We start from the raw sequence: 55472 nt of genomic DNA, 5'->3' as shown, positions 1-55472 counted from the left end.
TCCATATCTCTTAGATTGTGATCGATCTTCAATTGATCCCAATGGCGTCTGCGGATGATGGCGACTATGCTGCTAGAGGTTTGGTGTAGGCTCCTGGCGGTGCATTATTCACCTTGGTCTGGAAGGAGCCGATATAGGCGATATTGCCTACCCAAGCGTCACAATGACCGCGGCGGCACCCGCAATTTCGGCTGCGGGGCGCAAACCCGGGACCAAGCACGAGTTCAAGGCACCACTTTTTCTCAACCAAGGGGGTATGTCGAGTGCTTGCAGACTATCTAGTCGCCATGTTTCCGGCGGTGAGGTCGAACCGATGACCGAGCGCGCGGATGTAGTCATTGTGGGCGCCGGGCATGGTGGTGGACAGACGGCGATCGCCCTGCGGCAAGCGAAGTTTGCGGGGACGATTGCGCTGGTCGGCGACGAGCCAGAACTGCCCTATGAACGGCCGCCGTTGTCCAAGGACTATCTTGCCGGCGACAAAAGCTTCGAACGCATCATGATCCGGCCGGCCGCCTTCTGGTCGGAACGCGAGATAACAATGCTGACCGGCCGCCGCGTGGTCATGGTCGATCCGACGGATAAAACCGTGGCCTTCGCCGATGGTGGCTCGCTCGGTTATGGCACGCTGGTGTGGGCGACCGGAGGCAGCCCGCGTAAGCTAACCTGCGCAGGGAATGACCTTGCCGGTGTCCATTCCGTGCGGTCGCGTGCCGATGTCGACCGGATGATCGCCGAACTGCCGGACGTTCGCCGCGTCGTGGTCATCGGCGGCGGCTATATCGGGCTCGAAGCGGCGGCGGTGCTGAGCAAGTTCGGCAAGCACGTCACCGTGCTCGAAGCGTTGGACCGCGTGCTTGCCCGCGTCGCCGGTGAACCACTGTCACGTTTCTATGAAGCCGAACATCGCGCGCACGGTGTCGACTTGCGTACCGGCGTCGCGATCGACTGTATCCTGGGTGAGGGCGGCAGGGCGACGGGTGTCCGCCTTGCCGATGGATCGGTCCTCGCCGTCGAGATGGTGATCGTCGGCATCGGGATTATTCCAGCGGTCGAGCCGCTAATTGCGGCGGGTGCCGAGGGCGGCAATGGTGTGCTGGTAGACGCACAGGGGCGCACGAGTCTGCCCGATATTTTCGCGCTCGGCGATTGTGCGGCCCACGCTAACCGTTTTGCCGATGGCGCGACGATCCGGCTTGAATCGGTTCAGAACGCCAATGATCAGGCTAGTGTCGTTGCCCGGACGATCACTGGCGATGCCGCGCATTATGATTCGGTGCCCTGGTTCTGGTCGAACCAATATGATCTTCGCCTGCAGACCATCGGCCTGTCGATCGGTCACGACACCGCGCTGTTGCGAGGCAATCCCGCAACGCGCAGTTTTTCGCTGATCTACCTCAAGCAAGGCCGAGTGATTGCGCTCGACTGTGTCAATGCCGCCAAAGATTTTGTCCAGGGCCGGAAGCTTGTGATCGACGGGCTTTCACCCAAACCCGACAGGCTGACCGACCCCTCCATCCCGCTGAAGGAGCTGATCGCCTGATATCGAGTTCCAGTGGTACTGGGATAACGGATCCACGTGATTGCGGGGTTGCGGGGTTGCGGGGTTGCGGACGGGACCGGGAAAACCCCCGGAGATGCCGGAATCTTTGAGTCCTCGATGAGGGAGACTTCGGAGCGGAGCTTGCCGAGAAGGCTGCTGGCATGTTCGCCCGCATCGACGTGGCCAAGTTACTCGGCGCGACACTGGCGGCCGTCCACAAGCGGCGCCAGTGCGGCCGGACCCTACTTGTAAGGGCTCGCGATCGTTGCGGTCTCAGCTCGCAATTGGAGCAGTTTGTTGCTCGAAATAGCCGACAGTAGAGGCCGGCCCCTGCCCACCCTCGGATGAAGGAAGTAGATCGGCATTGATCACGTCAGCATGGTTGAGCGCCATGCCATGCGAATAGCCCCTGTAGAGCCTCAGCGTGGGTTTCTTCACCAGCTTGGCTGACAGCAAGTTGGCGTGTCGGAGCGTGACCCGGGAAATGCTGGTCAATTCGGCTTGCGCACATCAAAGGCTTGCAAGCCCCGCCGCACGCCGTCTCGGCTACCTACCAGATCGAACCAGGCCTTGAGGCGTCCAAGCCGATCCCATGCCACGCTAGCCTCGCTAGCCCGTGCAATCGTATAGCCGGCGATATCCGCTAGGGTGAAGCGGTCACCGGCCATGTACGGGCCGTCGACCAGGAAACGTTCGGACGCCTCCAGTTTAGCAACGCTGCGCCAGACGAGATAGTCCGCCTCTTTCTCCTTGCCTGCCAATTTCATCTGAAACGCCGCATTGTTCGGGGCAATCACGTCAGTGATGAAGTAAAAGAAGCTTTCGTGAAATCGCGCCCTCCTAATCGCGCTTTTGCCCGGCAGAAGACGTTCGGGCGCTGCGTTGGCGATATGCATCATGATGGCATTGGACTGAGTGAGCACCATCAGCGAGACGCGCCGGTCGACCAGAATCGGAACTTGCCCAGCCGAATTGAGCGCCAGGAAATCCGGCTGCCGATGCGCACCAGCGCGAAGATCGATGAATTGCTGGACGTAGGCCAAGCCTGCTTCCTCCAGCGCGATCGCCGCGCGAAGCGAGTTTCCGGTCCGCGCACCATAAAGTGAGAACGGCGGAGCAATATTCGACCACGGTAGCGGCGGGATAGTCCTGCTGCGGGCGGCGTAAAAGTCGTCCACCTTGAAGCCTTTCTGCCGAGTCAGGGAGGTGTGGGGATCTACAGCGTGGAACTTTATCTTCAGGTCCGTCTGGCTTGCGCGGATGGCATGAGCCAACGGGCGGCGGCGAAGCGTTTCAATGTGTCGCGCGAAACGGTACGCAAGATGCTGTCGTTTTCATCGCCGCCGGGTTACCGGCGCCAGTCCGTACCGCAGCGCCCGAAGCTGGACGGGTTTGTGGCGATCATTGATGGATGGCTTGAGGGTGACCGCAGTGTCCCGCGCAAGCAACGCCATACGGCGAAGCGGGTATTCGACCGTTTGCGCACCGAGCATGGTTTCACCGGCGGCTATACGATCATCAAGGATTACATCCGGGAGCGCGAACAGCGCAGCCGGGAGATGTTCGTGCCGCTGGCGCACCCTGCGGGAGATGCGCAGGCCGATTTCGGGGAAGCGCTGGTGGAGATCGGCGGGGTGGAGCAGAAGGCCTACTTCTTCGCGCTCGATCTGCCGCACAGTGATGCCTGCTATGTGCGGGCCTATCCGGCGGCGGTGGCGGAGGCCTGGGTGGACGGACACGTGCATGCCTTCGCGTTTTTCGGCGCGGTACCGCGCTCGATCGTCTATGACAACGATCGCTGCCTTGTGACGAAGATCCTGCCCGACGGCACGCGGCAGCGTGCCACGCTGTTCAGCGCTTTCCTGTCACATTACGTGATCCGCGACCGCTATGCTCGCCCGGGCAAGGGGAACGAGAAAGGCAATGTGGAGGGGCTGGTAGGCTATTGCCGGCGCAACTTCATGGTGCCGATCCCGAAGTTCCCGACCTGGGAGGCGTTCAACCTGTGGCTGGAGGAGCAATGCCGCAAGCGCCAGCAGGACAAGGTGCGCGGGCAGAGCGAGACGATCGGTGAGCGGCTGCAGCGCGATCTCGCGGCCATGCAGCCTCTGCCCGCTACACCCTTCGAGGCCTGCGATCAGAAAGGCGGGCGGGTCTCCTCGCAATCCCTGGTGCGCTACAGGACCAACGATTATTCGGTTCCGGTGGCCTGGGGCCATCAGGAGGTCTGGATCAGGGCCTATGTCGATGAGGTGGTGATCGGCTGCCGCAGCGAAGTCATCGCCCGTCATCCTCGTTGCTATGCCCGCGAGGAGGTTGTCTTCGACCCGCTCCATTATCTCCCGCTGATCGAGCAGAAGATCAACGCATTCGACCAGGCTGCGCCTTTGCAGGGCTGGGACCTGCCCGAAGCGTTCACGACACTGCAGCGGTTGATGGAAGGGCGCATGCACAAACATGGCAGGCGCGAATATGTGCAGGTACTGCGCCTGCTGGAAACGTTCACCCTCGCCGATCTCCAGGCGGCGGTCGAACAGGCCATCGATCTTGGCGCCATCGGCTTCGATGCCGTCAAGCACCTCGTCCTGTGCCGGATCGAACGCGTACCGCCCAGGCTGGACCTGGACGTCTATCCCTTCCTGCCACGCACCACGGTCGAGAAGACCTTTGCCAGAGCCTATCTGAGCCTGCTCTCCGACCGGCAGGAGGCCGCATGAGCGATCAGGCCCCGGAGATCCTTCTCGCTCACCATCTCAAGGCGCTCAAGCTGCCTACGTGCCTGCGTGAGCATCACAATCTCTCGCGGCAATGTGCCGCTGAAGGCGTCGATCATATCCGCTTCCTCGCCCGCCTCGTCGAGATGGAAATGATCGACAGGGAGCGTCGCATGGTCGAGCGGCGCATCAAGGCCGCGCGCTTCCCCGCCGTCAAAAGCCTCGACAGCTTCGACTTCGCCGCCATCCCCAGGCTCAACAAGATGCAGGTGCTCGAGATGGCGCGCTGCGAGTGGATCGAGCGGCGTGAGAACGCCATCGCTCTGGGGCCATCAGGCACCGGAAAGACGCACGTAGCGTTGGGGCTCGGACTGGCAGCATGCCAGAAAGGACTGTCGGTGGGCTTCACCACCGCGGCAGCGCTGGTCAGCGAAATGATGGAGGCCCGCGACGAGCGCCGTCTTCTGCGCTTCCAGAAGCAGATGGCCGGATACAAGCTGCTCATCATCGACGAACTGGGCTTTGTGCCGCTCTCCAAGACCGGCGCCGAACTGTTGTTCGAGCTGATCTCCCAGCGTTACGAACGCGGCTCCACCTTCATCACCAGCAACCTGCCCTTCGACGAATGGACCGAAACCTTCGGATCTGAGCGTCTCACAGGCGCGCTCCTCGATCGCCTGACCCATCACGTCAGCATCCTCGAGATGAACGGCGAAAGCTATCGCCTCGCGCACAGCCGGGCCCGCAAGGCCAAAACCAGACCCTGAAAATTACACCAATGCCGGGGGGAGTGGCCCTCGGGCTACGCCCTCACGCCACTCCCCCCGGCATGTAACACGATGGCCTGGTTTTACGCCGCCGAATGGCCGACTTTTGCTCCGCCGTTGACAGTCAGCTCCTGATCCTGCAAGGGCCGGTACTGGTGGGCGAAGCCGACACGGCTGAAAAGCTGTGCGTATCGCTCCATGCGCTTTTCGATGCCCGGCATCCCGATCAGGATAAGGCCGATGCCCTGCCGGTCGAACAGGTCACGCAGATATTCCAGCCCCGTGTTGGACAGGCGGTCGGCTTCATCGACGATCAGCAGTTCGACGAAATGCTTCCGGGGCGAAACGACGATCTGATCCTTGGGCCGGACATGCTGATCGATACAGATATCGACCCGATCGATGAGGCGGGGCAGGTCCTGACGAAGCTCGCGCAGCGTGCTGCCGACTGTCGACGTATAGAACACGGCACGCGCACGGGCGAGGTCGGCATATATCTTGAGATCGGACGCCTGCCGCGCACCCCAGGTCATGAGCAGATCGACTGCGCCGTCCCAGCGCGCGTAGCGTCGCGCGGAAAGGGTTTTGCCGACGCCGGCCGTGCCGTGACACAAGCCAATGTAGCGGTGCTTGCGGACGGCGTTGGCAAACTCGGTGAAGCGGCGATGTTCCTGCGTCGAGATGAAGCTGGTGGCGCGAGCGCTGCCGTCTGCCATCACTCGCCCTCGTAATAGGTGCGGAGACGCGGCTTGCTCCGTGTCACCTCGGGGGACGTGGCAGGCGTGGGTTTTGGCGTTGAGGCGCGCACCGAGCCGGAACCCAGCGGGCGCAAGATCGCGGGCAGATAGTCCGCAACGCGGGCCTTCCGCTCTCCGATCTCGCTCCGCAGGCGACGACGATAGGCGATGCGGGCGGCTTGCACGTCCTTGAGAGTGATACTCAGGCCGGCATGGTCGGGGCTGACGGCCCGGCACAGAAAGACGTTGCGATGGAATATCCGAACCTCGCCTACGTCGCGAGGATCGTAGCGGATCGTCACCGGCTCGCCGACATAGGCGGCGAGCGTAGGGTTGAAGTATCGCAGCCCCTCGAAACGGATGCCGTCGCGGTGGACGATGCGCGGCTTGGCGACCATGACCAGCAGCGCGTCCAGTTCCTCCAGCGTTTCCGGCATCCGGGACAGCCAGCCATCGCCGCGCCACGCATCGACGGGCGGTACGCCGATCGCCCTGTGCGGGCGGACGTTATAGGTCGCCACGATGTATGTGCCGATCGCAGCGTCCAGTTCGGGAAGCGTCAGGCGCGGGGGCGATACCGGTTTGCCGTTACGAAGATTGCCCGGCAGTTCCGCCAACAGTTCGGTGTTGATGGTGCGGAACAGCCGCTCGATCTTGCCGCGCCCCTGTGGACGCGCGACGGCAGAGTAGATCAGGCGGATACGCAGATCGGCCGCAGCCTGTTCGAGATGAAGGCTGGTGAAGTCCGATCCGTGATCGACGTACAGGACGTCGGGAATGCCGCATACCGGCCAGGTCGGATCGGCCTTGCGCCAAATCGCCTGTCGCAGCGCGAGCGACGTGTTGAGCGCGGAGGGCGCGCCGAGGAAAACCATGTAGCCTGCTATCACGCGCGAGTGATCGTCCAGCACCGTCGTCAGCCACGGCCGCACCGGGCGACCGCCGGCATCGAGGATCAGGATATCGAGCTGGGTGTGATCGGCTTGCCAGATCGCATTGGGGTGTTCGGCGCGGTGCCGATGCACCAACTCGAACTTGTCGCGGAAGGCGGCAGCACCTTCATGTGCCAAGGTCAGCATCGCCGGATCGATCCGCCGCACGATATCGCGCACGCTGCCATAGGACGGCATTCGCCATTGCCGTTCGCCGACGATGGCGGCGAGACGGCGATGGATGGTCACGATCGATGGCGGCGGTTTGAGCAGCGCCATGCCCTCGATCAGTTCGACTAGTTCTTTCGGGAAGGTACGCTTGCCGGCTTCGGGTCGGGTAGGACGCGCCAGCCCCGCCGGACCATCGGCGCGGTAGCGGGCGAGCCAGCGGCGAGCGGTGCGGAGCGAGATGCCGGCGTCGGTCGCGGCTTGGTCCAGCGGCACCGCATCATGGAGGTGCCGACGGAGCACAGCCATCCGTGGCGCGACTTCGGCACTTCCCGATTCCGACTTACGATCATCGGTCATGGTGATCTGCCCCGTCCGAAAGAGGATCGTTCAGCGGACGGTCGCCAGCTGACCTGTCGAGGCACGGGAAACCGCCAAAAGCCGAGTCTCATATAGATGGTACTATATCTTTTGCGTTGAGGGACCCCTTTACGTTACAGATTTCACCATGACACACACGCTGATCGGCTACGCCCGATGCTCCACCGACAAACAGGACCTTGCCGCCCAACAGGACGCGCTGGTCAAACTCGGCGTCGCGGCCAATCGCATCTACACCGACAAGGGCTTTACCGGGACGAACCGGACCCGCCCCGGTCTGGATCAGGCGCTCGCGGCGGTCCGAAGCGGCGACACGCTGGTGGTGCCCAAGCTCGACCGTCTTGCGCGGTCGGTGCCCGACGCGCGCGCGATCGGCGACGACCTCGCCATGCGGGGCGTAAAGCTACAGCTCGGGGCCAGTGTCCACGATCCGTCCGACCCGATGGGCAAGCTGTTCTTCAACATCCTCGCCACCTTCGCCGAGTTCGAGGCCGACCTGATCCGGATGCGGACCCGCGAAGGCATGGTGGTCGCACGTTCGAAAGGGAAGCTGCGCGGCAAGAAGCCCAAGCTGTCGGATCGCCAGCAGAAGGAGTTGCGCCGCATGTACGACACCGACGACTATTCGATCAGCGATCTCGCCGAGGTGTTCTCGATATCGCGGCCAACCGTGTATCGGACGCTTGGACGCCAATCTTCCGCGCCTGCGGCAAAGCCGGCGTGATCCTACCACGACCGCGCCTAGGTGTTGGCCCCATCGATAGAAGCTATGAGTATAAAGGGGCATCAGTGATCCGCAGAATGTTGGCGTCACCGTTAGCCGGGACGGCTCTGGGGTTGCTGTGCAGCCCTGCGTTCGCCGCCAACAGGCCTGGGGATGGATTCGAGGTAGCGAGCTACAGGCTCGCGCTTACCCCGGACATCGAGAACAGGACCGTCGCGGGACGTGAGAAGATCACGCTACGCGCGACGGTGGATGGCGTCCGGCGGCTGAATTTCTCCGCCAACACTCTCGGCATCGACAGTGCAACCCTCGATGGCGTGGCGCTCGCTCATACTGTGGAAGGCGATGTGCTCGGCTTCGATCTGCCCCGGCCGCTCCGGCGTGGACGCACGGTCAAGCTGGAGTTGTCCTATCATGGCCGCCCTGCACGTGGGTTCGCCGGCTCGGCGACGACGCTCTACACCAGCTATTTTGCCTGCGACTGGATGGTGTGTTCCCAGAACAAGTTCGGCGAGAAAGCGGCCTTCTCGCTCGATCTGCGTGTTCCGGCCGGGATGACCAGCCTGTCAGTCGGCAACATGATCGTGCGGCGACCGGGAGCGGACGGCAGCGAGATCCATACCTGGAAAGCGCCTCGGCCCTACTCGGCCTATCTTTACGGCTTTGCGGTGGGTCGACTCACGCGGGTCAGCGAACGGGTCGGATCAAAAAGGCTCACCTATCTGAGCAACACTGCCGACGCGGGCGAGCTGAAACGACGCTTGGCAGGGACAAAGGATATGGTCGCCTTTCTCTCCGCCAAGGCGGGCATGCCGCTTCCGGTTGCCGACTACAGCCAGCTTCTGGTCGAAGGCGATGAGGCGCAGGAGGCGGCGACATACTCCGTCCTCGGCAGCGATGCGCTGCCGAGGCAGCCAGATGATCCGTCGCAGGATTGGGCCATCGTACACGAACTTACCCATCAATGGTGGGGCAACCTGATCACATGCGAAACCCTCAAGGACTTCTGGCTGAACGAGGGCATCACGACATTCATGACGGCCGCATGGAAGCAGCATCGCTACGGTCGCGCCGCGTATGAAGCCGAACTCAATGAAGCCAGAAGCCGGTTTGAAAAGGCGCGAGCGATGGGTTTTGACAAGCCGCTGGCTTGGAACGGCACCTACCCGACATTGGGCGTCCGACGCGCGATCCAATACAGCAAGGGCGCGCTGTTCATGGCGCAGCTCCGGGTCACGCTCGGCGATGCCGCGTTCTGGTCTGGCCTGCGCCGCTACACCCGTGACCATGCGGGCGGCACGGTCACCAGCATAGACCTAAAGCGGGCGATGGAGGAAGCGAGCGGCCGGGACTTGCGTCCGCTGTTCGCCGAATGGGTGTTCGGCGAGGGCCTTTCGGAAGGGCAGTCGCAATAGCTTGGCCGTGATGACATTTACCGCTGACAGAACCATGCCAATTAGCTCTGACATCCACAGCACGTGTTCGCGCGCTTGCCGTCGGGCCGGGTCTTTCGACCGGCGCGGATCAGGGGCCATTGATCGATGAACGTGCCGTTGCAAAGGTCGAAAGCCATATCGAAGACGGCGTCAAACATGGTGCCAGGATATTGACCGGAGGGCGACGAGTGCCCGGGGCAGGCCATTTCTTCGAGCCGACCGTTCTCGTAGATGTTTCGCCGGATGCTCTCCTATGTCGGGAGGAAACCTTTGGCCCCCTTGCCGGCCTCGTCCGTTTCCAGACAGAGGATGAGGCGATCAATTTGGCGAATGCCACGGACAGCGGCTTGGCGGCTTATGTATACACGCAATCCCTTGAGCGCAGTTGGAAGGTGAGTGAGGCTCTTGAATATGGGATGGTTGGGCTCAACACCGGCCTGATTTCGACGGAGGTCGCGCCTTTCGGTGGGGTGAAGGAATCCGGTCTCGGGCGGGAAGGATCACGATATGGGATCGATGAGTATCTCAATTTGAAATTCGTCTGTCATCAGATCGGTTAGGACGCATCCGATTCCAAGCGTTTCTTTAGAACTGGATTGTCAAAGAGAAACGGCAAAAAACGAACGCGCTGGCTGTTGATGACAGGCCGTTACTACGGTAGCTGAATCGACCGCGCGATTAAGCTCGTGCGACAGTCGAACAACGTAGTGCGTACGAGCTTATCATGGCGAAGAAGACCGACATTATCAACGAATATGAAGCAGCGGCTGTCGCCTTACGCCACCTATATAGCGTCTGTTCGGCAATCCCGATCTGACGACAGGCCTCGTCGGTGGTCCCGCCTCGCCCGACAATCACATCAACCTCACGCAGCTTCGCGATGATCTGTTCCGGCGTAAATCGCTGACGTCCCATATATTTCTCCATTCCTTTCGCCCGCTCGGGCTCTCTTCAGAAATGGACCAATTTTCTCAAGGCAGACCAATTTTATGAAAATCAATCGACCAGCCGCGCAAAAAGTAACGGCCATACTGCGTCGGCGAACAAAAGATCATGGAGGCGCTCAACCGCCAGTGACGTTCATATGGCGTTCGACAGCCGGCTGTGATCGCGCAATGTCGAACTCGTGGCGGAGTGGCTTGGCGGTCATTACGGCATCCAGCGCCGCGTCGATCGCATCCCGGCCACCAACACGCATCGCATCGCGCAGTTCGATGCGCTGGTCGCGGCCGAGACAACCAAAAATGGTGCCAGTAGCCGATATGCGGATGCGGTTGCAGCCGGCGCAGAAATTGTCGGTGAGGGGCGTAATGAAGCCTATCCGCCGACTGGTTTCGGCAACGTCATAATAGCGCGCCGGTCCGCCGGTTCGGTGGAGCGACGGAATCAGGACATATTCGCGCGCCAGCCGACGTTTCACGAGGTCGAGGGGCAGATAATGATTGGTCCGGTCTTCTTCCACCGCACCCAACGGCATCGTCTCGATCAGCGAGAGATCGAATCCCCGTTCGCCGCACCAGCCAACCATTGTTCCGATTTCATCTTCGTTGAGCGCCTTGAGCGCAACCATGTTGATCTTCACGGCGAGGCCCGCGTCTTGCGCGGCGGCGATCCCGGCCAACACCTGGTCCAGGTCGCCGCGCCGGGTGATCGCCCGGAAGCGCTCGTGGTCGAGGCTGTCGAGGCTGATGTTGAGTCTGCGAATGCCATATCGATGGAGGTCGCGCGCGACTGTGGCGAGCTGGGTAGCGTTGGTTGTCATCGTCAGCTCATCAAGGCCGTTGCCGATGTGTTGGCCGATCGCCTCCACCAACCCGACGATGCCGCGACGGACCAGAGGCTCGCCACCGGTCAGGCGGATGCGTCGCACACCTCGCGCGATCAGGGCATCGGCCAGTTCCGCCAGTTCCTCCAGGGTGAGGAGGTCCTGGCGCGGCAGGAACTCCATGCGCTCGGCCATGCAATAACGGCAGCGCAGGTCGCACCGATCGGTGACGGACAGGCGGACATAAGTGATCGTTCGGCCGAAACGGTCGGTCAGGCTGCGCCAAGGCTTCCCTCTATCGGGAGTTGGAGTGGCCGTGAGGCCTTCCCGTTCAGCCATGGCGCACACGTCCCTCCCTGTTCATGGCCTGTTGCCCCTGATCCAGGGATGATGTGGAGGAGTCATCCTTCGTCAGCAGGCTTCGCAGGCAGCCTATCAAATTCGGCAGCGAGATTGGCTGATATGCGCTCGAGGACCGATCGACAGATTTCAACTTCGCGCGGCTCGATGCCAGCAACAGCGACCTTGTTGATGTCGATCGCGTATTGCATCAGCTCCTTTTCGAGCGCACGGCCATGATCTGTAAGAGTAATCCGCAATTTTCGACGATCATCCTTGTCCTTGGCGCGTTGCACCAGCCCTTGCCGAAGCATGGCGTTTATCATGGCGACCGTCGTATTTTCGGTGACGTTAGTCATGTCGCTCAGATATTTTTGGGTCACCCCGTCCCTGAGCCATAGGACACGAAGATAGTACCAGAAACCGGTTTTGAGTTCGCGCTTGGCCAAATAGGCACTCAAGAGCCGATCGAACCGTCGGTGGCAGCGCCGAACCTGATAGCCCAAACTCAGTTCCGGATCGAGTTTGGGGGCGTGCTTCGACATCTGTTCACTCCTGACGGGTTCAACCGATCCTCCACTCGCACAGACGCCGCACGAACGCATCGCAAAACCGTACCCGGCACCCGAAACCCATATTCCTATGATGGTCCTCGGGATATTAAACGTGTCCCGAGGACCATCATGTGAGCAGTAGACTGGCCTCGTGCAGGATGGTTTCTTAGATGCGGAACTCGGCGAAAGTCTCGGGCGCGAACATCTCTTCTATGGTGAGCTGGCGGGGCGACAGGCCCTGCTCGTGATGGTAACGCGTGAATGTCTCGATGACGTGGCGGTTCTTTTCGATGCCATAGGGCCACCATTCCCTGCCCATCGTAGCAATAGTGTCCTCCACTGCGGCGATCTGCCATGGCAACATCGTTTTCAGCGATGCCGACACCAACAATTGTTCATAGCTCAACCGCTGGGCTTCTACGAATGCCTTGTAAAGCGCCTGAGCAATCCATCGATTCTTCTCATACACGTCTCGCCGGATGGCCACGACATGCATGATCGGGAAGATTCCTGTCTTCGCGAAATAGGCTTTTTCAACGTCCACAAAATTGGGGAAGAGGCGCCGAACCTTGCCCGGCTCCGAATAGAAGGTCGACGGCGCCCGCGCAGTATGCAGCGCATCGATCTCTCCATCCGCCAGCATGCGCTTCAAGGTCTGGGTGGGTCCGATCGGCTCGACCTTGAACTTGTCGGGTAGATTGAGCTTCAGCTTCTCCTCGCGCCCCGGCTCCTCTTCACCACCCGTGACGTAGGTGACCGACGCAGGATCAATGCCATACTCGTCCTGCAGGATGCCGCGGATCCAGACCGGAGCCGTCATCTGATATTCAGGCACGCCGATCCGCTTGCCGACGAGATCCTCGGGCTTTTCGATGCCGCTTTTGGCGGAGACGAAAATGCAGGAGTGGCGGAAGAAGCGCGAAGGAAAGACGGGAATGGCGATGAAGCCAGGATTCTCGCGGCCCAGGGTCACGCAATAGGACGACATCGACAGTTCAGCGACATCGAATTCTCGATTGCGCAGCATGCGGAAGAAGGTTTCCTCGACATCCAGAACCTGAAAGTTGAGGTCGATGCCGTCGGGCCGGACCGCGCCCGTCTGGAGGGCTTCGGTGCGGTCATAGCCCCAACAGGCGAGGGAAAGGCTCAGTCTGGTCATTGTCACGGTTTCTCCGATAGAGTGTCGAGAAGTTGGTTGGGCGCTACGTCCGTATTGCGTCGGCTCGATTCGAGGAGCGCGACGCAACAGGCCATGGTATCAAGTCCCCAGCGCCCGTCATGGATCGGGCGGCGAATGCCTAGGCAACCGCCGACAAACTCGTCGATGACTTCCTTGCGCGGCAGGGCAGGGGGCTCGATCGGCTGGAAATCGCGTTCGGTGTCCCCATAAATTGAGAGCCCCTTGGGCGACAGTTTCAGGTCCGCGCGGTCGCAGCTGACGATGATGAAACCGAAATGCTCATGATGCGGCGCTGGCGTGTCGGCAGCGACAGCCGGGACGCCGTATGTGCGCTTCAGTTTGGCTTCGATTTCATCCTGCGATGATAGCGTCGCAAGCCTCTTACGCGCCTCGCCGTAGCGATCCGGGTCCTTGTCATAGCCAAGCTCCGCTATCCACCCCACCAGTTCGTCGCTGTCATAATGCGCATATCCGCTATAGGTCAGCGACGCTGCAGCACCGGCTTCAAATGTCACCAGCGCCGTATAGGCGCCTTCGCTCGGGCGGCTGCTATCCCAGTTGGCGGCGACGGCGCGAACAGATGAAACGGGCTGCCCGACAAGGCGGCGCACGACATCGATCTGGTGCGCCGCTTGGCTGTAGACGACGCCGCCGCCACGGGCGCTATCCAGTTCTTCCGGACGCCTGGGCCGGAACATGAAATCGGTGAAGTTGAGCGCCGTGACCATCCGCACGGCACCGAACCTGCCTGAGGCAACCAATTGCGCGGCAGCCTGTACGGGTGCATCGAAGCCGTGGCTGGGTCCGACCACGAGCACCTTGCCGGCATCGGCGGCGGCGCGCTCTATACGCGCGCAATCTGCAAGCGTTGTCGCCATCGGCTTTTCGACCAGCACATGCTTTCCAGCCCGCAGAGCGGCGATGGCCTGCTCGGCATGCAACTCATGCGGGGTGGCTATATAAACCGCATCGATAACCGGCGAATACAAGAGCGCGTCGAGCGTATCGAACGCCGGCGCGCCGAATTCGTCCGCGAAGCGTTCCCGAGCTTCGCGGCGCAGGTCGAAAGCCCCGGCAAGCGCTACGCGAGAATCGGCCTTCAGCGCGGGCAGAGTGAGCATGAAACCCCGGCCGAGCCCAATGATTCCTAGTCGCAACGCATTTGCCATTCTTTGCCTGCCGCTCCCTTCAACCCGAAAATCAGGCTTGAAAAAGCCATTACTACGATATAGAAGTAATTTCAAGGGCGCATCCTGAGGGTGATTCGTCTTCGTGCCAAGCCAAAATGAGGAGGGTAGCTAATGACTCCGGAACAAAATGATCTGCTTTGCCGTGTGGAGGGCGAGGCCCCAATGGGGAAGCTGATGCGGCAGCACTGGTTGCCCGCCTGCATGATCGAGGACGTCGCCGAGCCAGACGGCACGCCGTTGCGTGTTCGCTTGCTGGGTGAGAACATGGTCGTGTTCCGCAATACGGAGGGGCGCATCGGTGCGCTCGACGAGCTGTGCCCGCACCGGCGCGCTTCCCTTGCCTTCGGTCGCAACGAGGAATGCGGCCTGCGTTGCCTTTATCATGGCTGGAAATTCGATGTGGACGGCAATGCCGTCGACATGTCTTCCGAGCCGGTCGATGCAAAGCTACGCGGCACGATGAAGACCAAGGCATATCCGGTGGTAGAATCTGCTGGTTTCGTCTGGGTGTGGATGGGTGACCCGGAAAATGTCATCCCTTTCAGCCCGCCGAACTGGTCGGCCGCGCCGGCTGAGAAGATCAGCATCGTGAAAATGCATGGCGGCTGCAACTGGGCGCAGGTTCTCGAAGGGTCGATCGATTCGGCGCACAGTTCGAGCCTGCATTCATCGAACATGCCGACGGCCACCGAAGTAAGCGGCTCGACGGCTACGGACACCGCGTGGCTTCGCCCGTCGGCCGACAAGGCGCCCAAGATTGAAGTGCAGAAAACGCCGTTCGGCTTTCGTTATGCTGCTATCCGCAAGCCGATCATCGATGCGGACAAGCAGGACTATGTACGCATGACTCTGTTCCAGGCTCCGTTCACGGTGCACATCCCGTCCAACGACCAATATCATCTGTCACAGATGCTGGTTCCGATCGACGATGTGAACACCATGTTCTATTGGATCGCCTGGCATCCGACGAAGGGCATCAGTCAGGATGCCTGGCGCAAGTTCTGCGGGGCGGAGATTGGCAAGGACGTCGAGCCCGTTACCTTCAAAAAGCGGCGCAACGCCGAAAACAACTATCTGCAGGACCGGGCCCTGATGAAAGCCGGCGACTTTACCGGCATCTACGGCATTCCCTGTCAGGACATGGCGATGTGGGAATCGATGGGGCCGATCGCCGACCGCAGCGAGGATCTGCTCGGCTCGAGCGACAAGGCGATCTTCACCTTCCGCACCCAGATGTATCGCGCCGCCCAGGCTGTTCAGAAAGGCGAGCCGGCACTGGGTGCTGTAGAACCGCGCGTGCCACTGGCGAAGCTCATGTCGTTCGAGGGCATGGTCCCCAAGGGCGATGACTGGCGGCTGATCAACGTCTCCGAGGAGGAGAGGCGCTTGACCGGCGTCTTCGCCGACAAGGAAGAAGTTGAAGATCTGGCGGACGCGGTTTCCTGATGCGTGAGTCGGATTTGATCGCGGGCCTGGATCAGCAACAACTCGACAACTTCGTCGATTATGTTCTGAGTGAGGATCTGGGGAGCGGAGACGTCACGAGCCGTGTGTCAGTCCCCGCCAGCGCGCGCTTTTCCGCCGTTCTGGCTGCCCGGCAACCGATAGTGGTTGCCGGGCTCCAGCTGGCAGCCGCGTTTTTCGGTAAGCTCGACCCCGAGGTCGCTATCGAATTCCTGGTGCAGGATGGGGACAATGTTGCCGCTGGGCAGCCCCTCATGCGAATTGCGGGAAGCGCGCAGCTCATGCTCGCGGCCGAGAGGTCCGCTCTCAATACGCTCCAGCACCTGACCGGCATCGCGACGGTGACGCGATCTTATGCCGAAGCGATCGCCGGTACGGATTGCGTCCTTCTCGATACGCGCAAGACAATTCCCGGTCTTCGGGCGATCGAGAAATATGCCGCCAAGGTGGGCGGGGCGCGGAATCATCGCATGCGTCTGGATGACGGTATCCTGATCAAGGACAACCACATCGCCGCCGCTGGCAGCATTGTCGAAGCGGTCAAGGCTGCGAAAGCCGCCAATACCGGGCTGGAAGTCCAGGTCGAGGTTGACGGGATCGAACAAATCGAGCCTGCGCTGATGGCGGGGGCGGATCGTCTGCTTTGCGACAACATGTCTCCTGCCAAGCTCAAAGAGGCCGTCGCCCTTGTCGGCGGCCGCGTCCCCATCGAAGCGTCAGGCGGCGTGCGGCTCGATACGATTAGGGAAATCGCGTCGACTGGCGTCGATTTTGTATCAGTCGGGCGCATCACCCAAAGTGCTCCCGCGGCCGATATCGGATTGGACTACGCGCTTTCCCCATGAGCCTTGCGCGCCAAGGCGGCGTGGAGGTTTTTCAGTCGATAGCAGACTGCCAAAAAGCATATTTGGAAATTAGAGGACTAATGGAGATTACCGTTACAACGCGCACTGGCGAGCGCGTGACCGTCACACCGAATGGCGCAACCACGTTACTGGAAGCGATCCGCGACGCAGGCATCGACGAGTTGCTTGCATTGTGCGGAGGGTGTTGCTCCTGCGCAACCTGCCATATCCAGGTCGATGAAGCGTTTCTCGATCGCTTGCCACCCATGAGTACGGATGAGGACGATCTTCTGGACTCGTCCGAGCACCGTTGCTCAAGATCTCGGTTATCCTGTCAGTTGACTATCTCTGATGCTCTGGACGGACTTTGCATCACGATTGCGCCGGAAGATTGAGGGCACTTGAGTTCGCAAAGAGAGCTCAATCAGGCTCTTGCCGTTAACCGACGGCGTGACAAGCAAAGCACGGCTTATGTAATCCTGTAAGGAAGCTATCTATCCCATGAGCGAGCGGTACGATGTTCTTATTGTTGGGGCCGGGCATGGGGGAGCTCAAGCCGCGCTCGCGCTGCGCCAGCATAAATATGCGGGAAGTGTGGCACTGCTGGGAGATGAGCCAGATCCGCCATATGAACGCCCGCCGCTCTCCAAGGAATATTTCTCAGGCGAAAAGAGCTTCGAAAGAATTCTCATTCGACCTCAGGCAATCTGGGCCGAGCGCGATATCGAGTTGCAGCTCCTGCGACGGGTTGTGGCCGTCGATCCGGCGGAGCAAAATGTTGTGCTCTCCGACGGAAGCCGCATTGGCTATGGCAAGCTGATCTGGGCAACTGGCGGTGCGCCTCGTCGCTTGAGCTGTTCGGGAAGCGATCTCATGGGTGTCCACAACGTCCGCACTCGTGCTGACGCTGACCGCATGCTGGCCGAGACGCCGAAAGTGCAGAATGTCGTGGTGATCGGTGGCGGGTATATCGGCCTCGAGGCGGCTGCGGTACTCGCCAAGCTCGGCAAGCAAGTGACGGTGCTGGAAGCGATGGATCGTGTGCTGGCAAGGGTCGCTGGTGAACCGCTTTCTCGTTTTTATGAGGCTGAACATCGGGCGCATGGCGTTGAGATCCATTTGAACGCCAAAATGGATTGCCTGATTGGACATGATGGATGGGTAACGGGTGTCCGGATGTCTGACGGCTCGGTCTTACCCGCAGACATGGTTGTCGTCGGCATCGGGATCGTTCCGGCCGTAGAGCCATTGATCGCGGCGGGTGCGGCAAGCGGGAACGGGGTAGAAGTCGATGAATTCTGTCAGACTTCGTTGCCGAACATTTACGCGATCGGCGATTGCGCGATCCATGCCAACCCCTTTGCTGGCGGTCAGCGGATCCGGTTGGAGTCAGTTCAGAACGCCAATGACCAGGCCATAACGGCCGCCAGGCATATTGCTGGTGACGCCGCGCCGTACCACGCCGTTCCCTGGTTCTGGTCGAACCAATATGATCTCAAGCTCCAGACTATCGGGCTTAGCTTGGGATACGATGAAGTCGTCGTGCGGGGCCAGAGCGCAGCGCGCAGCTTCACGCTCGTATATCTTAGCAAGGGTAAGGTGCTGGCCCTTGACTGCGTCAACTCTGTGAAGGACTATGTTCAGGGTAAGGCACTCGTTATCACGCAGGCCACTCCTGATAAATCTGTACTTGCAAACCCTGAGATTCCTATCAAGTCACTTTTGGTGAGTTGATAGAACTGTTGTTATAATAACAATTCTGATAAATTTCTGAGTATATACAAAATTAACTGAAACTTTCTCTTTACACATGTGAAGGTTTTTCTTGTATTTTCTAGAATCAGTTTGGCAGTACATAGACATAGTTGATATGTATTTTTGATTTCGGGTGGCCGGAATTGCATGTTTTGCGACGAAAAGGCAGGTCGTGCCTGCCCGTACTGATTTGCCGCTTACGATGGATAGCATCATGCACGCCTCCGTCCTTATCATCCTGCATGAGGGTCATAAGATGCTCCAGGTCCACGCAAGCGAGGCGGCTTCCTGGAAGGCACTCCTGGGTTTTGTAGAGCAGCAATGGCAGGCCCGCTTCGGTTCGCTTTTGCCACCTCTGGACGAAACGAAGCGGATTGAGGCGTTTTTCAAGGATGAGGGGGATTACCTGATCGGCAAGGTGGACGTATCGGAAATCCGGCAACAAATCGAAGACCAAGACAGCAACGTTCCCGATGCCGGGGAGCAGGTCCGTATTTGAGTGCCTCATATTGGGCGACAGCATCGGGCTGGGGACCGCACGCGCCATCAACGCGAAATATGCCCCCCAGTGCGATGTGCTAGCGGCCGAGCGTGTGCATGCACATCAGATACTTGGATGGCGTTTCCCAACGAAGAAGTACGGCGCATGCGTCTTTTCGGTCGGATCCAACGACGATGCAAGGTCTGATCTCGCCGCCAGGCTGACGAGTATCCGTATCCGGACCATCTGCCATCGGGTCATTTGGCTTCTTCCTTACAGTCGTCAACATGCCTACATTGTGAACTCGGTCGCTGCGACCTATGCTGATGAGACGATCGATCTGCTGCGCTTTCCGACGCGGGATCGGATACACCCGACGCGCTACGACCTCGTAGCGCGGGTACTACTGCGGTCGGACCCGGACTGACGCGCACGCATCTTCTGCATCGCGTTGCAACGCCGACCTTTGGCATCTGTGCATCTCAGATGAGGCAAGTTCCAATTTTGCGGTACCTGATACTCCGATTAGCCTTTGTGCACGATTATCGGCTATACAGGTTGCTGAGATGCGATATCTGACGGCGATCGAACTGGCGAACTGGATGGCGCTTTATGTCGCTGCCGGTTCGTGCTGCGTGATCGCCATGGCGCTCTCCTGCGCGACGACAATGGTGGAAGTGGTTCGCGAGCGCGGCTGGTCCAGCGTCAATTCCCTTCGGTCCGCCATCCTGTTTGTCCCGAAAATATGGTGGCGCTGGCAAAAGCTGTACCTGACTTCCATGCCTGTGACGCTCGGCATCGTCATTCTCTTCGCCACATCGATGCGCTGGAGCTAGGCGCCCGCCGCGCGACGGACGATAGCGCCGATGCGGCCCGTTTCCACATCCGCCGGTGATACACACACGAGTGGACCAATTTGCGCCATGCGCGGATGAGTGACAGCTTTTGCGGCTAGATACGTCTCATCAGTTGATCCCATGGCTTCCACGATGATCGACCTGATCTCGCCGGTTTCGCGAGAGCGCAGTTCCAGGATGAAGTCAGGCCGGCAGGCGCCGATCGGCGTAAGTGTGTCGAAAACCGGTTTCTCAATGGTGAGGTCGATTCCGATGCGATCGAACGTCCATTGGAGTTTGATCAATTCGCGGAGCACTGCGCGTTCAAATTCGGAATCTACCGGAACGAAGCGTTTCCCTGAGAAAATAGGCTGGGCGTAGGCACGGAGCGGCGCATACCCATGGGCTTCAGGATATTCCCCAGCAACGACGATCGTCAGGTAAGGCCCCTTGATCTGGTTTCCACGGATCGACGGCGATTGGACGCGATTGGCGAGGACAACCGGATCGCTTCCCGGCACATATATGGTGGAGCCGCGGACATCCTGAGCAAATAGGGCCAGGAACGCCTGCGGAGCATGGCCGCGGGGCCAGCCTCGGGCAAGTTCACGCAGACGCGCGTACATGCGTCGGCTGTGTAGCGCCTGAGCATGCGTCCAGAACGCGCGACCCAGTTCAATGCCTGGCGCGATTTCGACTTTTCCGGCCGCAACGGAGAGCACGCGGAATTCGGTTTTGATGGAACGCTCGGCCGTATCGAACGATGGAGGCAGGCAACGATTCAAGCCGGAAAGAGCAAGAAGCCGCCAAAGCAACCGCGCCAGGCGCGGGATCGATGCCTGACGGGTACGATCATCGGTGCTGTCCTCCTCGGGACGTTGGGCAAGCTTCTCGGGCGCGGGGCGCAGAACCTCGAAATAGCCGGCGGGCGGTTCCGCAGGGCTTTCCTGTGTCCACACTTCGGTGATGCGGTTTGTTGCCTGTTCGCGGAAAAACGGGCAATCGGGTTGATGCTCGGGCCGATCAGTGCTCGTAAGACGCCGCAGGTAGTAGGTTTCAGCTTCCGAGAGGAAGGCGGGAGTCAGGATGGGCGGCGGTTCACCTGGCGGCAAGCAGTCACAGGCGATCCACTTTTCGCCGATGCGCGCTTGCTGGACGAGCATGATCCCCGCTTCTTCATCGGCCCGGGCACCTTGGCCGATGTACCAGCGAACCAGGGCATTCCGAACGGCCTCTGGAAGAGGAATTCGGCCCTTTCCGCAGCCATTGCTGTATCGCGCGATCAGCCACATTTCGCTCTCGCAAGAGCTGTGCGGCCGGCCGTCAGAGTGTCTCGGGGCGGATTGACAAGATGGACTCGGCTGGCGTCCATTTTCCTCGGTTCAAGAATGGGGAGGTCGTCATGCGTGCTTTTTTCTTGGGTGTCGCCACCGTCGGCCTGATCTGTTCCGTCGAAGCGCCCGCCGTCTCGAGGCCTGAACACGCGGTCCGAAGCGTCCAGCTCATCGCGATGGGCGCCCCGGTGAAGCAAGACGTCGCGGCGCCGGCTGCGCCAGTTCGGGATCTGCCAGATGCGACACTGTTGCCGCCGGTTGGGGACTTTCGGGTGCATGACCTCAGTCGGCAATGGGTGGAATTCCAGATGGCGAACAATTTCATGGACACAAATCCCCGGTCGGCGCCTGCCGATGCCGAAGATCCGTTCGCCCATGTGGGCGTCGCGCAGTTGGGCGCGATGGCGGTCGAAGCACAGCTCCCGCCTGCATCCAGCGTGCCTGTCCCGCTCTGGATGCGAGGCGGCGCCATGTTCGCGTCGGCGGCTTATCATTATGTGCCTGGCTGCTCTTCGCCGGGTTACCGGCCGACCGGATTTCTGACGTCCGATGCCGAGATGCGCCGGGCTAGTTACTACGACATGATGAGCAACATCGCATGCCAATATGGCATTCCGGTTGGCCTGTTCGATGCCATGATCATCCGGGAAAGCCGGTATCGGCCCGACGCTTTCTCGCGCAAGAACGCATTCGGGCTCACACAGTTGATGCCCGACACGGCAGTTGCACTGGGCGTCAACCGTTACAGCATCAATGAGAACCTGCGCGGGGGCGCGAAATATCTGCGCCAGCAGCTCGACCGTTTCGGCCACTATCATCTCGCGCTCGCCGCCTACAATGCAGGACCGGGGCGGATTCGGAATGGCCTGGTCCCGCAGATCCCTGAAACGCAAGCCTATGTGGACAATGTTCTGCTCAACTGGTCGCGATTGAGCGGGATCGGGCGCCAGGCGACAATCATTTCGACGACAGCCGGCCCTAACACGCAGCTGCGCCCAACAATCGGAAGGAAGGCGTCCGTCTCGACATTCTAGCCGCATGGTTTGCTGATCCATGTCCACGAACAGTTCGGCTAGAGGTCGAAATCGTCGCCATGGGTGAGGCGATTTCTGCGCTCATGAATAGCTTGGACCTCCTCGGTCACCTTCTTGATCAATGCGTTTTGGAGCGACGGGCTCCAGGCCAGCCTGATCTCGGTTCCATCGAAGCCACCCAATTCCTCGAGCACATCAATCATTCGCTCAGGCGCGCGCACGCATATGTCGCAGAGCATGAAGACAGCCGTCGAATAACATTTCTGATAATATTCATCGAGACCTTTGAAGGTTTTCAGGCACACATATGCGTGCACTAGATTCATGCCGAGCGCGTGCAATATTGTTTCAAATTCAGGAAGCGTCATGGTGACGCGTTTTTCGGGCTTGCTGTGCAGCAAAACGCCCAGCCTCGATTTGCTGATACCGGTCAGGTGGGCGAGTTTGCGTTGAGTTGCTTTCTTGCAAGCCATCGCCCGCAGGATCAGAGGCACATAGTCCCTCTGCAGCTCGTCGCCTTGGGCGAGCTCCACAACTTACGCCCCTAACTTGGCAAGAGATGTCATATCGATCCCCCAATGCCGTTCGGATGGGGAAGACAATCATAGCAGAAAAGCCAATGCAAGCGTGGTTTCGACCAGATTTGTCCGAACCGAAAGGCTAACGCATTGGTGACCGCGCTTGTTAGTGCCGGGACCCCTTGAATGGGCCGGTCTCGCGAGGTTGATCGAACTCGTCCAACTGGAGCTTGGAAATCACGCGAGCTGCCCGCTGCTCGACTATATAGTTGAATAAAAGGGCAGAAAGAGCGTCCCCAACAGAAATGTTGGTTTCGAGTCTTGTTTCGAGCAATTCTTTTATTCTCTCAAGATTTTTGGCACTCGTCTCCGTAATCTCTAAATGGATCTGAATGCTTCCGCCTGTAGGGACAGCCACCAGATGGCGCTTTAGGTTCTCCGCATCCTCATCATCTATCTTTTCTATTCCTGGAACGCGGCTGTTCACGAGATTTTCGAGCGTCTGATAGCACTTAGTACTATTAGAATGAAGGCGAAGGCTCTCAGTCGTGAGATGAAAGAAGCGTTCGGAGATATCCAGTGTAAAGTCTCGTGAGTCAGCGCCCATAGTGCCCACGTCCTGAACTGCCCTCATCCATTAGAGCCCGATCGATGGTCGGTTGCCTTGCCGGGATTATGAACAGGCAATGGTTAATATCTGACGAGTCTTGCGCCGCGAATCTACCGCGAATGAAGCCTGTCCGCAATTGCAGGGCATAACGCCCCGTCAACCCGGCCAATTTGCCCCATATGACGGGGCAGGATGCCCTGATCACCGGGACACGGTGCCCCATTTTCATCACCGACATCGAACATGATCGAAAATTTTCCCGATTCGGGAGGGGGCTGATCCCATACGTCGTTGCGGTGCGGCGATGTGATTGGCCAGCTTTGTTTGGGCGCGGTTCCGTCGCGTCTCCAATCGAAGGAAATCCACATGCAGTCTGTCCTCCAAAAGAGCGGACACGCGGAGCTGGCGATCCTCGCCCTCGCCGTACTCCTGTTCGCTTTTCTCTTCTTCGCCGGTCCCGCCTTCGCCGGCGCCGACACGACGTTCAACACCGCGCTCACTAAGTTCACCGACTTCCTCGAGGGATCCGGCGGCAAGATCATCACGGTGCTCAGCCTCGCCGGCGGCGTGGTCGCCCTCGCTTCGGGTCGCTTCTCGATGGGGCAGATCGCGATCCCGGTCGGCGTCGGCGTCGGTGCCGGAACCGGCGTGCCGATCGTCACGTCCACCGTGACCGCGACGATCTGAACCGATCCCAGGCCTGTGCGGAGTAGCAGCTCCGCCCAGGTCCAGGAGGGGGTGGTGCAATGGCCGCAGACAAGTACGTCATTCCAACTCATCTCGACGATCCCGAGCTGATCGGGCTGTGGACGCTGGATGAGTTCCTGGCGATGGTTATCCCATTCGTCTGGGGGATCCTGTCTCAGCACATCCTTATCGGCATGCTTCTTTCGGGGGCGGGCTGGTGGGGTCTCAGAAAAGCTAAGGCAGGCCGGGCGACGTCCTGGCTGCTTCACCTGGCCTATTGGCATCTTCCGGCCGGCTTCACCGGCCTGAGAGCCACGCCACCCTCATATCTTCGACTGATGGCGGGGTGATATGGAACTTTCCTACAGCCATACGAACAGCCAGCGGATCCTGCGCCAGCGCAACATTCTGGCCGTCGCCGCGGTGGCGCTCGCCGTGATCACCCTGCTGCTCTGCACGGTCAGCCTGTCGCGCGACCGCGAGGTGGTGCTGCAACCAGTGCTGCGTTCTCCGCTGACGGTCAGCTCTGCCGGCGTCAGCCGCGAATATCTGGAGATGATCACGCGCGACACGGTCGTGCTGACGCTCGATCGCAGCCCGCAGAACCTCGAATACTGGATGAATGCGGTGCTCGACATTGCGAGCCCGCGCACGCAGGGCAAGATCAAGGCCGACCTGCTCAAGATCGTCAGCGAGCAGCGCGGCTCCTCGATCTCGCAGTTCTTCACCATCCAGAAGATGGAGATCGACACCAGGAACCTCCGCTCGGAGGTGACCGGCGAACTGCACACGATCGTCGGCAACAAGGTCATCTCCAGCGAGAACCGCACCTTCCGCTACGACTGGGAATATTCCGGCCTGTCGCTGAAGCTGGTGGGCTTCGGGATGGTGAAGACCGGCTCCGCGAAAGACCAACAGGGGAGCTCATCATGATGCCGGTCTATGCTATCGGGAGTGCCGCGCTCGGCACTGCCTTCCTCTCGCGCGTGACTTGCCACGCGAGCCGCTTCATCGGCGCAAGCCTCGTCGCCCTGGCGGTCTTCCTCATCGCCGAGCCGGCCTTCGCCGATCAGACGATCATGGCGAGCGACAGCGCGCAGGTTGATTGCACCGCGTCGGCCAAGGATCTGACCCGCATCAGCCTCGTCGAGGACGAGTTCGCGAGCGTGTCGAAGATCTCGACCGGCAATCCGCAGGACGACTTCTCGGTCGTCAACGAGCCGGTCCGCGGTGACATCTACCTGTCTGTGCCAGACGGGTTTGGCCGACCCGCGCTTTCCTTCTTCGCGACCAGCAAGCGCGGCTACGTCTACAAGTTCGTGTGCCGGATCAGCGGGGACCAGGCCGCCCAGGTCTTTGTTTCGAACCCTGCGATCGCCAACGAAAAGGCGGCCGAGAATGGTCCCGCCAATCAGCTGGGACCCCAGGATGCCGCCGTCGAGCTTGTCCAGGCCATGTATTCGAATGCCGTCGCCGATGGCTACGAGATGCGCCAGCGCACCCTGCGCCCCGTCTATGTTGGCACTCTCAAGGTCCAGATGATCGCCGAATATCGGGGTTCCGAGCTGACCGGCCGGGTGCTTCGGATCGAGAACAAGGGTGACCAGAGCGTCGAGCTTACCACAAGCATGGTCGCTCCTTCGAGCGCGCTCGCCGTCTCGATCGCCGACACCAAGCTCGCACCGGGCAAGGTCACCACGGCCTACCTCGTCTCGCAAAATGGTCCGAGCCCCTTGGCTGGCCAAAATACTCCTACGGGAAGGTGAGGATATGGCTCTTTCCGATTTCCTGAAGCGCAGTCGCCGTCCTCTCGACGGCGGCAGCGAGGGCGGCACCGAAGAGGGAGTTTCCCCGCTGTCGGGCGATCTCGGTGCCAATGACGCAGTCCGCCGCCGCCAGCGTCTGCTCCTCGCCGGCGTCGCGGGCGTGGGCCTGGTCCTTTCGTCCTTCTGGATCTTCGGCGGCGACGGCGACAAATCGAAGGAGACCGACGACGGCGTCAGCGAGGTCGACGTCTCCACCAAGGATCTCGTCAACCGCAACCTCTCCCAGCAGGAATGGATGGCGCTTTCGGAGAACCGCTTTCAGTCGACAGAAAACCAACTCAAGTCGATCGACGGGCAGAATAGCCGGCTCGAGGCGCTGACCGCGCAGGTCGAGGCGCTGAAGGGCCAGAATCAGGCGATGCAGGCCGATGGCCAGCGGGTCCTGTCCGCCTACCAGGCCGAAAACGAGCAACTTCGCCGGCAGGTCGCTGATCGCCGGACTGCCGCAGCACCGGCGCCCGGCCCGGCCGCAATGTACGGGCCCTATGGTCCGCAGGCCTATCAGCGACCGGGCGCGCAGGGCGGAACGCAAGCGGCGGCTCCGATCGCTTCGGCCGCGGAAGTGAAGCTCGTCAACTTCACGACGACGGATAGCGGCAACGCCTCCCGCATTGCCAAGGGCAACACGGTCTATACCGACAGCGTCAACTATCTGCCGCCCAACAGCTTCGCGCGTGCGAAGGTGATCGTGGGCGTGGATGCGAGCGCGGGGGTCAACAGCCAGAGCGATCCCTTGCCCGTCGTGCTGCGTGTGACGGGTCCGGCGCGCTCGGTCTACCAGAACGGCCGCCTGCTCACGACCAAGATAGAGGGCTGCCTCATCAACGGCGCGGCGCGCGGCGACCTCTCGAGCGAGAAGGTCTACGTCAAGCTTCAGAAGATGACCTGCCCGCAGCCCGGCGGCCGCTACGCGGTCTCCGAGGTCAAGGGCTTCATCGCCTTCGGGGGTAAGACGGGCGTGCGTGGCCGGGTGGTGTCCCGCGAAGGCTCGCTCGTGACCCAGGCCTTCCTGGCGGGCCTTGCTGGCGGCTTCGGCCGTGGCTTCTCGGCGAATGCCAACTCGGTCTTCCAGGGCACCAACATCACGACCAACGGCCAGCGCCAGAAGCTCTCGACGGGCGACATCCTCGAGGGCGGTTTCGGCGAGGGCGTCGCCCAGACTGGCGACATGGTCTCCAAATATCTGATCGAACGCGCCGAGCAATACCAGCCCGTGATTGAGATGCCGACCGGCATCGATGTTGAGATTGTCTTCCTGGAGGGTGTCTATGTTCGCAATTGATCGTCTGCGCGCGCTGGGCCGCCCGTCGCGCCTCGTCCTCACCACGCTCCTCGGGCTGAGCGTCGCCGGCATCGCGCTCGCGGCCGACACGAACAGCCCGGAAGACCGGGTCCGGTTGCTCCTAAAGACGCGGCTGCCCAAGACACCGGTCACCGCTATCGATTGCGGCAAGATCAGCGGCCTTTGCGAGATTACCGCGGGCGCCAACCTGTTCTACGTCGATACGGGCGCGCGTTTCCTCGTCATCGGCCGCGTCTATGACATGCAGACCCGGCAGGACATCACGGCCGCCCGTCTGCTCGAGATGAACCCCGACATGCTCGTCGGCGCAGCCGCGAAGGCCAATGCGGCGGCAAATGCGGGCGGCGAAGACGATACTTCACAGCTCGCTGCGGCAACGCCGGGCCGGGTGGAGAAGCCAGTCCGCCCTGCGACGCCGCAGAAGCTCTCGCTCGCCGAGCTGCCCCGAGACGGTGCGATCGTCTGGGGCAATCCTTCGGGCCAGACGATCACGGTCTTCACCGATTTCCGCTGTGGCTATTGCCGGGCGCTCACCAGTGTCCTGAAGGACATGAACGTGCGGGTCGTCGAACGGCCGATCTCGGTGCTCGGAAGCCGCGATGTCGCCGACCGCGTCTACTGCGCCAGGAACCGGGAGGCCGCGCTGCATGCAGCCTATGCCGGAGAGGAAATCAAGGCAGGACCTTCCTGCAACACCTCGGGGCTCGATGCGAACGAGGCCTTCGCCCACCGCCATGGTCTCAGCGGCACGCCGGTCATCGTGCGCGGCGACGGTGCGGTGATCGAGGGCTACCGGCCGCGCGCCTTCCTCGAGAATTGGCTCAAGGGAGGCCAGTCGTGATCCGGCGGTCCTTGGTTGGGCATGGCGGCGGCCGCCGTCGTCTGTGGCTGCCGGGTGTGCTCGGGTTGACCAGTCTCCTGGCGCTCAATGGCTGCGCCAGTTTCGGCGGCAATGTGCGCGGCAGCTTTTCCTGCGCGGCGCCCGACGGCATCTGCGCGCCGAGTTCGACGATCGACGACAGGGCGCTTGCGCTCATCTCGGCGGACCCTTCGGACGGCGATGCTCTGCCCACCGGCAATATGCGGCAGCCGATGCGCGGGAAAACCAATCGCGTGGCGATGGGCCAATCCGCGCGCCTTGCCTCGACCGATGCCGGACGCAGCCAAGAGAAGGTGCTGCGGATCGTCTTTCAGCCCTATATCGACGAGCGTGGCCGGCTCCACGAGGCCAGTGCGGTCCATGCGGTCGTCGCGAGCGGGGAATGGCGGCAGCAGGCTCTGATGCAGGCGTCCATGCCGGCGCGGGCGTCGGCGGTGGCACCAGACATCCAGGAATCGCTTGGTGATGCGGTCGACCGCATCGATCCGCCGCTGACAGGCTTCGCCGACAGCGATCCGAACGGACCGGACCCGGCGGCCGTTGCGGCTGCCCGGGCGCGCAAGCCTGATCCGGCCCCCGATCCGGTCAGTGCGATCAAAGCGGATGTCAGGGCGCGTCTCGCTCCCAGGGCGCCAGCGACATCCGGTTCGGGAACGGCGGCGGCTTTGAGCCATACTCCGCCGGCTGCCGCTTCGACGGTGCCTCATCCCCCCTCTGATGCACCGGCGAGCGGCAGTCCCGAAGCCAAGGCGGCCTCGGCACCCGCTCCGCAGCCTATGAGCGCGACCGGCGCGGCGGCGGTCGCGCGCGTGAAGGCCGATCCCCACTATCAGGAGGTCGCCAATGGCGCGGCTAAGGATGCCCGGGATGCCGGCGTTGCGCAGACCGGAGCGGCAGCCGCGCCGGCGGCGATCGGCGCGACGGTGAAGGCCGCGAACTTCCCTGCTGCCGTGCCGGAGGACAAGTGAGATGGCGGGGAGCTTCTTCGAGAGCCTGCTGTCCGGGATCCTGGGCGACGCCAAGCGGCCCGACGCCGAGCGGCCGGAGTTTGGCGTGCCGATGCTGGCGCATTGGCTGCCCTATCGCAGCTATGATCCCAAGACCGGGATATTCTACAACAGCGCATCGCGCGGCTTCGTGATCGAAGCAGCGCCGCTCGTCGGCGCGGACGAACGCACGGGCGAGATCCTGACCCAGTTTCTCTCGGAGGCGATTCCTGCCCCCGGCTGTCTGCAGTTCCACCAATGGATGAGTCCGCGGATCGGCGAGCGCCTCTCCAAATGGTATCTCCCGCGCTATTCCGCGCGCGGCGTCTATGAGCGCATGGCCAAGCACCGGGTCGACTTCCTGACCGACGGGGTCTGGAAGTCGCTTTCGGCCGACGCGCCCTTTTCGCTTCGCAATCACCGCGTGGCGATCTCCTATTCGACGCCCGAGAGCTCGAGCGTGACGGCAGAGGAGATCGTCGCCGTCATGGACGGCATCATCTCGGCGCTTGCCTCGATCAATGTGTCGGCCAGGACGATGGATCCGCAGGCACTCATTGCCTGGATCGACGACATTACCTCGCCGACTACTGCTGCCGGCGAGGACGTGGTCAGCTATAATCCGCTCGATCCGATCGCGGACCAGGCAATCCGCCGGGACGTCGAATTGCATATCGAGTCTGACCGGATGCTGCTTCGCACCGAGCGATTCCGGCCCACCGGCAAGACCATCGACGAAGCGCCGGAGATCGGTGAAATTCTGCCGGACGTCTTCGACGTCCGCTCGTTCTCGGTGCGCAACCTGCCGGCACGCTGGGCGCCATGGGACGTCGCCCGGCTGATCGGCGACATGTTTACCGACAAGCTGCGCATGCCGTGCCCGGTCGCGACCAATCTCTGTGTCGAATTCCCCGATCCGATGGCCGCGAGCAACAAGGCCAGCTTCAAGTTCATGCGCACAACGAGCCTGGCCGATTCAAAATCGTCGCGCTTCCTGCCGCAGCTGCGCGATCAGAGCCAGGAATGGCGCTATGTGAACGACGAGCTGCGCCAGGGCCGCAAGCTCGTGCGCGTCTTCTTCAGTGTCACCGCCTTCTCCCCGAAGGGCCGGGGGGACGCGAACGAACGGGTACTCAAATCCGTGTACCGGGCAGCGGGCTGGGATCTTCTCGACGATCGCTACCTGCAGATCATGGGTCTGCTCTGCGCGATGCCGATGACGATGGCCAACGGTCTCGCGCGCGATCTCGAGCGCATGAAGCGGATGCGCACATTGCTGACCACGACCGCCGCTAATCTCGCCCCCATTCAGGGCGAGTTCCTCGGGAGCCAGGTGCCCCATCTGATGCTGATCGGCAGACGTGGTCAGCCCTTCTTCTGGAGCCCGTTCGAGAATGCGGCCGGCAACCACAATGTCGCTGTCTTCGGCAAGTCGGGCTCCGGCAAATCGGTGACGCTGCAGGAGCTGTGCGCGTCATTCTGTGGCGCCGGCGCCCGCGTTGTCGTCATCGACGACGGACGCTCGTTCGAGCATTCCGCCAAGCTCCAGGGCGGCGCTTTCGTCGAGTTCACGATGGCTTCGGGCTTTTGTCTCAACCCGTTCAGCATGATCGACGAGGAACTCGCGGCGACCGATGAGGACTATCTCCTCGACTGCATGGCAATGCTCAAGGCCATCGTGAACCAGATGTCGCGCCACATGGATCGGCTCAACGATACCGAGCGCGGCCTGATCGACGGCGCAGTCAACACGGTCTGGGCGGAGAAGGGGCGGGCTGGTTCGATCGATGATATCATCACCGCCCTGGATGCGACCGGCAACCAGCAGGCCACCGATCTTGGCATAGCTATGCGGCCATTCTCCTCCGCCGGCACTTATGGCCGCTTCTTCCAGGGCGAAGTGTCCTTCGAGTTGTCGGCCCAGCTCACCGTTTTCGAACTCTCCGATCTTTCGTCACGTGAGGAACTGCGCAGCGTAGTGCTGGCCGCGATCATGTTCATGTCACAGCAAATGATGCGTAAGGTCGACCGTTCGATCCCCAAGGCGCTATTCCTGGATGAAGCGTGGCAGATGATGCGCGGCGGGGCGATGGCCGAGTTCATCGAGGCCTTTGCGCGTACCTGCCGTAAATATTATGCGTCGCTCATCACCGCGACCCAGTCGCTCAACGACTATTACAAGTCTGCGGGTTCGATCGCCGCCCTTGAGAACAGCGACTGGTTCGTCATTCTCCAGCAGAAGCCGGAGACCATCGCCGACTTCAAGAAGCATGATCGTTTCGAGATGGACGACTATACCGACGCGCTGCTGCGCTCGCTGAAGATCAACGGCCGCGAATATTCCGACATTCTGATCAAGGGGCCAGAGACGTTGGCGGTCGGCCGCCTGGTGCTCGATCCCTTCTCGTCCACGGTCTATTCCTCCAGTCCGGCCGTCTACGCCGCCATTGAGGATCTCGTCACGCAGGGCCTCACCATGGATGAGGCGATCGAGCGGATCGCCTTCCCGGACAACCCGGAAAAATGGGCCTCTCACGAGGATCCCGAGCTCGCGCAAGCGGCGGAGTGAGCCATGGCCAGCAGCACAGAGCCGAGGGTACAGCCATCCGCGCCGCCGTCGATCGACGCGCGCGCGATGCTTCATTTCACCCTGTATTTCGGCGGCTTCCTCGCATCAACGCTGCTCATGACCTGGGGCCTGTTCGCGCTGTTTTTTCTCGCCCTTGGCGGCTTCTCGCTCGATGGCCTGATGAACCAGCTCAACAACCTCAGCACCCGCTACGTCATCGCGACCCCGGATCGGGTCGCATCGTTCAAGACCATCTTCGCCGTCGCACATCTCATCCTTTCCGTGGGGCTCATGGTCCTGCGGAGAGGCAGGATCCTGCCTTCGGCCCGATCGCAGGGAGACCCCCGCCATGGCTGAGCAACCCCAACTCGACCTTCCCGCGCCACCGGTATCGCCAGCAGCGCCAGCGAAGCCCAGACGAACATTCTTCGCTGGCTTCAGCCGTATGCAGATCCTCGCCGGGCTGATCCTTCTGGCCACTGTGGTCTGGGGCATGTGGGTCACCAAGACACTGGTGACGCCCAAGCAGGATCATATCGTCTCGGCGCGGCTCTCCTCGATCGTCGGGGAATATGTGCAGGCGCAGGCGCGCTCGACATCGCCTCCGGCGCAGGTCGAGGCCGAGATGCGGGGCTTCATGGCGTCGCTCGACAAGGAACTGCAGCGGCGCAGTGCTGGCGGCCAGATCGTGCTCGTCGGCGAAGCCGTGCTCACGAAGAACGTGCCCGATATAACCGACAGCCTCAGACAATCGGTCTACGCCTCGGGCGTCCCGCGGCCGCGCCAAGCTTCGGCCGAGGAGCTGCAGCAGATGAATGCCCAGGCGATGGCGGCCGCGAGACCCCAACTTGCAGCCCCGGCTCAGATGCCGGGCCAGATGCCCGGGGCTGCTCCTCCGATCGATCCCATGATGGCCGCACAGGGCATGGCGGCGCCAGGAATGGTGTCTTCAGGGCAGCAGCAGCCGGTTCCGCAATATGCTCCGCCAGCTGCGCAAGTTTCGACCTTCGGAGGCTCCGATGGCATCGGCGGCCAGTGAGGCGCGCCCAAGCTGGCGGCCACGCACGCGGCTATGGCTGTTGTTCGGCCTGTTCATCGCGGGCAGCGTTCTGCTCAGCGCGATCAGCGCATGGCGCGACGATCATCTGCTGCTGATCAACACGACGGGTTCGCTTCCGAACTGGGCCTTCCTCATCCAGCGCCACAAGCTGCCGGCGCGCGGAGACTATGTTTTCTTCGACCCGCCGCCAAGCACGCTCCTGCGTCGCCACTTCGGCGCGAAGCCGCGGATGTTCGGCAAGATCGTCTACGGCATGCCGGGCGACACGATCAGCCACGTTGGCCGCCAGGTTGCGGTGAACGGCCACCTCGTCGCGCAGATGAAACCGCTCACACGCTTTGGTGAACGCCTGACGCCGGGCGCAACCGGCCCGGTGCCGCAGGGATGCTATTTCGCGGCTACGCCGCACAAGGATGGCTTCGACAGCCGCTATGCCGAAATCGGCTTCGTATGCGCGCGCCAGGTCATAGGAACCGGGGAGCCGATCCTATGAGGGTGCTCATCTCAGGCGGGCTGGCCATCGCCGCAACGGTCGGCGGGTTGATCGTCGTTGGGCCGATGCGGTCGGAGGCCAAGGACTATGGCCAGGCCGCGCAGGCGTTCCCGGTCATCGAGCCCGATCTGCTCTCCACCATTGAAAACCGCCTGCGCCGCGCAGAGGCAAGCGGCGAGCTCGCCCGGACCAACGAGATGTTCGCCAAGCGCGTCGAGGCGAAAGTTCGTCGACCCGATCCCGTCACGGGGGTCACCCCGGCCCGGACCGCCCGGAGCTGGGACTTCGATCCGTCGGTCACGATGGAACGCGACATCCGCGACCAGAAGGGCAACCTGATCGCCCCAGCGGGACAGCGGATCAACCCGCTCGACTTCGTCTCGATCCGTCAGGACCTTGTCTTCATCGACGGTGACGATAGCGAGCAGCTCGCTTGGGCCACGACGCGCTACACGGACCTCAAGGCGAAGATAATCTTCGTGCGTGGATCGCCGGTCGAGCAGATGACCGCGAAGAAGCGGCGTTTCTACTTCGATCAGCAAGGCAAGCTCACTTCCCGCTTCGGCATCGAGCATACGCCAGCCGTGGTCACCCAGGCTGGCAAGGTGATGCGCGTCTCCGAGGTGGTGTTGAAGTCCGGGAGCCCGGGCTGATGCCGCTGTGGCTCGACATGCTCCGAACGCCGATGGCGGCACCCGAGACTCGCGATCTTCGGCGGCTGCGCCGGATCTGGCAGGTTCTTTGCCTGCTACTGGCCGCCAGTGTCGCGGGCTTGCAGCCGTTGATGCGGATCAGCGGTCAGGCGGCGCCCTGTGCGATCGCGTCGCTGCTGGCGGCCACGCTGTTGACCACGGCGCTTTACCTCGCGCGCAAGCATCGCGCGGACACCGCCTTTCTCGAACCTGCCGGGGAGGATCAGTGATGCGCGGCTTTCGATCAGCTCTGCGGCTTCTCGTCATGGCGCTGGCAGCCTTCTTTCTGGCGCCGAGCGCACAGGCGGCAGGGCCGACCTGTCACGGGAAGTTCGTCAATCCGATCACCGACGTGTGTTGGTCTTGCCTGTTCCCACTCTCGGTCGGCGGCCTCAAGATCTGGCCGAGCGGCCGGCCGGATACGAGCAATCCCGCTTCCCCGATCTGCTTTTGTGGCAGCCCGCTTCCCAGGATCGGCATCTCGGTCGGCTTCTGGGAGCCGGTGCGGCTCGCGGACGTCACAATGAAGCCCTGGTGCTTTCCTAATCTCGGGGGTGTGCGCATCGCGCCGGGGTTCGACATCGGCCAGGGCTATCTGGCCGGCCCCTCGATGGTGGGCGGCCGCTCGCAGAGCACGGCCAAATGGCACGTGCACTGGTACGTCTATCCGCTGCTCTACTGGATGGAGATCCTGACCGACTTCGTCTGCTTCGAGCAGGCGAGCTTCGACATCGCCTATATGACCGAGGTCGATCCGCTCTGGCAGGACGATAGTCTGACGGCGCTGATCAATCCGGAAGCCGTCGTCTTCGCTAACCCGATCGCCCAGGTCGCCTGCGCCGGCGACTGCATCGCCGGGACCGTCCACCTGCCGCTCGATCCGCTGTTCTGGTGTGCGGGGTGCCAGGGCAGCATGTATCCGCTCAACGGCAACGTGCCGTCCTCGATCGGCCATGTTCAGTCCTCGCGGCTCGCACTGTCGCGCTTCGCCTACAAGATGCACCGCGAAGCTCTTGCCTGGGGGACGATGGGCTCGGCCGGGCTCTGCAAGAAGTACCTCATGCCGATCATGCGCAAGCAGCAATACCGCTTCCAGATGGTCAATCCGATCCCCACCGTGAGCGGCCGCTTCGCCTGCTCCACGATCGGGGCATCCACCATGCCGCCTGACGCAGGTCGCGCCTATCCCGCCGCCGGCGAGGACATGGGCTACCTCGTCTGGCGCAAACGCAATTGCTGCGTGCGAGCGCCGTGACGGCGCGGAAAGGAAATATGTATGTAGAACAACATCATAATCCTTTCGATCGTCTTGCTGACGATTGACCGGTGGCTGCGATGCCACCCCACCCGATGGAAGGAATCGGGTCGGAAGGGGGTCTCCAAGGTTTGCCGCGTTCCGGCGGTCGGCCTCAGAGCAGGAGACCTGAAATGTACCGGATGCGGCCCGTCAGCCGCAGGTCGGGCTACCACAGGACCTAAGGTGAGATACAAGCGAATGACGTGTCTGAAGCCTCTTTATTTACAGTTGAACTCCCGATCACCTGACGGGGTGGGGAGATCGCGGTGTGAACCGGTTGGTTTGTTGTGCTGCCTACTGGTGAATGCTCGTCGAGCATTCGTGTGCGGGTCGTCCTTTCTTGTCCGCACGCCCGAGCCGCAAGGGGTTAAGCGTTGCACCTACGGGTCCAAGGTTGATCGTCGGAACACGGGAACCATCATCGTCCGCCTGCTTCGGAGCAGGCTATCCGCGGAGACCGGGGATGGGCGCTGGTGGGGCGGAGCCTGCGTAGTAGTCCGAGGGCGGGAAAGCCGTCCACATGGCGAAGGCGGGCAGGAAGTCGGTGGGCTGTCATGACGGAGGAACTACCAGTGGACTCTGGTAATCAAGCCCCACAGGCTTGGCTCCTCGGCGTTCAAAGAAAGCTTTACCAGTGGAGTCGGGAAAACCCCGAAGAACCATACTACGACTTGTGGAATTGGGTGACCGATCCCCGCAACTTGTACATGGCCTGGAGGACGATTGCCGGTAATCGCGGCAAGCGCACTCCGGGGATCGACGGGGCGACCGTAGAGAAAATTGCTGCCGGAGTTGGTGTCGACAGATTCCTTCATGAGCTCCGCGAGGAACTCCGGGCGGGCGAATATCGTCCGTCTCCTGCACGAAGGAAGTGGATTCCAAAGCCGGGCAAACCGGGGAAGTTCCGACCCCTCGGTATCCCTACGGTCAAGGATCGCGTGGTGCAGTGCGCGGTCAAGCAAGTTCTGGAGCCGATCTTCGAGGCCCGGTTCTGGCCTGTCTCATACGGGTTCCGGCCCGGACGCGGCAGTCAGGCCTGTCTCGAACATATCCGTGTGACCATCCAGTCGCGGGGTAAGCCTGCGGCAGATGGCTACCGACACAATGCGCCGTACCAATGGGTAATCGAAGGCGACATTGAGGCCTGCTTCGACAACATCGGACATCATCCCCTGATGGAACGCGTGCGCCACGGCGTCGCGGACCTCAAGGTGAACCGGTTAGTCGTGCAGTTCCTCAAGGCCGGGGTCTTGGAGCATGTCACGTACAGCCCCACCGACACCGGCACGCCTCAAGGTGGCGTGCTCTCACCGCTGCTGGCCAACATTGCGCTGAGCGTAATCGAGGAACGGTATCGGGATTGGGTACGCCGCCCCGAAAGCCCGGAGCTGAAATCCGATGGGATCAGGCTCGCGGCGATCAAGCGCGACAAGGATCGAAAGGCCGGTCGAACGGTCTTCTACCCTGTCCGCTATGCCGATGACTTCCTGATCTTCGTGTCGGGGACCGAAGCTGACGCTCTTGCCGAAAAGCAGGCGCTGGCGACCTACCTGCACGAAACGATGGGTCTGACGCTATCGCCCGAAAAGACGCGCATCACTGCGCTGACTAAGGGTTGTCGGTTCTTGGGATGCCGTGTGCGGCTCAAGTGGGACAAGCGGTTCGGGCTTCATGCCCGGATCGAAATCCCGCGCGAGCCAATCAACGGCTTCCACATACGGGTAAATCAACTGGCCCGGCGGCAGACGCTCCGGCGTTCGCTCACGGCCATGCTTCAGGAACTTAATCCATACCTCCGGGGGTGGTCCGCCTACTACCGCTACTGCGTGGGGGCCAAGCGCATCTTTGCCAGTCTCGACTGGCATGTGCGCCAACGTCTCTGGCTGTGGCTTCGGGCCAAGCACCAACGTGTTCCCGGGAGGAAAGTCGCATCGTGGCGTAGGCCGAGCACCGCCCATCCGGGCAACTCGGTCTGGGCCGAAGGCGGCACGGAGCAATTCTTGATGAGCTACGTGCCGGTTCGGAGGTTCGATCTCAAATGGATGAAGAAACCCGAGTTCGCCAAGGCTTCTGGAGAGCCGGATGCACAACGAAAGGTGCACGTCCGGTTCGGAGAGCAGGCGTGGGAAACTGGCGGTGGAGACACCCCACAGCGCCCACGTCTGACTCTACTGTAGGGGGCCGTCCAATGCGCAAATACCTCTGGGGCTTCGCAGCGATCCTTGGCTTGGCGAGCGTGACGGCCTTGCTCGCGCAGACCGTCGACGGGATCGACGTCCAGGCGATCAAGCAGCGTTCGGCGGACCTACAGGCGGATGCCGAGGCTTTCGTCAACCATGTGAAGGATAGGGGCGACGCCTTCCGCGAGGACGCGCAGACCGTTCGCGACGCTGGCATGGAGAACATGCAGCGGGTCGCCAAGAGCGATCTGCCCAAGGGACCGGCAGGCCCCGTCGATTTCGACGAGATCGTGGCCGGTGCCGCGTCGAACGCGACGGCAGGGAAGGGCGAGGCGCCCCAGTTCATCGTCTTCGCGAGCCTGTCGATGCCACCGCAGTCGCTGCAGAAGCTGATCGGCGACACGGCCAGGGCCGGCGGGGTGGTCGTGTTCCGCGGCTTCCCCAACAATTCGATGAAGGAGTTCGCCACGAGCCTTGGCAAGATCATCGACCGGCAGGACGATTTCGCCAATGTCGGCATCGATCCGCGGCTGTTCCGCGCTTTCGATGTCCAGGCAGTGCCGACATACGTCAGTGTCTCGTCGGACTTCGATCTTTGCGCCGGCTTCTCCTGCCAGACCAAGCTGCCGCCCTATGATCGGCTCGTCGGCAACGTCTCGGTCGAATATGCGCTCGAGCAGTTCGCGGACGGTAATGGCCCGGGCGCACGGGTCGCAGCGGTTGGCCTCGCCAACATGCGCAAGGCCCATCCATGAGGGCGTATCTCGTCCTGGCTGCGCTCTTCGGCGTCGTTATGGCGAGTTCGCCCGCGCTTGCCCAGATGACGCTCGACGAGGCGCGCCAGGAGGGGAAGGCGCTGGGTACGGAGAAGCGCAACGATTCCACGCTGGTGCCGTCCAGCGATGCGCAAGCCGCCGCGGTCCCCGGCTATTCCGGCACGAGCTTGCCCGAAGGATCCTATTTCGACGATCCCGGTAAGCTTGAGTCCGACGCCCAGGCGGCCAAGTCGTCCAACGAGCAATATCGCATCACCACCGATGCCGATCACAGCCGGGCCACGTTCAGCAATTCCGAGATCCTCGCGACCACGGCGCGCGCGACATCGGTCGAAAACGATCCCTCGACCTATCTCGCTGGCGAGGAAATGGGCGGCACCAAGGGCACATGCGTGCCGCTGCCCGCCGCGCCGGGGAGCGCGGGCTATTATGAGGCGAGTTGCAACGCCGGCAGCAAGGTCACCACGGAAGCCCGGACCTGCAACGTCAGCCTTGACGTTCACACCGAGAAGCGGACGATCTACACCTATTACACGGGTCGGTTGAGCTTCCTGCCGACAGATGGCGGGCCCTATCCCGCCCGCGCGGCTTTTGACGACGAGATCGCCACCGGCATCTGCTGGGAAAGCCGCCCGATCGACTATTGCGACAATATGAGCGCCTATGGATATACTGCGGCGCCGACCTGCAAAAGCCTTGGCCACACCGCCGTCGAGGTCAAATGCACCGCCGAGGCCCAGGGGATCACGCCGGGCGAGTATCATCCGGGCTATGTGCTCTCGACCGGCAATTACTGGCTCACGAAGCAGGAAGAACCGGCCGTGCCGGTCATCACGCGCAACGAGGGGCTATGCGCCGCCAATGCCGGCGACCCGAACTGCACGCTCGAGACCGAAGTGTGCACGTCGAGCGACCCGGTCACCCGGATCGTCGACGGCGTTCCTGTCACCCAGCCCTGCTGGGCCTGGCAGCGGACCTATCAATGCCACCGGATCTCAACAGCCAATGACTGCGGTGATCTCGAGGCGAACGGGAGCTGCACCTATCTGCGCACAGAATGCCTTGACGAGGAGCCTGATGGCGGGCCCTGCAAAGTCGAGAACCGCGTCTACAGGTGCCCGACGCCTTCCGGAGGCACGAGCGATGCGCCGCAATATATCTGCGGCGACGACGTCTATTGCATCAACGGCGACTGCGAGCCGATCGTTCGCGAAGCGTCGACCGAGTTCAAGGACGCGCTCGTTGCGCTGCATGCGATCGACCAGGCGGGCAAGGAGTTCAACGAAGCCGATCTCCGGGTCTTCAGCGGCACGCGCGAGACCTGCCACAAGCCGGTGTTCGGCCTTATCAACTGCTGTGCGGGCAAGACGTCGGGTTTGTTGACGGTCGGCGCTGGCGCGGCTGCGCTGGCGGGCGGTCCCGCGGCGATCGCCGCGCTCGCGACCCCCTTCCTGGTCCTTTTCGCATGTTCACAGGACGAGATGAGGCTCGACATCAAGGACCGGATGGGCCTGTGCCATAATCTCGGCACCTATTGCTCGTCGAGTTTCCTCGGCATCTGCAGCACGCGGCGCACCGCTTATTGCTGCTTCGAGAGCAAGCTCTCCCGCATCCTCCAGGAGCAGGGCCGTGTGCAGCTCGGCAAGCCGTGGGGGGCGCCGAAAAAGGAACAGTGCATTGGCTTCACGATCGACGAGTTCTCGCGGCTCGACCTGTCGGTAATGGATTTCACCGAGGTTTATGCGGACTTCATGGATGCGGCCAAGCTGCCGGACGAAGTCCAGACCATGACCGAAATCCAGCAGAAAATTCAGAACTACTACGACCTCCACGGCAAGTGAGATGGGCCGATCCGATCTCCTTGCCGCAGGGGCCGCAGCGCAAACCCAAGGAAAGTGACCATGCCTATCCCTGTTCTCGAGCTGCCCCTCGTCCTGGCATCCCTGGCGCTGCAACCGTCGGCCCCAACGCCCCACCATCGTTGCGGTGGCTCTCCCGCGACCGTGGCCGATTGCTGCGTCCACCCCGCAGCCTGGGACAGTCTGACACCCAACCCACCGCTCGCACTCCCTTCCGCGCAAACCGCCTCAGCCGATGAAAGGACGAAGCGTGATGTCCCCCGTCGCTAAACTCTCGATGCTGCTCGCCCTGTCGATTGGGACTGCTGCTCCCCTGTTGGCGCAGGATGCGCCGCCGTCACGCGACACGATCGAGCAGAACCGGCCGGATGCTTTCTACTGCGGCGAGCGGAAGCTCGGACAATGGTTCTATTGCGACAAGCCCAGACCCTTGCCGCGCGAGGCGCAACCGTCGCCGCCGCCGAGCGCGGTCGACCGGATGGCGGCGATCACGAAGCAGCTCGACGAATTGAAGGCCAAGGCGATCCTGGAGCCGACCGAAGAGAACGTCATCGCCTACGTCCGCTTCCAGCGCGAGCAGCTCGACCGCGCCTCGACTTTCTCCGACGTGTGGCAGCGCGCGCTCTGGCAGAACCCCGACATCGACTACACGTTGCAAAGGCCCGTCTCGACGGTCGGCAAGCGTGCCTGGCTCGACAATCGAAAGGCCGATCGCGACGCGGTCCTGACCAACCTGGGGCAGCGCTACGGGCTGTTCTACTTCTTCGCGCAGAGCTGCGGCGCCTGTGAGCTGTTCGCCCCGATCCTTCGCTCGGTGACCGACAGCCACCGGATGGCGGTCATGGCCGTATCGATGGACGGGGGGCCGAGCCGCGATTTTCCGGAACATGTCGTCGATTCCGGGCAGCGGGCGCGCATGGGCGTGCCGGGCAATGAGACACCGGCGCTGGTCCTCTTCGACACGGTGACCAAACGGACCATTCCGGTTGGATACGGCATCCTGAGCGCCGATGAGATCATGGATCGCATCTTCACGCTCACGAACACGAAAGTGGGGAGCGATTACTGATGGGACAGGATCATCGCAAAGGGCGCGCCCGCCGCTTCTTCCGCTCGGCCGCCGGCTCGATGGCCATGATGGCCGCGCTCAATTTTTCCATCGTCGGGGTCGCGCGCGCCGACGTCGCGTCCGAGATGAACAACTTCTTCTCCGACGCGGGCGGCGCTGCCAACGTGACCGGCCCCTCGGCCTATCAGGGTCAGTCGGCCGGCTATTACTCTCTCGGCAATGTCTGGACGCGTTTCCCGCAGAAGAGCGTGCAGCCGTTCAATCTTCAGCTTCCGAGCGCCCGTGCGGGCTGCGGCGGCATCGACCTGTTTTCTGGAAGCTTCTCCTTCATCAATGCGTCCGAGATCGTGGCGATGCTGAAGGCGACGGCCAACAACGCGCTTGGGTTCGCCTTCAAGCTGGCCATCGATTCCGTCTCGCCCGAGATCGGTAAGGTCATGGACGAGTTCAGCCAGAAGGCGCAGCTCCTCAACCAGATGAACATCTCCAGCTGCGAGACCGCTCAGGCGCTGGTCGGCGGAATCTGGCCCCAGATGGATTCGACCCGGGCGACCATTTGCGAGGCGGTCGGCAACAGCCAGGGCGTCTTTTCCGACTGGGCCGCCTCGCGTCAGGGCTGCAACAACGGCAATCGGCGGGATTCGACAATCGCCGGGAACACCGATGCGTCGATGAAGGACCAGCTGGTCGGCGAACCGCACAACTATACCTGGGAGGCGCTGAAGAAGTCCGCCAAGTTCGGGGCGTTCGACCAGTCCTTCTCCGAATATATCATGACGCTCGTTGGTACGGTCGTGACGACGCCGTCGACGGACCCGAGCGTTGGCGGCAAGGTGGTGATGTTCGGTCCGGCGGAAGACGCCGTCGTCACTGCGCTGCTCGACGGCACGGCGGACGCGCCGCCGGTCAAGATGCTGAAGTGCAACGACGAGAATTGCTACGATGTCGGCGAACAGACCCTGTCGGTCCCGGCATCGTCGGCGCTGCGCCCGCGGATCGCCACGATGATCAAGTCGATGAGCGACAAGATCCGGTCGGACACGCCGCTCAACGCCGCCGAAAAGCAGCTCCTCAACCTCGCGACCGTGCCGATCTACAAGATCCTCGCCGTGCAGGCCTATGCCCACTATGCGCTGACCGACGGCGAGATCCAGACGCTGTCCGAGATTGTGGCCGTCGACCTGCTCTCTGCCATGCTCGACAATATGCTGGACCGGGTCGAGCAGGCGAAGGTTCACTACCAGACCTTCGACCAGGAGACCGCGACGCAGTGGAAGCAACAGATCGCGGCCACGCGCGCCAAGTTCAGCCAGCGGGATGTCCGTCTCAACAACAAACTGCAGGTGACGATGCAGATCATCAACCGCAGCATCATGCTGGAGTCTACCCTGCAGAACTCGATGACGCCGGGGATGGCGTCCGCGCTCAACTTCTCGCGCGGGCTGAACGCCCAAGGTCTGAATTAGTGCGGCTGAACTGAAGCGGGAGCGCGTCGATGCTGGAGGTCTTCACGGTCGGGGGCGGCGAGTATCTCGTAAACGTGTTCAACGCCGTCGCTGCCTGGTCAGGGGGAGGGGGCTACCGCTCGCTCCTGCGGGTCGTGATGGTGATGGGCCTCATCTACTCGCTGCTCGTTGTCGCCTTCACGCTTAACTACAAGGCGTGGATGAACTGGTTCCTCCAGGCGACGGCGATCTATCTTTGCCTGATGGTGCCCACGGTGAGCATCAAGGTGACCGACCGGATCAACCCGAGCCTCGCGCCATCGACTATCGACAATGTGCCGATGGGCCTGGGTGTGCTGGCGAGCTTTACGACGAAGGTCGGGGATTGGCTGACGCGGACGGCCGAGACGGTGTTCGTCATGCCCAGCGAGCTCAATTATTCGAGCAATGGCATGGTCTATGGCGCGCGCCTGTTCGACGCGACCCGCAATTTCGTTGTTCGCGACGCGGAGTTCTCGACCAACCTCGAAAACCATTTCAAGAACTGCGTGTTCGGCGACGTGATGCTCTATCAGAAGTCGCTCACGAACCTCGCCAAGGCGCCCGACCTGTGGGCCGCGATCGGGCCGGGCTCGGAAGCGCGCTCGCAGGAATGGCTGGAGCGCCAGGGCGACGGCACCGTTCAGAACTTCATCATCACCTGCCGCCAGGCCTACCAGGCGCTCGACGCGCAATGGGCGCCGATGATCGAGGCCAATGCTCCGATCTGGGGTAAGGAGGTCTATCCCAGGCTCAGCAACGCCCTGGCCGCCGACAAGCTCAAGCATGACGTGCCGATCGCGAACACGGCGTTCACCGGATCGGGGAGCAATTTCACCGAAACGATGCGGCAGAACACAGCGATCAACGCCTTCATGCAAGCACGCAACAGCATGGCTGGTGGGGCAGGCGCGGCCGCGATAGACACCTTCGCCCAGACGCGCGCCGACATCCAGGCGCGCAACACCTATAATTCGATTGCCCAGCAGGCGATGGCCTGGGTGCCGATCCTCAACATCGTCCTGACCGTCGTCTTCTTCGCGATGTTCCCAGTCATCTTCCCGCTGTTCCTCATGCCCCAGACGGGGGTTGGCACGCTCAAGGGCTATGCCATGGGCTTCTTCTACCTGGCTGCCTGGGGCCCGCTCTATGTCATCCTCCACATGATCTGCATGACAAGGGCGGAATCCGCGGCGAACGGCGTGGCCGGGGGAGGCGTGACGCTTGGAAGTTATGCCGGCATCGGCGCGGTCAACGGCGAGACGGCGACGATCGCCGGCTTCATGCTGATGAGCGTGCCTTTCCTCGCGGCCGGTCTTGCTCGCGGCGCGATGTCGATTGCTGGCCAGTCCATGTCGATGCTGGCGCCGGCGCAGAACGCGGCGGAGGCCGCCGCGCTCGAGCAGACCACCGGAAACTACTCCTATGGCAATGTGAGCTGGGCGAACTCGACTTCGAATATGCGGCAGGCCGATCAGTGGACCACGGCGCCGAGCTATATGAGCGGCGCCCCGAGCATGGGCTGGCGCCAGGATAATGGCGCGATGATCAACGGCTTTGGCAATGGTCAGGACGTCTTCGACACGTCGGGGGCCATTTCGCGCCTCGGCTTCACCCCTACCATGACGACCGGGTCGGTCGCGGAATGGCGGGAGATGGCGAGCGAGGCGCACCGACAGTCGCAGGCTTATGAGAATGCCGCGGCCGAGGTCCTGACCGCTACGCATGCCAACCGCAGTGCATTCGGCACCTCGACCGAGCGGTCGTCCGGCTGGGATTCGAGCAGCGGCCGGCAGGCGAACACGTCCGTCGATCAATTCGACCGGCGGACCGGGAGCAGCACGCAGGGTCTGGAGGAACGGGATACGATCTCTCAAGGTCAGCGAATATCTCAGGGCCATGATCGTCAGGCGCAGACGAGCGACCAGATCTCCGGGGTGGTGTCCGCAGGAACGGGACGGCAGACGGCTGGAGGGTCGGGCGGTCGCGGAGGAATTTTGGGCCGCCTTCCCGGCATTGGCGGCAGCGTATCGAAATCAGGGTCTCAGACAGATGCGCTAAGGCATGCGACTGACGAAACCCGCGGCAGCGACAGCGCCAACACATCCTCGAGTGGCGTGCGTGACGAACATTCGAGCGGAAGCGGCGCCTCGATGTCCGATGGGACCTATTCGCGCAGCGGTAGCTTCAGCCGGGCATCCGCCACATCATCGGCGTCGGCGAGTACGGAGGATTCTCTGGCGCTGGCAAAGTCGTACTCTGAGACGGCCCGGCGCCTTGAGGAGCTTTCCCAGCAGGTGTCACGCGACGCCAGCTATGCCGAGACGCATGGCATGCAGCTCAGCGAGAATCTGAGCCAGGATCTTGCGCAATGGTATCGCCGCCAACAGGTCGAAAATCCGGGGCTTGACGCGCCCGAGCTTTGGGCAACCGATCTCACAGACCAGCAGCGGCTTGTGCGCCAGGAGATGATCACGCGCTGGATGCATGACAAGCAGGATGGCATCCGGGCGGAGATTGCGGGGCGCCTCCACGATCCGGACCTGGTCGATGTCAATCGGCCGAGCGTGGGGAACGAGGCGGATGTCAGGGCCTCCTACCGGCCGCATGGTCCTGGGCGGCTGCCCGCCGGTCCTGGCGGCGGCGGGGATGTCGGCGCCGCTGCGATCATCGAGGCCGGCAAGGCAGAGCTGGGGGGCGACCGCGCTGCGGCGCAGACGATGCGAGGGCAGCGGGTTCAAGGGGCCGCTGATCTTGAGCAGGAGGTGAACCGCGACCACGATCGCGGATTCTTCCAAGACCCCAAGCTTCGCGAATAGAGCTTAGAGGATGTAGAACATCGCTCCCACGAGGCCGGCCATGCAAACGTAGGCGAGGGCGTAGCCTATTAGACCGCCACGAGTGGGGTTCCCGTTTTCGTCGGTGATCATTTCGATCTCAGGAATCTCTTCCTCGACAATCGCGTAGATGGGACCGCCGGACAAATCCTTCGTTCGATTATATGTGTCGAGGTCGAATTTTGGGAAGCGCATGCTTTCTCCTGTGACGGAGAATAGCGGTTGGGGCGCTTTTCCGCAACCCTTGAGACGCGACTTATAGCGAGATTATCAAGTTTACAAAAAAACGATAAACCACCATAACCTCGCTATGGATGCTCGTCGTAACCCCTTCGCGCCTGGCGCCGGCACTCGCCCTCCAGAGTTGGCGGGGCGAGATGCGTTGCTTGAACGCAACGCGGTCGCGCTCGACCGAATCCGCGCGGGGCGCGCGGCACGCCCGAGCGTCCTCTATGGACTGCGCGGTGTAGGCAAGACCGTTCTGCTCACGACGATGCGTGACGCAGCCGAGGGGGAGGGCATGGCTATCGTCGCCATCGAGGCTCCCGAGAACCGTTCGCTCCCCGGCATCCTCGTGCCTGCCCTTCGGGCGACGCTGCTGAGGCTCGATCGCATGAAGCAAGCTTCGGACGGCGTTAAGCGCGCGCTTCGCGCGCTGGCCGGGTTCGCAAAGCTCAAGGTCAAATATGACGATCTCGAAGTGGGACTCGATTTCGACGTCGAGCCGGGCCTGGCCGACAGCGGCGACCTTGAAGCTGATCTCGCCGATCTGTTGGTTGCAATCGGCGAGGCGGCGCGAGAGAAGGGGTCAGCTGTGGTACTCGTCATCGACGAGCTCCAATATGTGCCTGAAGAGCAATTGGCCGCATTGATCAGTGCGCTCCACCGGGCCAGCCAGAAGCAGCTTCCCATTACAATGATCGCCGCTGGCTTGCCGCAACTCGTTGGGCAGATGGGCCGGGCCAAGTCCTATGCGGAGCGACTTTTCGAGTTCGTCTCCGTCGGACCGCTCGATGATCACGCCGCGCGCGATGCCATTCGGCTTCCAATCGAGCGGGAAGGCGAAGCTGTCGATGATGCGGCGTTGGACGCGATCTGCGAGCAGACCCAAGGTTACCCTTATTTCCTCCAGGAGTGGGGAAAGCATAGCTGGGATGCAGCTGAGGCGTCGCCGATCACCCAAGACGATGTTGCGGCGGCAACGCGTAGCGCGCTCGCGGAACTTGACGCCAGCTTTTTCCGCGTTCGGTTCGATCGTCTGACCCCTGCCGAGAAGCGCTATCTGCGCGCCATGGCCACTTTGGGCACTGGACCGCACAGGTCGGGAGATGTTGCCGATGCCTTGCACGTGAAGGTTTCAAGCGTGGCGCCGACGCGAAACAGCCTGATCGCGAAAGGAATGCTCTATAGTCCCGCGCATGGAGATACAGCGTTCACCGTGCCCCTGTTCGATGCATTCATGCGAAGAGTGATGCCGGAAGGATGATTTTTGAAGCACCGCCCCGAACGACCGGGGAAGGGCACCAAGCTATGAGTCATCGTTCCCTTTTGTGTCTTGGTTAACGTCAAGAGTGGATTTGACCGCCGCCAAGGAGCGACGTTTGGTGCGAAAATGAACGGGGCTATCTTCATCATCACGAGGTTCACGAGCGAAATTCACCAAGAGGAGCTGAGGGCCTGACCCAACTGCGCCCAACCTGTCTTCGGGGTTTCGCAAGGGGCAGTCGGTGAGGGACATACAGCCGCATCCAATGCAGGTTTCGAGGCGGTCACGCAGCCTCATGAGACTAGCTATCCGCTCGTTCAATAGCGTACTCCACTCGGCACTGAGCCGACGCCAATCCGTTGACGTAACCGGCCCCTCTGGAATCCGGTCAAGAAAATCCTTTAGTTCGGAGAGCGAAAGCCCGACATATTGGGCGGTTCTGATAATGGCGATCCGTCTCAATACGGATCGAGGATACCGCCTTTGATTGCCGGCTGTGCGCTCGCCCTTGATGAGGCCTTTCGCCTCGTAGAAATGGATCGTCGAAACCGCGACTCCGCTACGTTGCGCGATGGCGCCAACAGATAGAGGACGTGTTTTGTCAACAGTCATTGCAAAGACTCGTTACCAAATGTCGGTGCTAGAGCACCGGCAAACTACTTCAGGACTCAGGATGTGGTCATTTCTCGACCGCGCAGACCAAGCCCGTGCCGTGCATCCGCCCCTACATCTACGACGGCGACTATAATCCGGTGCGAGGCGTTTGGTCACTCCCGGCTTTACGGTATCGACGTGCCCGAATTCAGCACTTGCTCTGCGTGCGGGACAATCCCTACGATAGCCGCGAGAATTTGCGTACCTTGCTCGCGAGGGGCAATGTCATGTACCGCCAGCTCGACATCGACCGCTACGAACGACCAATCCTGCAATGCTGGAACATGGATGGCGATCTGTCGTGTCAGCAGGTCCAGGCAGGTCACGCCGTTCGCCGATACAGGCCGTTGCAATGTTCTTCCCGGAGATTATCGCGTCGTTCGATCATTAAAGCCGCGAGTGGCGGTCTTGCGGGAAGCCTCTTGCGGGGAAGGGGGACGCCTCGATCTCTTGGTATCGAGGCGTCAAGCCCGCTTTAGCTGTTGAGCCGGTCCTTGACGGCCTTCGCCACGCTGAAGGAGAGTTTTTTCGACGCTGCGATCTTGATGGTTTCGCCGGTGGCCGGGTTCCGGCCTTCGCGGGCGAGAACGTCCTTGACCTTGAACTTGCCGAAGCCGTTGAGGCTCACCTCTTCGCCTTTGGCGGCGGCGTCAGCTATTGCGGCGAAGACGAGATCGACCGCCTTGCGGGCATCAGCCTTGGTGGCCCCGGTCGCACCGGCGAGATGATCGGCAAGGTCGCTATTGTTCATCATGCTGTTCCTTCTGCAATTTTTCGGGATTCCTCTAATAGTGGCGAGGAGCGTGCGGCGCTATCTCAATGCTCGACCTTATTGAAGGATTCCGGCTTATTGGCCGGACAGGCCATGAGCGATAGTTTTTGCCGGCACCTAGTGGCAAACGCCGGTATCAGGCGTGTCCATAGTTGCGAATTTCGCAGTTGCAATATTCTATGATGCAATGCACAAGAGACGGGCCTTTCAGGCATCCTCTCCCAACTATCAAGCCGCCTCCTTGTGGGCGGCTTTTTTCTACCCGAAACAGAGTCGCCGACTCGACCTGAACGATGTGATCCGGCTGACCATGTCGCAGAACTGCTTCTCGACCTCGAATCGTCTCATCCACGGACCCTATTTGTACATGTCGGGTGGATAGAGCGTCACATACTGAAAATCGCTGTTGCGAAACCGCAAGGCTTCAATCTCCTCGGGATTGCCTGCCTCGTCGACCGCGATCGACATGGCGACGTCGATGGTAAGCTCGATCTCGGTCTCCCCGCTCTCATCCTCGAACGGGATAAGCACCTTGTCCTCGGAATCATACATCGCTTCATCCCAGTTGGGATGAGTGAAAGACACCAATGCTGCGACCTCGATCGTGCCGACCACAAGGATTGATTTACCTGCCTCACTTGGTTTGAAGGCGGTGAGTTTTTTCACTTCGACCGAATTGACGGTGATCTCGTCGATCTCCGCATCCATGACGTCGCTACTGTGCAGTCCCCAATTCGTAAGTTCCTGACTGACGAGGTCGACGATCTGTTCCTCCTGCGTCTCCAGGAAGGGATCGAGTTGCGGCGCGGCCATCTCGAGGCCAAGCGCCGCGAACAGTTCGGGCAACGACTTCACCAGCGAAATATGCTTCGCAGACCCGACCGGGCCATCAAAGTCGCCATCGTTCGAAACGATGATCACCGGGCTATTTCTCGACGCCTCCTTCTTGAGGCACTCGAAGGCAAAGGCGTCGGGGAACTGGTCCTTCTTGCCGTCGCCTGAGAAGAAACCTTCCCCTGCCGCATAGGCGCTGAACACTGCCGACGGCTTCACCTCGTCGATCTGGAGCGTCTTGGCCTCCAGCGCATCGAACATCTGCGTAGTCGACTCATCGTAGATCGATTTCAGCTTTGCGCGAAGCTCCGGCCGCTTGAGCGCGGGAAGCGCAACGCCGGTCGCTCCCTCGACAATCTTCCGGAAATGCGGCTGGCTGATCTCCTTGATCGCGTCGAAATCACTCTGGATGTACTTTTTGGCAACCTCGGTGATGGTGAGATCGGTGGTCAACACCGTTATCAGACCGGCATCGACAAGATCGACGACACGGGCGATTTCAGGCCCGCCTGGTGGTTTGCCGGCACTGATGACGATGTTCGCATCCAGGAAGACCTTCGGCGTTCTTTTGGTCGTTTTCTTCGCCATCGTCAGAGTAGATCCGTGTTGAGGTCATGTTGGGCAGATGCTTGACGGACAGGCAGCATTTTCTGGAACGTAAGGCTTGGTCAGTCCGCCACCCGTCCCCTATCGAAGCATCGCTTTGAACGTGCTGCTCGCCGAGGCTCCCGCATAGGCGTCGCGCGCGAGCTGTCCCAGGATCTCGGCCGCTTTGTCGGTTGCCCGATCGAGCGCAAGTTCCTTCTGCTGCTGGAGCGAAGGCACCCTATCGATGCGGACGTAGCTCGAGCCCAGGACGGACTGCACGAGGTCGAGCGACAGGCTCTCCTGCGCCTTCATCGTCCTCGACACGAGCTCGTCTTTTGCGATCAGCATCACACCGCCGCGGCGCCTGGGCGCACGCGGCACATCCCATCGCAGCTCTCCTGCGGTCCCGACGCTGATGAGGTCGATTTCCTGGGGCGTGCGCCCATAGCGCCCAAGCGCCCGCATCAGGGCGATACTATCCGGAGCGTTCGCGATCAGTCCGCCGTCGACATAGGAATGCCCGTCGATCACATGGTCGGGGAAATAGGTTGGCGCCGCGGAGGTGGCGAGGGCAATGTCCCGTAGCGAGGTTCCTTCGAGCTTCGGTGACATGCCAGTGGTTTCGTATATTGCCGGCGCCCAGGCGCCGAAATCGACCGCGGTCACGATCAGGGGTGTCTTCAGGCCGGACAGGGGCGTCTTTCCCGCTTCGCCAAGAACGGCGTCGATCGTCTGCGCGAGGCCAGCCGCGTCATAGCGCGAGCGCGCCAGCCCCCAGCGACCGAGTAAACCCCGCTTCGGGAAGATCGCCTGGCCGTGCTTCTCAAACGCGGCGCCGATCACGGCTGGGCGAATGCCTTGGGCCAGGCCGATGGCCACGATGCCGCCGATCGAAGTGCCGGCGATGATATCGAAATGGTCTTTGATCGGCTTTCCGATCGTCCGCTCGATCTGTTCGAGGATCCGAACGGTAAAGAGGCCACGATACCCACCTCCGGTCAGCGCCAGAATGCGGAACCGTTTGGCCGGCTGCGCGCGCGCACCTTCCCTGATCCCGACGTCGCTCTCGGTCATATCAAGGGTTCACCACCGTCAGCCCGCTGACGCCGCTATGGTAGGGCTGCGGATAGTCGACGAAGACAAGATTGGTAGCGAGAGCCGAGGCAACGACCATCGTCGTCGCCTCGCTGACCGGGATCACGGCACCGGCCGGGTTGGTGGCGATCAGCTTCTGAGCCCGCAGACCAGGCCACAGCATGGCGGCCTTTTCGTCGAACGGCACGATATTATCGAAGCTGCGCACCATGCCGACATAGCCGCGCAGCGCATCGCGGTGGCCTTGGCGTTCACCCGCCGGGCTTTGCTCGATGGCCAGCAGCGCCTGCCCGAGGGAAACCGCGCTCAGGTGGATCTCTCGGGCAGGCAGCGCATCGATCGAGGCCGGCGCCTGACCCGTGATCCGGTCAAGCAGGCATTGGGTCGAAAGAAGATACATGGCCGCTTAGGCGCTGGCCTGCTGCCAGGAAGCTTCTCCGGATCGGACAGTGAATTCCTGGCTGCTGTCGTCGTCGCTCTCGACATGGACGAGCTTTCCGCGTGACGGCTGGAACTGCGTGGCGGCAAGAAATTCTCCGGCGGAAATACCGCCAGCGGCTGCCTTAATGACATTCGCCAAAGCCGCAACCGAGAGGATCACGGTCTGCTCTCCCTTGTCTTTGCCGACAAGCTGAACCGATCCGTCACGCGCACGCGCAAGCAGCTTGGTGAAGCTGTCACGCGCGGCGCGAATGGTGATAGTGGCCATCGGAGCCCGACCTTCGAGCAGTTTGCCGAGTTCAACCTCTAGCTGATGCTCTGGAAGGGAGCAGATCCTCTCGATTCCGGCTAGAAGCTGCACGTCCATACCAACCAACCTTCGCTGCCAATGACGATGGTTATAGGGCGTGGCCACAAAATGTCAATGATTGTGGCCACGGGGCAGATGCATCGATCAATGACGGCTGCGTCACTTTACCCTTCAGGTACCGGTCGGGTAAAGTGACACGGATGGCAAAACGTCTTTCGGTCGTTTCTGTGAGCGATTGGGGGATTCACAAGAGTCGTGCTTTGTGCTTGATTCGTTCCATGCTTCAGTTCGATCTCTTCGCGCCATCGATCCCAACCCCGGCGCCAGCACCAGTAGTTGGCCTGCCGGATATCGTGCGCATCATCGCGGAGCACTCGGGTCGGCCGCGCTACACCTTCATGGTGCTCGATCTCATCGCCAGGGCCGCCCGGACGAACGGGGAGGCGGGGCCTCTGGTTCGAGAAGGCGAGGTTCTGGTGCCCATCCGCGAATGGCTGGCCGCGGCGATTGCGCCGAGCGGCGCGCGTCACCACCAGCGCCGGGCCACCGCCGATAAGGTCCGGGCTGCGCTCGCAGCCAAAGGAGAATTGCCGGGCGATCCGGTGGAGGCCGCGCGCCGCGTCGACGCGGAACTCAGCGAGCGCATCCGCGAAACCGGCATGACGGCGATCAGCCGGGCGGTGTCGGAGTTGGTGAAGGCAGGACTGATCAGACGGCATTACCAGGGCTTTTTCGTGGACCATGAGAACCGCGGTGCGCAGCGTCATGCGGTCTATACGGTCACGGATGCGGTCCGCGCCGCGCTTCAGCCGAGCATCGTGACCAGCGAAAACCGGCGGCAGCCTTATGTACGAGGCGCACACGCTCAGCCTCGAGCGGCTGCGGCGCGGTAGGATCGCAGCTTCACATTTCTCGGCGACGATCGGTTCCTGCTGGTCTCTCCAAGCGCATTCAATGGGCTTGGCGTGTGCACGACCCAGCTCCACAACGAGCCCGTGGTCTATAATCGCAAACGCCATGGCCGGTTCAAACTGGATGGCCGGATGTACGATTTCCGGATGCGGCCGTCGGTGCCCAGGCGGCTGTCCAAGGAAGTCCTGCTTGTCGACCTCCTCCATAACATCGACAGGCTGCCCGAGGACAAGGTGGCCATCCTGCCGCGTGCGCTTGCCAAGGCAGGGGAGATGAATAGCGCGCAGCTCGCGCGTGCGGTGAAGGAATACGGTTCGGCTCGTGCCGAACGGCTCCTCGCGCCCGTGCTGCGACCGTCTTAATCGGAAAGTGAAGCCCCTAAAATTCGGTGCGTAATCGCCTGCGCCTCTGCGACCAGATGGCTGTTCTTTTCCCTGTACAGCAGCTGGCCAATCACCGTCTCGACAGCCTTCGGGTTGACCTTCTCGACGACTTCCAGCGCCTTGCGGCATCGCTCATGGCCGCATTCACGCAATGCTGACACGACATAGTCGTCACCATGGTGCTCGGCGATGGCAGCAAGATCGAACATGTCGCGTGGCTGCAAGTTCCAGCCCCGGAAGTAAACTTTCTTCGCTGCAATCTCGGCCGGAGTTTCAAGGTCGACCGTCCGCCCCCTCACATCGTGGCGCTCACTGGAAACATCGAGGATGGCGGACGAACAAATGAAGTCGATCTCACCCAGTTCGTCAAAGGCGAGTTTGAGCGCCTGCGTCCCGTCGCTCTTATATTCGTCCGGCCGACGGGTCATTGCGAAATCCTGGATCTCTGGATTGAGAAAAGGCAGGATTTGCGGATCATCAAGGAAGATATCGATGTCGTGGCTTTCACGATGATCGATCTGGAGCATGAGCGCCGTCCCGCCGCCGAAGCTCCACGAGGGCACGAAGCCGACGTTCTCCTCGAATTGGGCGAAGATTTCCATCGCAAGATCGAACAGGACCGGCCACTGGCTTGGGCCGCGCTCGACCATGCGTTACGCCGCCAGCGGGAGCGCGTAGCCCGAGAGGTGGGAGAACTGGTCGGCGACCGCGCAGACCTTGTCGGCGTCGACACCCATTTCCTCGACGAACTGCAGCTGCAGAGCCGGGCTTACTTCCGAGAAGAAGGAAAACACGGGCGCGTTGAAATCGCTCGCGCTCTTTGGGTCGGCGATCAGCGCAGCGAGTTGATGCGCGGAAAGGTTCGCCCCATAAGGAGCGTTCACCGTCGCCAACACCAAGCTTACCGCCTTTGCCATTTCTAACCTGTACCATGATCTCGTGGATCGTTCAGCGCATATAGCGCTTCGGCGTTATCAAAACAAGAACGGCGCCAATCCGCTATCCGGCCAGGCGGGATGTGCAAGGCCGATTCTCCGCGTAAACCGCCCTCCCCGCGTGATTTTCTCACTTACCATAATGGGAGATTATGGTAAGTACAGGGCTGCTGGAACGGCAGGGAAGGGCAAATTTTGCGGATGATGACGAACGGGGAAAAACCATGCGGCACAGATGTGTCGCGCCTTGTGCCGCATGTTTTGAGCAGAACGCCGCCGCTCGCCTCAGTCAGCGCCGATCTCGGGAACCTCGAACAGTTCGATTGCGAAATCGGCGATCTGGTCGGCGGCAAGATGCATCATGGCGATCGGCGCGCTGTCCATGTCGACCCGCTCGATCTTGTCGTCCGTCATCCGGACAATGAAGCGATCGCACTGCTCGAGCACCACCATGCGGATTCCGTCGTCATCGTCGAGCGTCAGGCGCCGGATGCTGCCTTCATAGGCGACCCAGGCACCGTTGTGGCCGCTCGTCGTGCGCACATAACCGACCGCGACATGGCCACCGGCCTCGACCTTCTCGACGATCGGCAGGAGCCATCCGAAGCGCAAGGGCGCGGTTCGGGTCGTAATCGGCTTGGCGCGCGCCATTCTCTCGCAGACCCAGCCGGTCCCAAAGGAAAGCGCCAGGCAGAACAGCAGTTCCAGTTCGATTGCGAGCGCGGAAAGCCCCGATGGGACCTGGCCGGACAGAAGTGCCTTGTAGGGATTGGGATCATAGGGAAGCGAGATCAGCGGCTTCCACGCCGCTATCGCTTCGTTGAAGGCAAAAATTCCCGCCCCGGCGGTGTGCGCAGCGAGCGCCAGCAGCACAATCAGGAAAATGGTGAGATTGGAATTGGGCCGGTCGGGCCGCGGCGACACAAAATCACTCGCCTCGCCAATACGAAGACCGAAATAACCCGCAAACCCGGGAAGCAGAAGAACCAGAGCGCCAAGCAGCGCGTAGCCGAATGTCATTCGAGATCAGGCCGTCTTGGCGAGCTTCTTGGCCTTTTCAGCACGAATCTTCGCCCGATCGATGACATAGACGCCATCGCGCTGGACGGCCGCCTCGCGTGCCTTCTTCCAGCTGCCGAAGGTTTCGCGGACCTCCCGGCCAAGGGCCAGAGCTTTTGCCGAGTTGAGCTGCATCATATCCTCCGGGAAGACATATAGCGAACGATGACCGAGAGTTCCACCAAATCCTCCCCCATGGAAATCATCGTCGTCAGGACGAACGACACTGCTCTGCCGACACGATCGCGCAAGACAGACGCCGAATCCGTCGATGTGCGGCTGCTGCGCACGATCGGGGAAATCATTCCGACCGATCTACCGCCGATCAGTCAGCTCGGTCTCGAGACGACCCTGGCGGCGATGGCCGACGCGACGAAGGCGGCGATAGCCGCCGATCTCGACTGCTGGCGCGACTGGTGCGGTGAAGAAGGCCGCAGGCCATTGCCAGCCGATCCCGAAGATATGGTGCGCTATGTAAACGCGCTGGACGCCAAAGGCAGGAAGCCCGCGACGCTGGCGCGGCGCATCGCCAGCATCGCCTCGGTCCACCGCATGCTGGGCTTGGCCTCGCCCGCCGCGCCGACCGACGCCCCGATGGTTCGCGCCGCGCTGAAGGCCATCCGCCGGCAGAGAGGCGCACTTCAGCGTCAGGCTGCGCCTCTGCGGTTAGGCAAGGCGCTGGATCACCACGCCGCCAA

General features: G+C 61.6%; 62 protein-coding genes and 1 pseudogene (2 of these 63 cut by a window edge). 39 read left to right on the top strand and 24 right to left on the bottom strand.

The genetic code is table 11. From position 1 onward, the window contains the following. Positions 1 to 21, top strand: partial view of a TonB-dependent receptor gene (locus tag ACNHGR_RS01470; protein WP_458732837.1) — the 3' portion only. 2286 nt of this gene lie to the left of the window's left edge; 21 of the gene's 2307 nt are visible here — the last part of the coding sequence; its start codon lies off the left edge, out of view; it ends in the stop codon at positions 19 to 21. A gap of 292 nt (positions 22 to 313) precedes the next feature. Next, positions 314 to 1543, top strand: a complete 1230-nt coding sequence (locus ACNHGR_RS01465) for an NAD(P)/FAD-dependent oxidoreductase (RefSeq protein WP_069064527.1) — start codon at positions 314 to 316, stop codon at positions 1541 to 1543. A gap of 273 nt (positions 1544 to 1816) precedes the next feature. On the opposite strand, the gene ACNHGR_RS01460 is transcribed toward ACNHGR_RS01465, so the two are convergent. Next, the gene (locus ACNHGR_RS01460; RefSeq protein WP_083217028.1) at positions 1817 to 2038 is read right to left on the bottom strand and encodes a hypothetical protein; all 222 of its coding nucleotides are present in this window, start codon (positions 2036 to 2038) and stop codon (positions 1817 to 1819) included. After that, complete coding sequence (locus ACNHGR_RS01455; RefSeq protein ID WP_171899179.1) at positions 2035 to 2721, bottom strand: glutathione S-transferase family protein; 687 nt, start codon at positions 2719 to 2721, stop codon at positions 2035 to 2037. The genes ACNHGR_RS01460 and ACNHGR_RS01455 overlap by 4 nt, the downstream gene beginning before the upstream one ends. A gap of 45 nt (positions 2722 to 2766) precedes the next feature. Here ACNHGR_RS01455 and istA point away from each other — a divergent pair, with 45 nt between their 5' ends. Beyond that, positions 2767 to 4260, top strand: coding sequence for an IS21 family transposase (istA, locus tag ACNHGR_RS01450; protein WP_011950768.1), 1494 nt, complete (start codon positions 2767 to 2769; stop codon positions 4258 to 4260). Continuing rightward, on the top strand, positions 4257 to 5024 hold the full coding sequence (gene istB / locus ACNHGR_RS01445) for an IS21-like element ISSsp5 family helper ATPase IstB (protein ID WP_063142326.1): 768 nt from the start codon (positions 4257 to 4259) through the stop codon (positions 5022 to 5024). The genes istA and istB overlap by 4 nt, the downstream gene beginning before the upstream one ends. Positions 5025 to 5107: 83 nt before the next feature. On the opposite strand, the gene ACNHGR_RS01440 is transcribed toward istB, so the two are convergent. Both ACNHGR_RS01440 and ACNHGR_RS01435 read right to left on the bottom strand, forming a co-directional pair. Further along, positions 5108 to 5740 (bottom strand): AAA family ATPase, encoded by a 633-nt coding sequence (locus tag ACNHGR_RS01440; RefSeq protein ID WP_475283835.1) that lies wholly within the window; start codon positions 5738 to 5740, stop codon positions 5108 to 5110. Next, complete coding sequence (locus tag ACNHGR_RS01435; protein ID WP_053085608.1) at positions 5740 to 7221, bottom strand: Mu transposase C-terminal domain-containing protein; 1482 nt, start codon at positions 7219 to 7221, stop codon at positions 5740 to 5742. The genes ACNHGR_RS01440 and ACNHGR_RS01435 overlap by 1 nt, the downstream gene beginning before the upstream one ends. Before the next feature lie 148 nt (positions 7222 to 7369). Between ACNHGR_RS01435 and ACNHGR_RS01430 the strand changes: the two genes are divergently transcribed. The 3 genes from ACNHGR_RS01430 (at position 7370) to ACNHGR_RS01420 (ending at position 9962) form a co-directional block, all read left to right on the top strand. Continuing rightward, on the top strand, positions 7370 to 7966 hold the full coding sequence (locus ACNHGR_RS01430) for a recombinase family protein (protein WP_048575153.1): 597 nt from the start codon (positions 7370 to 7372) through the stop codon (positions 7964 to 7966). 65 nt (positions 7967 to 8031) lie between these two features. Further along, positions 8032 to 9381 (top strand): M1 family metallopeptidase, encoded by a 1350-nt coding sequence (locus ACNHGR_RS01425; RefSeq protein WP_223811145.1) that lies wholly within the window; start codon positions 8032 to 8034, stop codon positions 9379 to 9381. A 23-nt stretch (positions 9382 to 9404) separates the two neighbouring features. Continuing rightward, on the top strand, positions 9405 to 9962 hold the full coding sequence (locus ACNHGR_RS01420; protein WP_475283838.1) for an aldehyde dehydrogenase family protein: 558 nt from the start codon (positions 9405 to 9407) through the stop codon (positions 9960 to 9962). Positions 9963 to 10176: 214 nt separating this feature from the next. Here the strand turns inward: ACNHGR_RS01420 and ACNHGR_RS01415 are convergent. From ACNHGR_RS01415 to ACNHGR_RS01395, 5 genes and pseudogenes are all read right to left on the bottom strand, one after another. Then, positions 10177 to 10317 (bottom strand): annotated as a pseudogene (locus ACNHGR_RS01415) (transposase); the annotation flags it as partial. A gap of 148 nt (positions 10318 to 10465) precedes the next feature. Beyond that, positions 10466 to 11506 carry a GTP 3',8-cyclase MoaA gene (gene moaA / locus ACNHGR_RS01410; protein ID WP_051034329.1) on the bottom strand — a complete coding sequence of 347 codons (1041 nt, stop codon included), beginning with the start codon at positions 11504 to 11506 and terminating at the stop codon, positions 10466 to 10468. Between the two features lie 62 nt (positions 11507 to 11568). Further along, entirely contained in the window at positions 11569 to 12051 is a 483-nt protein-coding gene (locus tag ACNHGR_RS01405) for a MarR family winged helix-turn-helix transcriptional regulator (protein ID WP_475283834.1), read from the bottom strand. Between the two features lie 175 nt (positions 12052 to 12226). Further along, positions 12227 to 13219: a PhnD/SsuA/transferrin family substrate-binding protein gene (locus tag ACNHGR_RS01400; protein WP_017184795.1), complete on the bottom strand. Its 993-nt coding sequence runs from the start codon at positions 13217 to 13219 to the stop codon at positions 12227 to 12229. A gap of 2 nt (positions 13220 to 13221) precedes the next feature. Further along, positions 13222 to 14484 carry a Gfo/Idh/MocA family protein gene (locus ACNHGR_RS01395; RefSeq protein ID WP_230461514.1) on the bottom strand — a complete coding sequence of 421 codons (1263 nt, stop codon included), beginning with the start codon at positions 14482 to 14484 and terminating at the stop codon, positions 13222 to 13224. A 57-nt stretch (positions 14485 to 14541) separates the two neighbouring features. Between ACNHGR_RS01395 and ACNHGR_RS01390 the strand changes: the two genes are divergently transcribed. From ACNHGR_RS01390 to ACNHGR_RS01360, 7 genes are all read left to right on the top strand, one after another. Further along, the gene (locus ACNHGR_RS01390) at positions 14542 to 15876 is read left to right on the top strand and encodes a Rieske 2Fe-2S domain-containing protein (protein WP_017184793.1); all 1335 of its coding nucleotides are present in this window, start codon (positions 14542 to 14544) and stop codon (positions 15874 to 15876) included. Then, the gene (gene nadC / locus ACNHGR_RS01385; RefSeq protein ID WP_017184792.1) at positions 15876 to 16739 is read left to right on the top strand and encodes a carboxylating nicotinate-nucleotide diphosphorylase; all 864 of its coding nucleotides are present in this window, start codon (positions 15876 to 15878) and stop codon (positions 16737 to 16739) included. Before ACNHGR_RS01390 ends, nadC begins: the two co-directional genes overlap by 1 nt. A gap of 80 nt (positions 16740 to 16819) precedes the next feature. Then, a complete protein-coding gene (locus ACNHGR_RS01380) occupies positions 16820 to 17134 on the top strand; it encodes a 2Fe-2S iron-sulfur cluster-binding protein (protein ID WP_037478039.1) in 315 nt (104 codons plus the stop codon). Between the two features lie 106 nt (positions 17135 to 17240). Continuing rightward, entirely contained in the window at positions 17241 to 18473 is a 1233-nt protein-coding gene (locus tag ACNHGR_RS01375) for an NAD(P)/FAD-dependent oxidoreductase (protein WP_017184790.1), read from the top strand. A gap of 235 nt (positions 18474 to 18708) precedes the next feature. Next, positions 18709 to 18993, top strand: a complete 285-nt coding sequence (locus ACNHGR_RS01370; protein ID WP_230461513.1) for a hypothetical protein — start codon at positions 18709 to 18711, stop codon at positions 18991 to 18993. A 10-nt stretch (positions 18994 to 19003) separates the two neighbouring features. Beyond that, positions 19004 to 19402, top strand: coding sequence for an SGNH/GDSL hydrolase family protein (locus ACNHGR_RS01365; RefSeq protein ID WP_225900034.1), 399 nt, complete (start codon positions 19004 to 19006; stop codon positions 19400 to 19402). A gap of 139 nt (positions 19403 to 19541) precedes the next feature. Beyond that, entirely contained in the window at positions 19542 to 19811 is a 270-nt protein-coding gene (locus ACNHGR_RS01360) for a hypothetical protein (RefSeq protein ID WP_017184787.1), read from the top strand. Here the strand turns inward: ACNHGR_RS01360 and ACNHGR_RS01355 are convergent. Next, a complete protein-coding gene (locus ACNHGR_RS01355) occupies positions 19808 to 21103 on the bottom strand; it encodes a hypothetical protein (protein ID WP_017184786.1) in 1296 nt (431 codons plus the stop codon). The two genes, ACNHGR_RS01360 and ACNHGR_RS01355, sit on opposite strands and share 4 nt — an antisense overlap. A gap of 59 nt (positions 21104 to 21162) precedes the next feature. Here ACNHGR_RS01355 and ACNHGR_RS01350 point away from each other — a divergent pair, with 59 nt between their 5' ends. Beyond that, positions 21163 to 22179: a lytic transglycosylase domain-containing protein gene (locus tag ACNHGR_RS01350; RefSeq protein WP_017184785.1), complete on the top strand. Its 1017-nt coding sequence runs from the start codon at positions 21163 to 21165 to the stop codon at positions 22177 to 22179. A gap of 38 nt (positions 22180 to 22217) precedes the next feature. Here ACNHGR_RS01350 and ACNHGR_RS01345 read toward each other — a convergent pair whose 3' ends face one another. Further along, positions 22218 to 22712: a hypothetical protein gene (locus ACNHGR_RS01345; protein WP_017184784.1), complete on the bottom strand. Its 495-nt coding sequence runs from the start codon at positions 22710 to 22712 to the stop codon at positions 22218 to 22220. 151 nt (positions 22713 to 22863) lie between these two features. Further along, complete coding sequence (locus ACNHGR_RS01340) at positions 22864 to 23304, bottom strand: hypothetical protein (protein ID WP_242496067.1); 441 nt, start codon at positions 23302 to 23304, stop codon at positions 22864 to 22866. A gap of 369 nt (positions 23305 to 23673) precedes the next feature. Here ACNHGR_RS01340 and ACNHGR_RS01335 point away from each other — a divergent pair, with 369 nt between their 5' ends. From ACNHGR_RS01335 to ACNHGR_RS01240, 20 genes are all read left to right on the top strand, one after another. Further along, entirely contained in the window at positions 23674 to 23994 is a 321-nt protein-coding gene (locus tag ACNHGR_RS01335) for a TrbC/VirB2 family protein (protein WP_017184782.1), read from the top strand. Positions 23995 to 24053: 59 nt separating this feature from the next. After that, positions 24054 to 24344: a type IV conjugative transfer system protein TraL gene (gene traL / locus ACNHGR_RS01330; RefSeq protein ID WP_017184781.1), complete on the top strand. Its 291-nt coding sequence runs from the start codon at positions 24054 to 24056 to the stop codon at positions 24342 to 24344. Position 24345: 1 nt separating this feature from the next. Beyond that, positions 24346 to 24927, top strand: a complete 582-nt coding sequence (locus tag ACNHGR_RS01325) for a type IV conjugative transfer system protein TraE (protein ID WP_017184780.1) — start codon at positions 24346 to 24348, stop codon at positions 24925 to 24927. After that, the gene (locus tag ACNHGR_RS01320) at positions 24924 to 25760 is read left to right on the top strand and encodes a type-F conjugative transfer system secretin TraK (RefSeq protein WP_017184779.1); all 837 of its coding nucleotides are present in this window, start codon (positions 24924 to 24926) and stop codon (positions 25758 to 25760) included. Before ACNHGR_RS01325 ends, ACNHGR_RS01320 begins: the two co-directional genes overlap by 4 nt. Positions 25761 to 25764: 4 nt before the next feature. Next, the gene (locus ACNHGR_RS01315) at positions 25765 to 27102 is read left to right on the top strand and encodes a TraB/VirB10 family protein (protein WP_017184778.1); all 1338 of its coding nucleotides are present in this window, start codon (positions 25765 to 25767) and stop codon (positions 27100 to 27102) included. Then, a complete protein-coding gene (locus ACNHGR_RS01310; protein WP_017184777.1) occupies positions 27089 to 27964 on the top strand; it encodes a DsbC family protein in 876 nt (291 codons plus the stop codon). Before ACNHGR_RS01315 ends, ACNHGR_RS01310 begins: the two co-directional genes overlap by 14 nt. Then, the gene (locus ACNHGR_RS01305) at positions 27961 to 28971 is read left to right on the top strand and encodes a TraV family lipoprotein (protein WP_017184776.1); all 1011 of its coding nucleotides are present in this window, start codon (positions 27961 to 27963) and stop codon (positions 28969 to 28971) included. Before ACNHGR_RS01310 ends, ACNHGR_RS01305 begins: the two co-directional genes overlap by 4 nt. A gap of 1 nt (position 28972) precedes the next feature. Further along, positions 28973 to 31558 (top strand): type IV secretion system protein TraC, encoded by a 2586-nt coding sequence (gene traC / locus ACNHGR_RS01300; RefSeq protein ID WP_017184775.1) that lies wholly within the window; start codon positions 28973 to 28975, stop codon positions 31556 to 31558. 3 nt (positions 31559 to 31561) lie between these two features. Continuing rightward, positions 31562 to 31915 (top strand): hypothetical protein, encoded by a 354-nt coding sequence (locus ACNHGR_RS01295; protein ID WP_017184774.1) that lies wholly within the window; start codon positions 31562 to 31564, stop codon positions 31913 to 31915. Continuing rightward, positions 31908 to 32597 carry a type-F conjugative transfer system protein TrbI gene (locus ACNHGR_RS01290; protein ID WP_475283833.1) on the top strand — a complete coding sequence of 230 codons (690 nt, stop codon included), beginning with the start codon at positions 31908 to 31910 and terminating at the stop codon, positions 32595 to 32597. Before ACNHGR_RS01295 ends, ACNHGR_RS01290 begins: the two co-directional genes overlap by 8 nt. Then, entirely contained in the window at positions 32578 to 33111 is a 534-nt protein-coding gene (locus ACNHGR_RS01285; RefSeq protein WP_017184772.1) for a S26 family signal peptidase, read from the top strand. Before ACNHGR_RS01290 ends, ACNHGR_RS01285 begins: the two co-directional genes overlap by 20 nt. After that, positions 33108 to 33764 (top strand): type-F conjugative transfer system protein TraW, encoded by a 657-nt coding sequence (traW, locus tag ACNHGR_RS01280; protein WP_017184771.1) that lies wholly within the window; start codon positions 33108 to 33110, stop codon positions 33762 to 33764. Before ACNHGR_RS01285 ends, traW begins: the two co-directional genes overlap by 4 nt. Beyond that, positions 33764 to 34033, top strand: a complete 270-nt coding sequence (locus tag ACNHGR_RS01275; protein WP_017184770.1) for a hypothetical protein — start codon at positions 33764 to 33766, stop codon at positions 34031 to 34033. The genes traW and ACNHGR_RS01275 overlap by 1 nt, the downstream gene beginning before the upstream one ends. After that, on the top strand, positions 34033 to 35058 hold the full coding sequence (gene traU / locus ACNHGR_RS01270; RefSeq protein ID WP_137903219.1) for a conjugal transfer pilus assembly protein TraU: 1026 nt from the start codon (positions 34033 to 34035) through the stop codon (positions 35056 to 35058). Before ACNHGR_RS01275 ends, traU begins: the two co-directional genes overlap by 1 nt. Positions 35059 to 35783: 725 nt before the next feature. Further along, entirely contained in the window at positions 35784 to 37277 is a 1494-nt protein-coding gene (ltrA, locus tag ACNHGR_RS01265) for a group II intron reverse transcriptase/maturase (RefSeq protein ID WP_297321846.1), read from the top strand. Between the two features lie 11 nt (positions 37278 to 37288). Next, positions 37289 to 38035 (top strand): type-F conjugative transfer system pilin assembly protein TrbC, encoded by a 747-nt coding sequence (trbC, locus tag ACNHGR_RS01260; protein ID WP_017184767.1) that lies wholly within the window; start codon positions 37289 to 37291, stop codon positions 38033 to 38035. Beyond that, positions 38032 to 39897 (top strand): conjugal transfer protein TraN, encoded by a 1866-nt coding sequence (locus ACNHGR_RS01255; RefSeq protein WP_017184766.1) that lies wholly within the window; start codon positions 38032 to 38034, stop codon positions 39895 to 39897. Before trbC ends, ACNHGR_RS01255 begins: the two co-directional genes overlap by 4 nt. A gap of 271 nt (positions 39898 to 40168) precedes the next feature. Next, positions 40169 to 40984, top strand: a complete 816-nt coding sequence (locus ACNHGR_RS01250; protein ID WP_026002698.1) for a conjugal transfer protein TraF — start codon at positions 40169 to 40171, stop codon at positions 40982 to 40984. 65 nt (positions 40985 to 41049) lie between these two features. Continuing rightward, positions 41050 to 42450, top strand: coding sequence for a conjugal transfer protein TraH (locus ACNHGR_RS01245; protein WP_037515325.1), 1401 nt, complete (start codon positions 41050 to 41052; stop codon positions 42448 to 42450). A gap of 29 nt (positions 42451 to 42479) precedes the next feature. Continuing rightward, positions 42480 to 45287 carry a conjugal transfer protein TraG N-terminal domain-containing protein gene (locus ACNHGR_RS01240; protein ID WP_475283832.1) on the top strand — a complete coding sequence of 936 codons (2808 nt, stop codon included), beginning with the start codon at positions 42480 to 42482 and terminating at the stop codon, positions 45285 to 45287. A 3-nt stretch (positions 45288 to 45290) separates the two neighbouring features. Here the strand turns inward: ACNHGR_RS01240 and ACNHGR_RS01235 are convergent, their stop codons facing one another. Continuing rightward, positions 45291 to 45500 (bottom strand): hypothetical protein, encoded by a 210-nt coding sequence (locus ACNHGR_RS01235; RefSeq protein WP_017184762.1) that lies wholly within the window; start codon positions 45498 to 45500, stop codon positions 45291 to 45293. A 115-nt stretch (positions 45501 to 45615) separates the two neighbouring features. Between ACNHGR_RS01235 and ACNHGR_RS01230 the strand changes: the two genes are divergently transcribed. Beyond that, positions 45616 to 46791 carry an AAA family ATPase gene (locus ACNHGR_RS01230; protein WP_026002697.1) on the top strand — a complete coding sequence of 392 codons (1176 nt, stop codon included), beginning with the start codon at positions 45616 to 45618 and terminating at the stop codon, positions 46789 to 46791. Between the two features lie 42 nt (positions 46792 to 46833). Here ACNHGR_RS01230 and soxR read toward each other — a convergent pair whose 3' ends face one another. The 7 genes from soxR to ACNHGR_RS01195 all read right to left on the bottom strand — a co-directional run bounded on the left by soxR (position 46834) and on the right by ACNHGR_RS01195 (position 51542). Further along, positions 46834 to 47403, bottom strand: coding sequence for a redox-sensitive transcriptional activator SoxR (gene soxR / locus ACNHGR_RS01225; RefSeq protein WP_081095122.1), 570 nt, complete (start codon positions 47401 to 47403; stop codon positions 46834 to 46836). Between the two features lie 167 nt (positions 47404 to 47570). Further along, positions 47571 to 47771 carry a hypothetical protein gene (locus ACNHGR_RS01220; protein ID WP_017184759.1) on the bottom strand — a complete coding sequence of 67 codons (201 nt, stop codon included), beginning with the start codon at positions 47769 to 47771 and terminating at the stop codon, positions 47571 to 47573. Between the two features lie 149 nt (positions 47772 to 47920). After that, positions 47921 to 48196, bottom strand: a complete 276-nt coding sequence (locus ACNHGR_RS01215) for an HU family DNA-binding protein (protein ID WP_017184758.1) — start codon at positions 48194 to 48196, stop codon at positions 47921 to 47923. A 378-nt stretch (positions 48197 to 48574) separates the two neighbouring features. After that, a complete protein-coding gene (locus ACNHGR_RS01210; protein WP_011950412.1) occupies positions 48575 to 49639 on the bottom strand; it encodes a PIN domain-containing protein in 1065 nt (354 codons plus the stop codon). Between the two features lie 99 nt (positions 49640 to 49738). Further along, the gene (locus ACNHGR_RS01205; RefSeq protein WP_011950413.1) at positions 49739 to 50713 is read right to left on the bottom strand and encodes a CBASS cGAMP-activated phospholipase; all 975 of its coding nucleotides are present in this window, start codon (positions 50711 to 50713) and stop codon (positions 49739 to 49741) included. 1 nt (position 50714) lies between these two features. Continuing rightward, the gene (locus tag ACNHGR_RS01200; RefSeq protein WP_011950414.1) at positions 50715 to 51134 is read right to left on the bottom strand and encodes a PIN domain-containing protein; all 420 of its coding nucleotides are present in this window, start codon (positions 51132 to 51134) and stop codon (positions 50715 to 50717) included. Between the two features lie 6 nt (positions 51135 to 51140). Then, the gene (locus tag ACNHGR_RS01195) at positions 51141 to 51542 is read right to left on the bottom strand and encodes a hypothetical protein (protein ID WP_017184757.1); all 402 of its coding nucleotides are present in this window, start codon (positions 51540 to 51542) and stop codon (positions 51141 to 51143) included. 221 nt (positions 51543 to 51763) lie between these two features. Here ACNHGR_RS01195 and ACNHGR_RS01190 point away from each other — a divergent pair, with 221 nt between their 5' ends. Next, positions 51764 to 52378, top strand: a complete 615-nt coding sequence (locus tag ACNHGR_RS01190) for a hypothetical protein (protein WP_017184756.1) — start codon at positions 51764 to 51766, stop codon at positions 52376 to 52378. 102 nt (positions 52379 to 52480) lie between these two features. Further along, positions 52481 to 52759 (top strand): hypothetical protein, encoded by a 279-nt coding sequence (locus tag ACNHGR_RS01185; RefSeq protein ID WP_226952285.1) that lies wholly within the window; start codon positions 52481 to 52483, stop codon positions 52757 to 52759. Here the strand turns inward: ACNHGR_RS01185 and ACNHGR_RS01180 are convergent. The 4 genes from ACNHGR_RS01180 to ACNHGR_RS01165 form a co-directional block, all read right to left on the bottom strand. Next, on the bottom strand, positions 52756 to 53430 hold the full coding sequence (locus tag ACNHGR_RS01180; RefSeq protein WP_011950417.1) for a nucleotidyl transferase AbiEii/AbiGii toxin family protein: 675 nt from the start codon (positions 53428 to 53430) through the stop codon (positions 52756 to 52758). The genes ACNHGR_RS01185 and ACNHGR_RS01180 overlap by 4 nt on opposite strands. 3 nt (positions 53431 to 53433) lie before the next feature. Further along, positions 53434 to 53676, bottom strand: coding sequence for a hypothetical protein (locus ACNHGR_RS01175; protein ID WP_242496070.1), 243 nt, complete (start codon positions 53674 to 53676; stop codon positions 53434 to 53436). Positions 53677 to 54000: 324 nt separating this feature from the next. After that, positions 54001 to 54735, bottom strand: a complete 735-nt coding sequence (locus ACNHGR_RS01170; protein ID WP_011950419.1) for a hypothetical protein — start codon at positions 54733 to 54735, stop codon at positions 54001 to 54003. A gap of 6 nt (positions 54736 to 54741) precedes the next feature. Beyond that, positions 54742 to 54912 carry a hypothetical protein gene (locus ACNHGR_RS01165; RefSeq protein WP_017184755.1) on the bottom strand — a complete coding sequence of 57 codons (171 nt, stop codon included), beginning with the start codon at positions 54910 to 54912 and terminating at the stop codon, positions 54742 to 54744. 27 nt (positions 54913 to 54939) lie between these two features. Here ACNHGR_RS01165 and ACNHGR_RS01160 point away from each other — a divergent pair, with 27 nt between their 5' ends. Next, positions 54940 to 55472, top strand: the beginning of a protein-coding gene (locus ACNHGR_RS01160; protein ID WP_011950420.1) for a tyrosine-type recombinase/integrase. Its footprint extends 667 nt past the window's final position; the window shows 533 of its 1200 coding nt (coding positions 1–533); it begins with the start codon at positions 54940 to 54942; the stop codon falls past the right edge of the window.

The organism is Sphingobium sp. RS1 (assembly GCF_056156825.1).
This window is presented reverse-complemented; position numbering and strand designations above follow the sequence as displayed.

Coding starts and splice junctions, on each gene's coding strand:
- ACNHGR_RS01465 (WP_069064527.1), top strand. CDS start 314: ATGACCGAGCGCGCGGATGTAGTCATTGTGGGCGCCGGGCATGGTGGT.
- istB (WP_063142326.1), top strand. CDS start 4,257: ATGAGCGATCAGGCCCCGGAGATCCTTCTCGCTCACCATCTCAAGGCG.
- ACNHGR_RS01440 (WP_475283835.1), bottom strand. CDS start 5,740: ATGGCAGACGGCAGCGCTCGCGCCACCAGCTTCATCTCGACGCAGGAA.
- ACNHGR_RS01435 (WP_053085608.1), bottom strand. CDS start 7,221: ATGACCGATGATCGTAAGTCGGAATCGGGAAGTGCCGAAGTCGCGCCA.
- ACNHGR_RS01430 (WP_048575153.1), top strand. CDS start 7,370: ATGACACACACGCTGATCGGCTACGCCCGATGCTCCACCGACAAACAG.
- moaA (WP_051034329.1), bottom strand. CDS start 11,506: ATGGCTGAACGGGAAGGCCTCACGGCCACTCCAACTCCCGATAGAGGG.
- ACNHGR_RS01405 (WP_475283834.1), bottom strand. CDS start 12,051: ATGTCGAAGCACGCCCCCAAACTCGATCCGGAACTGAGTTTGGGCTAT.
- ACNHGR_RS01400 (WP_017184795.1), bottom strand. CDS start 13,219: ATGACCAGACTGAGCCTTTCCCTCGCCTGTTGGGGCTATGACCGCACC.
- ACNHGR_RS01390 (WP_017184793.1), top strand. CDS start 14,542: ATGACTCCGGAACAAAATGATCTGCTTTGCCGTGTGGAGGGCGAGGCC.
- nadC (WP_017184792.1), top strand. CDS start 15,876: ATGCGTGAGTCGGATTTGATCGCGGGCCTGGATCAGCAACAACTCGAC.
- ACNHGR_RS01380 (WP_037478039.1), top strand. CDS start 16,820: ATGGAGATTACCGTTACAACGCGCACTGGCGAGCGCGTGACCGTCACA.
- ACNHGR_RS01375 (WP_017184790.1), top strand. CDS start 17,241: ATGAGCGAGCGGTACGATGTTCTTATTGTTGGGGCCGGGCATGGGGGA.
- ACNHGR_RS01370 (WP_230461513.1), top strand. CDS start 18,709: ATGCACGCCTCCGTCCTTATCATCCTGCATGAGGGTCATAAGATGCTC.
- ACNHGR_RS01360 (WP_017184787.1), top strand. CDS start 19,542: ATGCGATATCTGACGGCGATCGAACTGGCGAACTGGATGGCGCTTTAT.
- ACNHGR_RS01355 (WP_017184786.1), bottom strand. CDS start 21,103: ATGTGGCTGATCGCGCGATACAGCAATGGCTGCGGAAAGGGCCGAATT.
- ACNHGR_RS01350 (WP_017184785.1), top strand. CDS start 21,163: ATGGACTCGGCTGGCGTCCATTTTCCTCGGTTCAAGAATGGGGAGGTC.
- ACNHGR_RS01340 (WP_242496067.1), bottom strand. CDS start 23,304: ATGGGCGCTGACTCACGAGACTTTACACTGGATATCTCCGAACGCTTC.
- ACNHGR_RS01335 (WP_017184782.1), top strand. CDS start 23,674: ATGCAGTCTGTCCTCCAAAAGAGCGGACACGCGGAGCTGGCGATCCTC.
- traL (WP_017184781.1), top strand. CDS start 24,054: ATGGCCGCAGACAAGTACGTCATTCCAACTCATCTCGACGATCCCGAG.
- ACNHGR_RS01325 (WP_017184780.1), top strand. CDS start 24,346: ATGGAACTTTCCTACAGCCATACGAACAGCCAGCGGATCCTGCGCCAG.
- ACNHGR_RS01320 (WP_017184779.1), top strand. CDS start 24,924: ATGATGCCGGTCTATGCTATCGGGAGTGCCGCGCTCGGCACTGCCTTC.
- ACNHGR_RS01315 (WP_017184778.1), top strand. CDS start 25,765: ATGGCTCTTTCCGATTTCCTGAAGCGCAGTCGCCGTCCTCTCGACGGC.
- ACNHGR_RS01310 (WP_017184777.1), top strand. CDS start 27,089: ATGTTCGCAATTGATCGTCTGCGCGCGCTGGGCCGCCCGTCGCGCCTC.
- traC (WP_017184775.1), top strand. CDS start 28,973: ATGGCGGGGAGCTTCTTCGAGAGCCTGCTGTCCGGGATCCTGGGCGAC.
- ACNHGR_RS01295 (WP_017184774.1), top strand. CDS start 31,562: ATGGCCAGCAGCACAGAGCCGAGGGTACAGCCATCCGCGCCGCCGTCG.
- ACNHGR_RS01290 (WP_475283833.1), top strand. CDS start 31,908: ATGGCTGAGCAACCCCAACTCGACCTTCCCGCGCCACCGGTATCGCCA.
- ACNHGR_RS01285 (WP_017184772.1), top strand. CDS start 32,578: ATGGCATCGGCGGCCAGTGAGGCGCGCCCAAGCTGGCGGCCACGCACG.
- traW (WP_017184771.1), top strand. CDS start 33,108: ATGAGGGTGCTCATCTCAGGCGGGCTGGCCATCGCCGCAACGGTCGGC.
- ACNHGR_RS01275 (WP_017184770.1), top strand. CDS start 33,764: ATGCCGCTGTGGCTCGACATGCTCCGAACGCCGATGGCGGCACCCGAG.
- traU (WP_137903219.1), top strand. CDS start 34,033: ATGCGCGGCTTTCGATCAGCTCTGCGGCTTCTCGTCATGGCGCTGGCA.
- trbC (WP_017184767.1), top strand. CDS start 37,289: ATGCGCAAATACCTCTGGGGCTTCGCAGCGATCCTTGGCTTGGCGAGC.
- ACNHGR_RS01255 (WP_017184766.1), top strand. CDS start 38,032: ATGAGGGCGTATCTCGTCCTGGCTGCGCTCTTCGGCGTCGTTATGGCG.
- ACNHGR_RS01250 (WP_026002698.1), top strand. CDS start 40,169: ATGTCCCCCGTCGCTAAACTCTCGATGCTGCTCGCCCTGTCGATTGGG.
- ACNHGR_RS01245 (WP_037515325.1), top strand. CDS start 41,050: ATGATGGCCGCGCTCAATTTTTCCATCGTCGGGGTCGCGCGCGCCGAC.
- ACNHGR_RS01240 (WP_475283832.1), top strand. CDS start 42,480: ATGCTGGAGGTCTTCACGGTCGGGGGCGGCGAGTATCTCGTAAACGTG.
- ACNHGR_RS01235 (WP_017184762.1), bottom strand. CDS start 45,500: ATGCGCTTCCCAAAATTCGACCTCGACACATATAATCGAACGAAGGAT.
- ACNHGR_RS01230 (WP_026002697.1), top strand. CDS start 45,616: ATGGATGCTCGTCGTAACCCCTTCGCGCCTGGCGCCGGCACTCGCCCT.
- soxR (WP_081095122.1), bottom strand. CDS start 47,403: ATGACTGTTGACAAAACACGTCCTCTATCTGTTGGCGCCATCGCGCAA.
- ACNHGR_RS01215 (WP_017184758.1), bottom strand. CDS start 48,196: ATGAACAATAGCGACCTTGCCGATCATCTCGCCGGTGCGACCGGGGCC.
- ACNHGR_RS01210 (WP_011950412.1), bottom strand. CDS start 49,639: ATGGCGAAGAAAACGACCAAAAGAACGCCGAAGGTCTTCCTGGATGCG.
- ACNHGR_RS01205 (WP_011950413.1), bottom strand. CDS start 50,713: ATGACCGAGAGCGACGTCGGGATCAGGGAAGGTGCGCGCGCGCAGCCG.
- ACNHGR_RS01200 (WP_011950414.1), bottom strand. CDS start 51,134: ATGTATCTTCTTTCGACCCAATGCCTGCTTGACCGGATCACGGGTCAG.
- ACNHGR_RS01195 (WP_017184757.1), bottom strand. CDS start 51,542: ATGGACGTGCAGCTTCTAGCCGGAATCGAGAGGATCTGCTCCCTTCCA.
- ACNHGR_RS01190 (WP_017184756.1), top strand. CDS start 51,764: ATGCTTCAGTTCGATCTCTTCGCGCCATCGATCCCAACCCCGGCGCCA.
- ACNHGR_RS01180 (WP_011950417.1), bottom strand. CDS start 53,430: ATGGTCGAGCGCGGCCCAAGCCAGTGGCCGGTCCTGTTCGATCTTGCG.
- ACNHGR_RS01170 (WP_011950419.1), bottom strand. CDS start 54,735: ATGACATTCGGCTACGCGCTGCTTGGCGCTCTGGTTCTTCTGCTTCCC.
- ACNHGR_RS01165 (WP_017184755.1), bottom strand. CDS start 54,912: ATGATGCAGCTCAACTCGGCAAAAGCTCTGGCCCTTGGCCGGGAGGTC.